Raw genomic sequence first — 56243 nt, 5'->3', positions numbered from 1 at the left:
ATCCACCGCGGCGCCGACGAGGCGGAGTACCGCACCCTGGGCTACCGCGACATGATCGTGGTCCCGGCCGGGGTGACCCGCTCCCTCAAGAACGAGGGCGACACCGACGCCCTGTTCTGCGTCGTCATCGGCACCCAGAAGCCGCAGGTGCCCACCTACCCCGAGTACTCGCCGATGCACGGCGTCACCCGTGACTGACCGATCCCCGGCAGACGTACGCACCGTCGTCGTCACCGGAGCGGGCCGTGGCCTCGGACTGGCCATGGCCCGCCGGGCCGGCACCGACGGCTTCCGGGTCGTCCTCGCCGAACTGGAACGGGAGCGCGGCGAAGAGGCCGCCGCCGCACTGCGCGACGAAGGCATCGACGCCCGCTTCGTGCCCTGCGACGTCGCCGACCCCGCCTCCGTGGACGCGCTCGCCGACGCCGTACGCGCACTGGGCCCGCTCTACGGCCTGGTCAACAACGCGGCCCTGGCCAACGGCGTCGGCGGCAAGGAGTTCCAGGACATCGACATCGAGGTGTGGGACCGGCTGATGACGGTCAACGCCCGCAGCCCCTGGCTGGTGTCCAAGGCCCTGTACCCGCTGCTGACCAGGCCCGGCCGGATCGTGAACATCGCCTCCGACGCCGCCCTGTACGGCTCGCCGCGCCTGGCTCACTACATCGCCTCCAAGGGCGCGGTCATCGCCCTGACCCGCGCCATGGCGCGCGAACTCGGCGACAAGGGGATCACCGTCAACGCGGTCGCCCCCGGCCTCACCGAGTGCGAGGCCACCGAGACCGTGCCCGCCGAGCGGCACGACCTCTACCGCCTGAACCGGGCCATCACCCGCCCCCAGCAGCCGGACGACCTCACCGGGATCGTCTCGTACCTGCTCGGCGAGGAGTCCCGCTATCTGACCGGACAGGTGATCGCCGTCAACGGCGGCTTCACCATGCACTGAACCTCGTGCACTGAACCACATGCACTGAACCACATGCACTGAACCACAGGAGAAACCGTCATGGATCTGGGCCTCGCCGACCGCACCATCGTGGTCACCGGCGGCAGCTCGGGCGTCGGCCTGGCCGCGGTACGCGCCCTGCTCGACGAGGGCGCACGCGTCGCCACCTGCGGCCGTGACGCCGACCGGCTGGCCAAGGCGGTCGCCGGCCTCGGCGCCGGCCCCGACCGCCTGCTGACCGGCGTCTGCGACGTACGCGACGCTGCCGCGGTGGGCGACTTCGTCCGACGCACCGCCGACACCTTCGGCGGCATCGACGGACTCGTCAACAACGCCGGACAGTCCCGTATGAAGGGCCTCGACGACTCGACCGCCGCGGACTGGCGCGACGAACTGGAGCTGAAGTTCGCCGGAGTGCTCAACCCGCTGCACGCCGCCCGCCCCCATCTCGCCGCCTCCGGCTGCGCGAGCGTCGTCAACATCAACGCCGTGCTCGCCAAGCAGCCCGAGATCCGGCTGATCACCACCAGCGCCGCCCGCGCGGGCATCCTCAACCTCTCCAAGTCCCTGTCGGTGGAACTCGCCGGCGAGGGCATCCGGGTCAACTCCGTCTGCCTCGGACTCATCGACACCGGCCAGTGGACCCGCCGTCACGCCGCCGCCGACAACGGCCTCAGCTACGCGGACTGGCAGGCCGAACTGGCCGCCGACCGGGGCATCGCACTCGGCCGGCTCGGCCGGGCCGAGGAGGTCGCCTACGCGGTCGTCACCCTGCTGTCCCCACGCGCCTCGTACATCACCGGCACCGGCATCGACGTCTGCGGCGGCGTCGGCCGCTCCATCCTCTGAGGAGACACCATGCGTCACGACAACGGAGGCGATCTCCTCGTCGCCGTCCTGCGCGAACTCGGCATCGACACCGTGTTCGGCATCGTCAGCGTCCACAACCTGCCGCTCGTCGAAGCCGTCGACCGCGAACTGCGCTTCGTGCCCGTACGGCACGAGGCCTCCGCGGTGAACGCCGCCGACGCCTACGGCCGCGCCCGCGGCACCCTCGGCTGCGCTCTCACCTCCACCGGCACCGGAGCCGGCAACGCTGCCGGATCGCTGATCGAATCGCTCAGCGCGGGCAGCTCCGTGCTGCACGTCACCGGACAGGTCGCGAGTGAATTCCTCGGCAGCGGACGTGGATTCATCCACGAGACCAAGGACCAGCTCGGCATGCTGAGCGCGGTCTCCGCCTACGCGGCGAGCGTGCCGGACAGCGCACAGGCAGGCCGGATCCTGCGAGAAGCCGCCCGCGCCGCCCTCACCGCACCCGGCGGTCCCGCCAGCGTCGAGTGGCCCATCGACCTGCAGTACGCGGCACAGACCGACGACAGCGCCGGCCTCCCGACCGCCCCCGAGCCCCCCGCCCCCGCGACGGGCGCACTGGAGGCCGCCGGGGCACTCCTGGCCTCCGCACGCCGCCCCCTCCTGTGGGCGGGCGGCGGCGCGGTCACCGCCCGCGACGAGCTGACCCGCCTCCTCGAGGCCACCGGCGCCGGCCTCCTCACGTCCAACTCCGGGCGCGGCACCGTACCCGAGGACCACGGCCAGGTCATCGGCAACTTCGCCACCACCCCCGCCGTACGGGCACTGCTCGCCGACGCCGACCTCTTGCTCACCGTCGGCACCCACTTCCGGTCCAACGAGACGGCCGACTACACCCTGGACCTGCCCGCCGCACACATCCAGATCGATATCGACGCCGCCGCGCTCGGCCGCGTGTACCCCGCCGCCCACGCCCTGCACGGCACCGCCGCCGCCACCCTGGCCGCCCTGCTGCCGTACGCTGCCGAGGCCGAGACCGGCTGGAGCGACCGCGTCACCGCTGTCCGCACCGAGGTGCGGGAGGCCCTGCACGCCGGCATCGGACCCCAGGCCGCGATCTGCGACGCCATCCGCGCGGCCCTGCCCCGCGAGGCCGTCGTCGCCCGTGACGTCACCATCCCCTCCAGCAGCTGGGGCAACCGGCTCCTGGAGATGTACGACCCCCGCGACAACGTCTTCCCGCGCGGCGGCGGCATCGGCCAAGGACTCGGCATGGGCATCGGCGCCGCGCTCGCCAGGCCCGGCCGGCCCACCGTCGTGATCGCCGGGGATGGCGGACTCGCCGTCCACCTCGGTGAACTCCTCACCCTCGCCCAGGAACGACCGCGCCTCACCCTGATCGTCTTCAACGACGGCGGGTACGGCGTGCTGCGCAACATGCAGGACCGCTACAGCGAACGCCGCTCCGGCGTCGACCTCACCACCCCCGACTTCGCGCTCCTCGCCCAGGCCTGCCGGCTGCCCTACGCCCGCATCGCCGCGGAACACGAGGCCGCCGAGGTCATCACCGCGGCCGTCGCCTCCGACGGCCCGACCCTCGTCGAGGTCGACCTGACCGCGCTCGGACCGATGAAGAACCCGTTCACCCCGCCCGTGCGCATCCCGGGCCAGTAGCCCGCCCGCCCGAACTGCCGGTAAGGAGGCCCCAGGCCATGAGCGAGAACGCACTCCAGCTGACCGTCCGCCGAATGACATGGGAGGCCGACGGCGTCCTGTCCGTCGAGCTGACCCACCCCGACGGCAAACCCCTGCCCGCCTGGACGCCCGGCGCCCACCTCGACGTCCACGTCGGCGGGCACATCCGCCAGTACAGTCTGTGCGGCGACCCGCACGAGAGCGACGTCTACCGCATCGGCGTGCTCAACGAGACCGCCTCACGCGGCGGTTCGCGCCACATCCACACCAAGCTCCGCCCCGGCCAGCAGATCACGGTCTCCGAACCGCGCAACAACTTCGCCCTGGAGGACGCCGACGGCTACGTGTTCGTCGCCGGCGGCATCGGCATCACCCCGCTGCTGGCGATGGCCCGCGAGGCGACCCGGCGCAACACCTCCTGGCGAATGGTCTACGGCGGCCGGAGCCGGGCGTCCATGGCCTTCACCGCCGAACTCGCCGCACTCGGCGGCGACATCCTGCTCGTACCACAGGACGAGCAGGGCCACATCGACCTGGACACCGTGCTCGCGGACTTGCCCGCAGGGACGCTGGTGTACTCCTGCGGCCCTGAACCGCTGCTCAACGCGGTCCAGGAACGCAGCCCCGAGGACCGGTTGCGCCTGGAGCGCTTCGCCGCCCCCGTCGTGGAGCGCACCGGCCAGGACGAGGCGTTCGAGGTCGAGTGCCGTACCTCCGGGGTGACACTCACCGTCGGCGCCGACACCTCCATCCTGGAGGCCGCCGAGAACGCCGGGCTCAGCGTGAGCAACTCCTGCCGCGACGGGATCTGCGGCTCCTGCGAGACCCGGATCATCGACGGCACCCCCGACCACCGCGACTTCCTCCTGAGCGAGGCCGAGCGCGCGACCGGCGACACCATGATGATCTGTGTCTCACGGTGTGCCTCCCGCAGTCGGCTCATCCTCGAGCTGTGACCCCTTCGACGTCGACCGCACCCCTGGGAGACCCCACCGTGAACGACACCTGGCCCTTTCTGGAGATCCACCAGTCCCGTACGCACGAGCCGACACCGTACGAGTACAAGCTCGCCGCGACCCTGGAGGACGTCTACACCCACGAAGGACACGAACTGTCCGACGTGATCCGCGGCCTCAACGCCCGCCAGGTCCACGCCGCCGACGGCACCCCCTGGACCGAGGAGTCCTTCCGCGCCGAGATGAACCGACTGGGAGCCTGACCATGACGCTGTCGTCCTCCGCCACCGCGGACCACATCTACGCCACCGGCCTGCGCAACCAGTGGCACCCGGTCGTTCCCTCGCACTTCGTCGCCCCCGGTGCCATGCGCAAGGTGACCGCACTGGGCGAGCAGTGGCTGCTCTTCCGCCGCCCCGACGGCACCCTCTCCATGCTCGCCGACCGCTGCCCACACCGCGGCGCCCCGCTCTCCCTCGGTAAACACCTCGGCGACCGCGTCGCCTGTTGGTACCACGGCGTCGAGGTCCAGTCCGACGGCACTGTCTCCTCCGTCCCCGGGCTGCCCGGCTGCAGCCTCGAGGGCAGGCAACTGGTCACCTCCCTGCCCGTACGTGAGGTCGCGGGCGCGATCCTCGCCTACTTCGGAGACGAACGGCACCCCGAGCCCGCCGAACTGACGCTCCCCGACCCGCTGACCGACCCCGAGGTGGACGCCTTCCTGTGCTACGCCGAGTGGGAGACCCCCTGGCGCTACGCAGTGGAGAACCTCCTCGACCCGATGCACGGCGCCTTCCTCCACCACGAGTCGCACACCATGTTCGACGGTGACACGACAGCCAAGTTCCGCATCCGGGAGACCGCACGCGGCTACTTCTTCGAAAAGACCGACCAGCGGGGCGTCAACTTCGACTGGGTGGAGCTGTGTCGCACCGGCGTGGACTGGGTCGACCTGTCCATCCCCTACCCGCCGTCCGCGGGCCCCGGCGGCCCGTTCGGCATCGTCGGCATGGTCTGCCCGGTCGACGAGAAACGCAGCGGCGTCTTCTTCTGGCGCTACCGGCGCGTCCAGGACTGGCAGCGCGCCTCCTGGCGCTTCCTCTACCGCACGCTGATCGAACAGCGCCACTGGGACGTCCTGGAGCAGGACCGCGTGATGCTGGAGTCCATGCCCGTCGACGCCGACCAGCAGGAAAACCTCTACCAGCACGATCTGGGCGTGGTGCGGCTGCGCCGCCTGTACCGCGCGGCGGCCGAGGCCTGAAGCGTGGTGCGCACAAGGCTCGGAGCTGGTCATCTCCTTGATACAGGCGGGGAGTTGAGGGATGAGCGGGTGTAGGTGGAGACGTTCAGCGGGCTGCGGGTGACGCAGTTTGCGCGGCTGCTGAAGCTGGTGCGGGAGTGGGGCGGCATCCGACGCACGGGAGCGCCGGACGGCGCGTGGAACATGGGTGACGGTGGTCAGCGGGTTTGCCGGGGACTGCGGGCGAGGACCGTTACGGGCTGGAGGAACGCAACCTGCCTTATGCGATGGAAATTCCCTCCGCTCCACGGGCCGTCCCGCGGACGGGCGGCCCGTCCAGCCCGCCCACGCGGGCACCGTCCGCCCGGCCGTGCCGCCGTCCGCCCGGCCACGATCACCAGGGGCCGGTCCTGGCGCGAAGGTTTCCGCCCGGGCAAGGGCCGCAGCGGCTTCAAGGGCATGCGTCCGTCACAGTCTGCGGTGGGTCGGCGTACTGCCTTTTCGGGGAACTGCTGGCCGTTCTATCAGTGCAGGTCATACCGGACGGCGCGAGCGGGAGCCGTAGCCACGGGCAGGCGCAGTTCGAAGAGCGCGCCCCCGGACGGCGCCTCGCCCGCGGTGAGCGTGCCGCCGTGGCGCCGCGCCACGTCGCGGGCGATGGCCAGGCCCAGCCCCGCGCCGCCGTCGTCGCGCGTGCGCGCGTCGTCCAGCCGTACGAACCGCTCGAAGATCCGCTCGCGTTCGGCGGCCGGCACACCGCCGCCGTCGTCCGCGACAGTGAGGATGATCCGGTCGCCCTGGCGCTGTACGCGCACGGTGACCTCGGCGCGCGCGTGCCGCTGTGCGTTGTCCAGAAGGTTGCCGATCACCCGGGCCAACTGAGCGCGTGACCCGGCTACTTCGCGCCCTTCGTCGGCGTCGACGGACACCGGCGTGCGGTCGGCGGGGCGGCGCCCCACCTCCTCACGGACCAGCTCGCCCAGGTCGACCCGCCCCTGTCCCGGCCGCTCCCCGGCGTCGAGCCGGGCGAGCAGCAGCAGGTCGGCCGCGAGTTGCTGCAGCCGCTCGGTGTCCTTGACCGCGCCGGGCACGTCCAGCAGTTGCGGGTGCGCCGAGCCGACTTCCAGTTGGGTGCGCAACGAGGCGATGGGGCTGCGCAGTTCGTGCGAGGCGTCGGCGACGAAGCGGCGCTGCCGGTCGACGGCTGCCTCCAGCGCGGTCAGTGTCTCGTTGGTGGTGCGCGCCAGCTGGGCCACCTCGTCGTGCGAGGCGGGTTCCGGCACGCGCCGGGAGAGGTCCTCGGAGGCGGTGATCGCCGCCATCTCCCGCCGGATGCCCTCCACCGGGGTCAGCGCGCGCCGCGTCACCAGCCATGTCACCCCGCCGACGACCAGCAGCACCAGCGGCAGTCCCGCCAGCATGGCCACCCCGGTGCTGCGGACGGCGGTCTCGCGTGCCGCCAGTGAGGCGCCCGCGTGGACGAGCACCGTCCGGCCGCCGAGATCCGTGGCCTTGATGGTGGCGAACCGGTACGGGGCGCTTCGCCCGTCGACCACCGCCCGCCCGGAGCTCTCCTGGACGGTGTCGCTGATGGTCCCGATGGCCGGGTCGTTCGCGGGGGGTGTCGCACTGTCGTCCGTTCCGTGGTCGTCCGCCGTGCTGTCGTCCGTCCCGCTGTCGTCGCTGCCGCGGTCCCGGCCCCTGCCGTGCCCGCCGCCATGGTCGTCGGCCGCCTCGTCATCCCGGCTGGCAACGGGGGTCGGGGTCGGGGCCGGGGAAGCGGACGAGGACAGGGATGGAGCGGCCGGGGAGGTGGCGGTCCGCGGCATGCGCACGGCCGTCACACCGGTGCCACTGATGCTCTCCAGCCCCTGGCCGACCGCCAGCAGCCGCCCCTCCGCGTCCGTCACCTGCACCGGGACCCCCTCCCGCACCCCCTCCGGCAGCGGCAGCCGGGCGCCGCCCCCGCGCCAGGTGGCGACACCGAGGGCGATCCTGCGGGCCATGTCGTTGGCTTCGCTCTGCGCCTGCTCCGTGAGGTTCGTGCGCAGCGACATCAGCACCGCGATCCCGGCGGCCACCAGCGCGACCGTCACCACGGCCGTGGCCCCCAGCACCATCGTGGCCTGGACGGAACCGAACAGCCGCCGCCTCACGGCGTCACCATCCGGTAGCCGGCGCCGCGCACGGTCTGGATCGTGTCCGTGCCGAGCTTGCGGCGCAGCAGCGCCTTCACGCGCGCCACCAGCACGACGTATGAGAACGGCTTCGTCAGGTAGTCGTCGGCCCCGGTGTCCAGGCCCTCCGCCTCGTCGTACTCGCCGTCCTTGGCCGTGAGCATCAGGATCGGCACGTCGCGGCCCGCCGCGCGCAGGGCCGCGCAGACGCGGTAGCCGTTGAGGCCCGGCAGCATGATGTCGAGCACCACCAGGTCGTGGACGCCCTCGGCGGCCAGGTGGAGCCCCTCGTTCCCGTTGTGGACGACGTCCACGGCGAAGCCCTCGGCCCGCAGGCCCTTTGCCAGCGAGAGCGCGAGCCGCTTCTCGTCCTCCACGATCAACAGGCGCATGTGCCCAGCCTCCCAAATGGAACCTGAAGGGATCTTCAGGTGGCTTCAGGTCCCCTTCAGCTTCCCCCCGGCACATTGGCGTCACGGAAACAGGCAGGACACAGACGAGACACAGGCCGGTCAACTGCCCGGCCGAGGAGGCCCATCATGAAGCGCACCGCCACCATCGCCACCGTCTTCGTGGCTGCCGTGCTCGTCGGCGGCGGCAGTTACTCGGCGCTCGCCACCGGCGGCAGCGACCGGCACGGCAGCGGTCCCGAGGACCGGCCGGCGGTGACGGCGTCGCCGTCGCCACCGTCTGTGACGGCCGCCCAGGCGGCAGCCGCCGTGCAGAAGTTGTACCCGGGCACCGTCGCCAAGGTCGACCTCGACGACGACCACCCGGGCTACTGGGAGGTGTACGTCGTCGGAGCCGACCACGTCCGCCGCGAACTCCACGTCGACACCCGCACGGGCGCTGTCACCATGGACCGGCGCGGCGGTGACGACCGCCCAGGGGATGACCACCGTGGCGCCGCGGGCGGCGGTGACGATCGTCCGGGTGACGACCACGGTGTGCACGCCGGCGGGGACGACCACGTCGGTGACGACAACGGCCGCGGTCGTGGCCGGGACCGTGACGGCCACGGCGGTGACGACCGCTGACGGGACGCGACACGACGCGACGGAGCGGGCGGGATGGGCCACGCGTGTCAGCGGTGTGGTCCAGTGTTCGTTTCCGTCGATCCCGGTGGGTAGGCCGCGGAATTCGGTGGCCAACGGGGGCGATGGGGCTCAGACCTCATCGCCCCCTGCGTCCGGGTCCACGTCAGAACCGGCGTGAGCCCCGTGATCGTGCCGCCGGAACTCAGCCTCGGCACGACCGGGAGGCTCAGCGTGAGCGCGTGGCAGAAGTCCGAGATCCACGCGGAGCGTTGAGCCCCGCGCCGCACCTTCGCGTGACCGGTGCGCACGACCGCGTCCGCGGGGCGGACTTCGCTTGGTCCGGCGAGGAAGAGGTAGCCGTCACCTGCGCGGGAGGGCTGCACTGTTCGCGTTCGCTCGGCCCGGCAGGGGGCGCAGAAAATCGGGGGCGATGGACGGGGCGCGCGGGAGTGGGGGACCAGGGGTGGGGGAGTACCTCGCGCTGCGTGTGTGGGAGAGGAGAACGCCGCGCTGACGGCGTGGATGCGGCGCCGGCGGCCCTGGCCGGGCAAAGCCGGGCCAGGGCCGCATGGGTAACGGGGGTTCGTCAGATCAGACGGGCCGTGAAGTACGCCGTGTGGAGGGCGTCGTAGACCCGGCCCGGTACCGCCGCCGAACCGATGGTCGCGACCGGTACCCCGGCCTTGCCGACTTCGTCCGCCAGGGTGCCGGTCGACGGCTCCCGGCCGAGTGCGAGCACCACCGCGTCGGCCTCGACGGCCTGCTCCGCGCCGTCCGCACCGCGCACCCGCACGCCCTTCTCCTCGACCGCGACGACCCCGGAACCGGTCCGCACCTCGACGCCCGCCTCCGCCAGCCGGCCGGGCAGCACCAGCACGTCGTACTTGACCTCGTCCCCGCGCATCAGATGCTCGCCGCGCTCCAGGACGAGGACGGTGGTGCCGGGCAGTTCGGCCAGTCGCAGCGCGGACTCGCAGCCCTGGAAGCCGCCGCCGACCACCACGACCCGGCGCCCCGCCAGGTCCTCGCGCCGGGCCGAGATGTCGCCGGGTCCCAGGACGAGTGCCGCCTCGGCGACCGAGCCGTCGAACGCGCGCTGCGGCGCCCCTGTCGCGACCACGACCTCGTCGAACCCGTCGGTGACCGAGGCGGCGTCCGCGGCCACCGGACGGATCTCGATCCCCCGCCGGGTCACCTCGTGCACCAGGTGCTTCCGCAGCCCGGCGAGGTCCTGCTTCACGGCGGACCCCACGGCGTGGTTCAACGCCCCGCCGAGCTCACCGGGTTCGAAGAGCACGACGGTGTGCCCGCGGTCGTGCAGGGCCGCGGCCGCGCGCAGCCCGGCCGGTCCGCCACCGGCGACGGCCACCCGCTTGGCGGCCGGGGCGGTGCCGAGCGGGAACCGGCCCTCCTCTGCCACCTCGGGGTTGACCGTGCAGCCCACGCTGCGCTTCTGGTCGAGCCCTCGCTCCAGACAGCCGTCGTTGCAGCGGATACACGGCACGATCTCCAGCTGCCGACCCTCTCGCGCCTTGTTGGCCCAGTCGGGGTCGGCCAGCATGGCGCGGCCGAGCGAGACGAAGTCGGCGCTGCCGGAACTCAGGATGTCGTCGGCGATCTCGGGGGTGACCAGCGAGCCCGAGGCGATCACCGGGATCGACACCGCGGGCTTGATCTTCTCCCAGCCCCAGCGGTGCGGCTGCCGCGGCATGTACCAGGAGCTGGCCTCCCATTCCTGCTTGGCGTGGTGCCCGCCCGAGGCGTGGATGACGTCGACCCGGTGCTGCTCCAGCAGTCGGCACAGTTCCACGGTCTCGTCGATCACGATGCCGTCCGGCTCGTAGTCGCTCACCGAGAGCCGCACACTCAGCGGGAAGCTGCGTGGCACATGGGCGCGCACGCTGTCGACGATCTCCAGCAGGATCCGCGTGCGGTTCTCGAAGGAGCCGCCGTACTCGTCGGTGCGGTCGTTGGTGTGCGGGGACAGGAAGTTCGTGATCATGTAGCCGTGGCCGGCGTGGATCTCGACCAGATTGAACCGCGCCGCGTAGGCGCGCGCTGCCGCCTCACCGAAGCTGCGCACCACCCCGGCGATCTCGTCGACCGTCAGCGGCGTGGGGACCACGCCGAACGGCATCTCGGCCACGTCCCAGGACGAGGACGACGCGGACTTCATCGGGCTGGTGCCCAGGAAGCGCTGTCGCCCTGCGTGCACCAGCTGCAGCCCGATCGCGGCGCCGGTCGAGCGGACCTCGTCGGCGAGCCAGCCGAGCCCGGGGACGTGGTTCTGGTTGCTCGCCCCGGGCTGGCCGTGGATGGACTTGCTGGCGTCGTCGTCGACGTAGGTGTACTCGACCATGACGAGGCCGGTACCACCCTCGCCGAGCCGCCGGTAATGGTTCACCGTGCGCTGGCTCACCGTGCCGTCGGGGTTGCACGTGGCGGTCGTGTTCGGGGACTTGACGACGCGGTTGCGCACCGTCAGGTCCCCTATGGTGCCGGGGCGGAACAGGCTGTCGAAAGCCATCGGTACCTCTCCTGTGACGTCGGGCAGTTGGTCGGACAGGCTTTGAGAGGCCCTCCGACAGATGTTGGGAAAGATCAGGAACGTCCGGGGACGAGACTCGCCGTGGCGCAGGCGTCGCAGACCGGTGCACAGCCCGCGGCCGGCTCACGGTCCATCTCCAGGACCACGTACGCCTTCTCGCAGCGGTGGCATTCGGCCCAGGTGGCGTCCGGGTCCGCCACCTCCGTGCGCGGGTCGCCGGCGGCCGGCCTCGCCGCCGGGCGCAGCTTCACCACGACCGTGTACAGGGCCGCGCTGACCACCAGCGCGACCAACTGCGCGGTGCCGGCGAGCGCCGCGGGTACGCCGGGTGCCTCGACGAGGTAGATGCCGACGGCTGAGGCGAGCACCCACACCCCCAGTCCCCAGGTGACCCTGGGCAGGCGCAGCGCGCGGAACTCCGGCCCCGCGATGCGGTCCTCGGGCACCAGCGCGAAGTGCGTCAGCGCGACCCCGGCCCAGCTGACCAGGAACACGCCCTGCCAGGTCAGCGCGTTCTGCAGGTAGCTGAACACATCGGTGAGCATCAGCAGGAACACCACGACTGTGGTGGCGGCGACCAGCAGCGGACGGCCGAGTCTGATGCCGCAGAGGTTGTTGATCAGGCGCCCCCAGTTCGCGGAGGCCTGGTAGTAGTTCAGGCTGTTGATCCGGGCCTGTGAGACCACGATCAGGATCAGACCGAACACGCCGAGGCTCGCCAGGATCGCCTGTACCACGCCGGTCTCTGCGGTGGGCTGGTCCGGTATCGCCGCGCGGACCAGGAAGATGCCGACAGCGCCGTTCACCGCGAACAGCCAGATGTAGAACACCCAGCCGAAGGTGACGTTGCGGTGGAATCCGTCGTCCTCGACCTTGGCGAACCGCGCGAAGTCCACCGTGGTGGGCATGCACAGATAGATGCCCATGTAGAGGACTGTGCCCAGCAGCCAGCCCGGCAGGGCCCGCGCCTCGGGCGGGATCACACCGTCGAAGGAGAGCCAGTTCGAGCTCTCCGGGAAGCGCACGGCGGCAGCCACGACCGCGGCGATGATGCCGATGACGTAGAGCGGCAGCAGGATGCCGTTGAGCCGTGCCATCCAGGTCTGCACGCCGCCGAGCATCAGCGGCAGCATGACGACCGCGATGATCGCGTACCAGATTCGGATGTCCCAGTTCGGGGTGTAGTGGCCGAACGCGACAGCGAGCGTACTGCTCTCGAAGACCGCGTAATACGTGGTGTTGGCCGCGATGAGCAACGCGGTGAGCGAGGCGCCCAGCACCCCGAACATCCGGCGTGAGAGCAGGGTGCTGTTGAGGCCGCTGCGCAGGCCCCACCGGGTGAACACGGCGTTGATCAGTGAGTAGGTCACGACCGAGACGCCGATGGCGATCAGCGCGTCGACAGTTCCGTACAGGCTGGCCGCCAGTGCGCCGTAGAACAGCCAGACCATCGCACTGAGCAGGGACCAGTACGACATCGTCAGCTGCCAGCGCCCGACACGCGCGGTCAGCGGAACCACGTGGTTGCTGTAGTCGTCGGCCTGCTGCTCGGCCACGACGGCGGGATCGTCGGTGGACCTGGTCCGCAGCGGGCAGGCGGGAACTTCCTGGGCTAGCGACATGGTCGCTCCATGGGAGAGGAGTCCGGGGGAAGGTGCACACGAAAGTGCATGCAGAAATGAATACTTCGCGCCATCCTGATATCTCGTCAATGACCGTGCAGAGGAATTTCCCTGCCCGAAACACGCCCCGACCAGGGAAAACGTACGCCTGAGCGGCGGCGTGCGGGCATGCTGAAGGGCCGCCCGGCCGATCGGGAGACCTGGCAGTTCAACGGCAGCAGCGGCTACTGCAGCAGCCTTGTGGTTGGGGCCGCCCCAGTAGCTGTACGGCCCTTGGGGCGGCCTTCGCGCTCTCCGATGCCAGGGGTTGGTCTCCGGTGCCGGGGGTTCGGACGGTGGGCCGCTGTGACGCGGCCGTCAGCCGCGCCCCACGGCTGCGTCGGCCCGCTCGACGGCTTCAGCCGTCAGCGAGCGGCCGCCGGCGGGGCTGCCGATGCCGCGGATCCCGAAACCGCTGTCCGCCCACAGGCATTCGCCGGTCACCACTCGTGCGCTGTCGGATGCCAGGAAGGCGAACACGTCGGCGTAGTCGGCCGGTTCGGGGATGAAACCCAGGGGGATGACCTCCTCCGCACCTGGCAGCACCGCGTCGATCGGCTGCTGGTCGAGCGTGTGCAGGCCCTCCATTCGGGTGCGGGCCACTCCGATGGCGACTCCGTTGACCCGGATGTGCGGGGCCAGTTCCCAGGCGAGTTGACGCACGATGCCGAGGTTGGCGTGCTTGCTGGAGACGTACAGGGCGCCGTCGTCCACTGCGCGGTAGCTGGCGAGCGAGCACGAGAAGATCATGCTGCCTCCGGTGCGCAGCAGCGGTGCGAGTGCGGCGCGCGCGCCCAGCAGGTAGCCCTTGACGTTGATGGCGAAGATCTCGTCGATGGCCGTCTCCAGGCGGTCCAGCGGGATGCCGGCCAGCGGCAGGTTGCCGGCGCCCACCCCGGCGTTGCCGACGAACACGTCGAGTCGGCCGAATCGGGCCACGGTCTCGTCGACTGCCCTGCGGTTGTCGGCGAGCACCTCGACAGAGCCCGCGACGCCGTGCACGTCGTCGCCGAGCTCGGCGCACAGCTTGGCCAGGCGATCGGCATCGCGGTCAAGGATGCCCACCTTGGCTCCGGCCCGCACATAGCCTTCGACGACGGCGCGGCCGACACCGGCGGCACCACCGGTCACCAGTGCGACCTTGCCGCTGAGATTCTCCATTGGGTTCTCCTGGTCTGCTTCGTCTGCTTCGTCTGCTTCGTTGTACGGCGGGTGGCTCACGCGGTGACCGCGCCGCCGTTGATGTCGATCACCGCACCGGTGGTGAAGGCACCCGCGTCCGAGGCGAGGAAAGGGACCACCGCGGCGATTTCGTCCGGCCGGCCCAGACGGCCGACCGGGATGCGGCTGCTCAGCGACTCCTCCCCGACGCCCTCGTCGGCGGCGGCGAAGTAGTCCAGCAGGTGCTCGGTCGCCACGGTGCCCGGATTGACCACGTTCGCTGTTACGCCGTACCGCGCCACCTCGACGGCCAGTTGCCGGGTGAAGCCGACCAGTCCGGACTTGGCGGCGACGTAGCCGATCGCGTTGTCCGGCTGCGGCGCGGTGGCCACCACCGACCCGATGTTGATGATGCGGCCCCATCGGCGCTGCACCATGCCCGGCAACACCGCCTGGCACAGCAGGAAGGGCACAGTGAGGTTGAGTGCGATCTGCTCGTCCCACTCGTCGGCGGTGGACTGCAGCGCGGTGACCGGGCGGGTGAAGCCTCCGGCATTGTTGACCAGGATGTCGACCGCTCCGGCGGTGCGCAGCAGTTGTTCGCGCCCGGCCTGAGTGGTCAAGTCGCCGACGCAGCCCACTGGCTTCCCACGGCCACGCCTTCCCAACTGCTCGACCTGCGCATCCACTTGAGCCGCGTCGCGTCCGCACACCACGACGGTGGCGCCGTGGTCCAGCAGGGCCGCGGCGATCGCCGCGCCGATACCGCGCCGGGCTCCGGTGACTACCGCTGTGCGCCCGGTCAAATCGAATGCGAGCGGGGCCACCGGGGCGGGCACGGTGCCGACAGTGCCGGTCATGCCGCGCTCCCGGACACGACCCGGCCGCCGGGCCGGTTGACACCGCGGATGCCCAGACCGCTGTCGGCGACCACCAGGCTTCCGGTCATCACGCCGGACAGCTCGGAGGAAGCGAGCAGGGTGAACACACCGTTGTAGGCGTCCGCGCCGGCGACGTGCTGGAGCGGCAGCATGTCCCGGGTACCTTCCAGTACCGAGTCGGTCGCGCCCTGGCCCAGCGACGCGGTGCCGCGCAGCCGGGTCGGCGCGACGCCCGGCGCCACGCCGTTGACCCTTACGTCCGGGGCCAGTTCGTAGGCGAGCTGGCGTACCAGGCCGAGCACCGCGTGCTTGGACGCGGTGTAGAGCGCGCCACCGCCGGCCGCGTTGGCGCTGGCGAAGGAACCGGTGAGGATGACGCAGCCCTGCGAGGCGATCAGATCGTCCAATACCGCGCGTACGCCGAGCATGGGGGCGAGAACGTTCACCCCGAACAGCTCGGTGAAGGCGCCGGGCAGCTGCGCGCCGTCGATCTGCTCCAGTGCGCGTGCGCCGTCGGTGATCCCGGCGTTGCCGACGAACACGTCGATACGGCCCCAGGCATCGCGTGCGGCGGCGGCCGCGGCCTGGTTGCCTTCCCAGGTCGAGACGTCGGCCACCACCGGCAGCACGGCGTCACCCAGTTCATCGGGCAGCGTGCGCACCTGCTCGGAGACGTCGACGGCGACCACCCGCGCACCCTGCGTGACATATTCGCCGACCACTGCGCGGCCGATGCCGGATCCGGCACCGGTGAGCACGACGACCTTCCCGTCCAGTACACCCATGTCTTTCCCATTCCTGTTCAATGGCCGATCGGTGGATCGGCCGCTCCATTTGCCCGGCCGGGCACCGCAGCGCGGGCCGGGCCGAGCCCACCAGCGGCTGGTGGACCCCGTGACCCGACGTACCGTCAGGCAGTTGTGTGATCGCCCGTCGCCGCGGCGCTCAGCACGACGTGCTCGCTGAGCCGATCGCCGTGCAGCTCCTCGGCAACCCGTCCGCCGCGGAAGACCAGTACGCGGTCGCACATATGCGCAAGGTCCTTGTGCTCGGCGCTGACCAGCAGTACCCCGATGCCCCGGGCCGCGGCCAGTTGGATCTGTTCGAGGATCTGCCGCCGTGCGCCCACGTCGACACCCTGGGTGGGTTCGTGCAGCAACATCACCCGGGGGTCCGTCGCGAACCACTTGGCCAGCAGCGCCTTCTGCTGGTTGCCGCCGCTGAGAGTGCCCAGCAGCGCGTCCGGGTTGGCCGGGCGGACGTCGTACAGGGCGATGTCACGCTCGGCCGCGGTCCGCCTGGAGCGGATTCCCACGCCGAGGGCGGTGCGGTGCTTGCGCAGGCTGGCCACGGTCATGTTGTCCGTCACCGTCAACTCCGCGACGGCGCTGTCACGTACTCGGTTGGCAGGCAGCAGCGCCATGCCGGCGGCTGCCGAACGGCGCGGGTTCATCTGCCGCAGGTCGTACTCGCGCCCGGCGACCCGGATGGTGCCGATGGTGCCCGTGGCCGCGCCGAACAGCTGGTAGGGGATCTCCTCCCAGCCGGATCCGACGAGCCCGGTGACGCCGACGATCTCCCCGGCGCGCAGCTCCAGGTCGAACGCGCCGGTGCCGGCTTCGCCGCCGTCGTCGGCCCCGTCTCCGGTACGCATGCCGCGCACCTCGAGAACGGGTGCGCCCAAGGTGCGCTCGACAAGCGGATACTGGCCGTCCAGCTGGGTGCCGATCATCATCTCCACGATGTCGTCCTCGGTGAGCCCGGCAACCGCGGAACGGCCGACCAGGTGCCCGTCGCGCAGTACCGAAAGCCGGTCGGCGACGGCGAGCACCTCGTCGAGGTGGTGGGTGACGAAGACGACGGCAAGGCCTTCGCGGGCCAGCTGACGGATCATTTCCAGCAGCCGCTCGATGCCGTCCCGGGGCAGGTACGCCGTGGGTTCGTCGAGGACGAGCACACCGTCGGACACACCCCGCAGCTCGTCGGTGGCGCGTACGAGGGCCAGCATGGCCCTGTCGACCGGGTGCAGGCCGGCGACCAGCGTGTCCGGCTCGAGGGACAACCCGAGCCGGGCCATGCTCTCGCGGGCGCGCCGGCGCTCGTGCTTCCACGAAATCAGCCGCCCGCGGCCGCGCGGGGTACCGGCGACGAGGTTCTCCAACACGGTCGCGGCTTCGACCAGGCCGAGGTCCTGATGGACGAAGGCCATACCGCGCGGGCGCGGCCCATGGCCGGTGAGCGGTCGGCCGCCGAGTTCTATCTCGCCGCCTCGGTCGCACGGCTGGTAGCCGGAGAGAATCTTCAGAAAGGTGCTCTTGCCGGATCCGTTCTGCCCGACCAGGGCGTGCACCTCGCCGGGCTGTACGTCGAAGTCGAAGCCGCTGAGCACCCGGGTGCCGCCGAAGGTCTTGGAGACGTTGCGGACTCCCAGGGCGGCCGGGCGGGTGTCCGGTGCCTCGCTGCCTGAGCCTCCCGTGCGCATACCCGGGGCCGGCTCAGCGGTGTTGCTGCTGCTGTGCGGTGCCATGTCTGGTTGCTCCGGATTCCGATTCAGGAGGTGTGCCACAGCTTCGGGTACTCCACGGCGGGGTCGACGCCGTAGACCTGTTCGTCGCCGGCCTTGAAATCGATCCCGGACATGTTGGTCGAGTCGAAGAGCCGGAAGCCGATGTTCTCCGATTCCACTGTGGGTTCGCCGGAAAGGGCGCGCAGTGCCTGGTCCGCCATCGCCCAGGCCGGCCAGGTGTACGGGGTTCCCACGTCAGCGCGCAACGGCCCCTTGCCGAAAATGCCGTTGAGTACCGACGGAGTTCCATTGAATCCGATGACCGAGACCCGACTGTCCGCACCCTTCTGCGAAATCGCCGGAAGAATGGGCTGACTGAAGGTGTCGTAGTCGGGCATGAGGACGTTGACCTTGCCGTCCAGAATGTCGGAGGCTGCCTGGGTGGTCAGCTGATTGAAGAAGTCGTTGAAATTCTGGTAGGTGAATTTCGAGAACGAGCAGCCTTTGCACAGCTTTTCGATGGTCTTCTTCTCAGCGGCTTGTTGGAGGGTCGACCCCGGGTCGTTGAGGACGCCGTAAGCGACCACATGCGCGTCGCCACCGGTGTGCGACACGGCCCAGGCTCCCATGACCTCGCCCACGCAGCTCTGGCAGTAGTCGACGTCGGCGACGATGCCCAGTTCCTTGCGCTCCTTCTCGGTCGGGAAGCCGGGGTCACCGCGGTTGAACGAGGCGACCACCTGGATCCCGGCCGCCTTGGCGGCCTTCAGCGGCGCGGATATGAGGTCGGCGGGGTAGGTCTGCAGTGCGATGGCGTCGACCTTCTGCCCGATTCCGGACTGGATGGCCTTGGAGACCTCGTCGACGTTGCCTTGGGCGTCAATGACCGAGACCTTGACGCCGAGCGGGGTGAGTGCCTGCTTGAGGGCGTCGGCCAACGCCTTGGAGAACGGCAACTGGAGGTTGTTGGCGATGTAGAGCAGCTTCTTGCCGGATGCCTTGGTGGCGTCGAACGCCGGGCCCGGAGCCTGCCACTGGATCGGCGCGCGGGCCTCGTCCAGGATCGCGTCGGCGGCCTTCACCGCCGCGGCGTTCTTCACCTGGGCGGGCGCATCGGCTCCGGCCGCGCTGGTACAGGCGGAGACGGCGATCAGCGAGAGGGCCGCCGCGGCGGCAGCGGCCAGGTCGAAGGCGCGCCATCGGCGGGGGGTGCCGCTTGGGCCGTTCGCGGACCTGGTCGTGGTCGTGGTGCTCGTCGTCATGTTCGTGGTCATCGGGGCTTCCCGTCGTTGGCGCGTCAGTCGGAATGCAGGCCGGAGCGTGCGGGGGCGGGTCCGGTGGACGGGATGTGCTGTGGTGCCGTGGTGACCTGGTCGGCCGTGCCGGAGCCAGGGTTGGGACCGGTGCCGGGCTCGAGGTCGGTGGCGCCGCCCGCCTGGGGTGTGTTGTCCGTTTGGGGTGTGTTGTCACGGACGTCGCGGCGACGGCGCATCTTGCCCGCGACGGTGGATGCGGCCACGGCGAGCATGACCGCGGCACCGTAGAAGACGTTGGACACCCAGCCGGACGCACCCATCAACTGGATGCCGGTGATGCCGGTGGTCAGGAAGTACACCGCGGCGAAGGTACCGACGGCGTTGAACCGGCCCGGCTGGATCGTGGTCGAGCCGAGGAACGCCGCAGCGAATGCCGGGAGCAGGTAAGGGGAGCTCACCGTCGGGCTCGTCGAACCCAGGGTGCCTGCGATCACCACGCCGGCCAGGGCTGAGAAGCCGCTGCAGGCCATGAGCGAGGCGACGCGCAGCCGGTCGACCGCAATGCCCGTCAGCCTCGACGCGTCACGGTTGCTGCCGACGAACCGCAGATGGATTCCGGCCGGGGTGAACTTCAGGACGAACCACAGCACCGCCACCAGCACCACGCCGTACCAGAACGACAGCTGCAGGCCGAGGAACTGATCCCGCATCGCGGAGACCAGGTCGGGCGAGATGTTGAACACGGTCTGCTGATTGATCGCCACCGCGACGCCCGACAGCAGCGTTCCGGCGCCAAGCGTCACAATCATCGAGTCGATGCCTATGCCCACCACGAACAGCGCGATCACCGCGCCAATGGCAAGTCCGAGCAACAGCACCACTGGGACGGTCAGGCCGATCGGCCAGCCCTTCACCACGTTGAGGTGTCCGACGAGGACGACCGAGACCGACATCGTGCCGGTAATCGACAGATCCACCTCGCCGGCGTTCAGCGCGATGCACAGGCCCAGGGCGAGCACCAGAATGACCGACTGGGTGCCGAGGATGGTCTGCACGTTCGACCATGTGCGAAAGGTCGCCGGGCCGAACGCGCAGAATCCCGCGGCGACGAGTGCCCAGACCAGCAGTAGCCCGTATTTGGAACTCAACGTTCCCCAGTCGATTCGCGGCCAGGTCATCATTGCTCCCTTTTGTCGGTTATGGATCCAGAGGCGATAATGCTTGTTCCTAGGGATGGAAGAAGGCTTCAAATCATGCACCAGTTGGCGCGGGGCAAATTCTTTGCAGGTTCACCAGAACCTGTCAAGAACGTTTCGAGCGCGACCAAACGAGTACTTTTGGGCAGCGCTGAATGACCTCCGCACATAGAGATTGAATCCCGTCCCGAAATCGATAATTTGAATTTCAGGGGTAGGGACTCTCGCGGCGGTTGCCGTGCCGGCCGCACGCACGCCGCAGGCGTGCAGCCATGGCGGTCCGCGGACTGCCCCAGTCAGGAGCTCTGCGAGCGCGCAGCACGGCGCCACAACAATGCCGCCGCAATGCGAGTACCACTGAAGCGGGGAGCCCGACTGGCCGCGGCCCGGGGACCGGACGAGGCCGCGGCTGCATGCAGTGTGGCGGTGCAACGACTGGGGCTCCGTGCCGAGTGCCACGTTTCCGGCGTGTTCCCCAGCCAGGTCTCCGGCACCAGGGCTCGGCAAGGTCCTGGGAGTCCCCAAGGTTCTTGGCCTGCCCTATGGCACAAGCCGCCGCGGCGCCTTACCGCCCGCGCGGCGAAGTCACTTCTCGCGCTTGGTGCGCCGCCCAACCATGGGGGAGGTCTCTCCCCGCCAGTCCGGACGCGGGAGAGGCAGGGGGTGGTGCTCCAGCACGCGCATGCCCTCATCTCCAAGTGTGCACAACACTGCATGCAAATTTGTATGTACCACTCTGGCCCCAGCCGTGACGGTTACGCAAGGCTCCAGCGTCAACGTAACCGGAGCGAAACGCGTGTCACGGAACGCCCATGGGAAGTAGAGCGCCCCTACAGACCGCTTGAGGTCGCTCGGACTGCAACGAACGTGCGACATCCCATGAGTTCCCCTGAGCCCCACTGACCTCGATTCTTCCGAGGGCTGACGGCGATGGTCCGAGCGGCTGGTTGCCCGGTATGTTCCGTGCCGAAACCCGGAGCTGACCGCCATGTCCGAACCGGCGCTGGACAAGCTCGTCGACCAACTGGCCCCGAAACTGGACGAGTTACGTGAGCAAGGACGACTCCAGCAGCGAGGAGGCGAACGCATCCGTGCCCGCGGCGCGGGGGCAAAGGACAAGCTGACCGTTACCGAGCGGGTCCTGGCCACCGTGCTCTACCTGCGCAAACTCGGCACCCGAGACCTGCTCGCACAGCTCTTCGGAGTCAACGGCAGCACCCTCACCAGAGCCGCTCGCCAAGTCCAGCCCCTCCTGGCCAAGCTCAGGGCTTGTCGTCGGTGAGCACGTGCCAGACTGCGGTGATGATCGAATGCTCGGTCTCGCCCGGAAATCAGCCGTACCGCTGGAAGAGCGCTTCAAGATAGCTCTCCAAACGTCCGGTGAGCCTCGGCGTGGTCAAGTCGGTGCGCCCCAACTCCCGCCAGGGACCAGCGACCTTCTCCGCATCCGGCGCAAAGGCCAGGGCGTCCAGGAGCCGCCAGTACAGGTGGCCCGCCGGCGCATGGGCCAACCGACCGCCTGCGGCGCGGTAGAGGTCAGCGAACAGCATGCCTATGTCGGCGCCGTGAAGGAGGGCGAGCGCAGTGGAACAGTGCGCGACATCGAGATCGGTCGGTCCCCAAGACGTCTCGACCCAGTCGACGACACCGCTGATGCGCAGGTCCCCACGCTGCCCGGTGAACAGCACGTTGCCGGGGTGGAAGTCCCGGTGCAGGAAGCACCCCTCGTAGTCGGGCGGATCCTGTCGAATGACGTCCACCGCACGGTCCCATAGTTCCGGCCGGGCCGTGTCATCCGGCAGACGCACCCGCTCGGGCGAGGCCCATGCCTGGTAAGTGCGTGGGTGCGTCTGATCGGTGATCTGCACCCGGTGGATCTGTACCAGTTGCCGAGCCAGAAGGCCGACCCGCGCCCTGACCCCGTCCTCGTCCAGCCGGACGCTGCCAGGCAGCATCGACATCAGCAAGGAAGGGTGGTCGCAGTACTCCCCGGTCGCGTCGATGGCCTGGAGGGTGGCCACTGGCACATCGGTGGCCCTCAGCAGCGTGAGGATCTGTGCTTCGCGTGTGAGCAGGCCCTCCGCATGCCGCAGGAAGAAGGGCTTGACGAAGGACCGCAGAACCAACTGGCGTCCGCCGCCTGTGCCGACGATGTGCAGTCGACGCATCTCCGAGGTCCATCCACCGCGAAGGCGCTCCGCAGCCTTGATCCGCTCCCCTTCGCCCAGGTGCTTCTCGACCCACCCCCGCGTGGCCGTCCAGCTTTGCTCGTCCATGTCCGCAGTGACGTGCTCCCGCCCCGCGTCCTCGACCATAGGGGGAGCCTACCGAGTCCGTTGATCACCGCGTCGCGTGTTGACCAAAGGTCAGGGCATTCAAAAGCGAAGGGGCGTGAGCGCCAATCGGGAACTGTGAATCGTTCCGGGTCGAACGGAGGCTCGATTCCCTGAGAGGATCGAGTCATGGCGCGTCCCTCCCCTTACCCGCTGAACTGCGGCGTCGTGCAGTGCGCATGGTCGCCGACTTCGTCCTCGGCGAGAGGGCATCCTGGTCGCGTGCTCGGACTGCGTGATGGGTGGCGTCGTCCTCTTCCTGCCCTTTCAGCTGCGGCCGAGAGCGCAGTTTGCGGTGCTGCCAGATCGGGCCCGGCGTCGCCGATCCGTCAGAACACTCGAATCGGGATCTCGGCGGGGTCGGTGAGCAGGTCGAGGATCTCGTCGTCGAGCCGGACCAGTGTCACGGAGGCGCCGGCCATGTCGAGCGAGGTGCAGTACTCACCCACGTAGCTGCGCCCGACCTCGATGCCTCGCTCGGCCAGCTGTTTGTGGGCCAGGCCGTACACCAGGTACAGCTCGCCGAGCGGTGTGCCGCCGAGGCCGTTGACCATCAGTGCGACGCGGTCACCGGAGGAGAAAGGCAGGTCGTCCACGACTGCGCTGACGAGCTCGCGCACCATAGCGTCCGCCGGCTGGAGCTTCTCCCGCTTGCGGCCCGGTTCGCCGTGGATGCCCACGCCCATCTCGACGGCGTCCTCGGGCAGGTCGAACAGCGGCGAACCCTTCGCCGGCGGCGTGCAAGCGGTGAGCGCCATACCCATGGTGCGAGTGACGGAGTTGACCTTCTCGCCGATCCGGTACACCTCGTCGAGGTCCGCACCCCGCTCGGCGGCCGCGCCGACGGCCTTCATCACGAAGAAGTTGCCGGCCACCCCGCGCCGGCCGACGGTGTACGTCGAGTCCTGTACGGCCACGTCGTCATTGATGAAGAGAGTACGGACGGTCACCCCGTCGGCCTGGGACAGCTCCTCGGCCATCTCGAACGCCATCCGGTCCCCGGTGTAGTTGTTGACCAGCAACAGCACACCCTTCGGAGAGGCGACCAGCTTGACCGTCTCGTAGACGAAGTCGGCGGGCGGCGCGGCGAACACGTCGCCGGGACAGGCGGCGTCCAGCATCCCCTTGCCGACGGTCATCACGTGCGCCGGCTCATGACCTGAACCGGAGCCCTGCACGATCGAGACCTTGTTCTGCTGCGGGGCATCGGCTCGCATGATCAAGTTGTACTCAGGCACGTACTTCAGCGTGTCGGGGTTGGCCAGGGCCAGTCCCTCCAGCATCTCCGCGACGTAGTCCTTCGGGTTGTTGACGAACTTCTTCATGCCGTAACTCCTCAGCTCCTCCTGGTCCTGCCGATCCCGGGAGGCAGTCCGGGCGCCAGACCCGGTGCCTGTCGTCAGTCGCGTGCGTCCCACTCGGCGGCGACGCGCTCCGCCATGACCGCGATCGCCACCGCGCCCGGGTCCGGCGAGCCGATGCTTCGCTCACCGGTGTAGCTCTGGCGGCCGCGTCTGGCCTGCATGGGCGCCGTCGCGTCGGCTGCGGCACGGGCGGTCGTGGCGGCCAGTGCGGCCAACTCCGCAGCGCCGGCCGCCGGTTCGCCATCGGCCAGCCGCTGCTCCAGGGCATCGGTCATCGGTATCAGCGCGTCCAGCAGCGTCTTGTCACCGAGGTCGGACCTGCCGCGCGCCTTGATACCCTCTGCGGCTGCCCGCAGCATGGCCACCGCATCCGCGGCGTTCAGCTCTGTCCGGTCCTTCACGGCCCCGGCGGCCCGCAGGAAGGCGGTGCCCCAGAGCGGGCCCGATGTGCCACCCACCCGCTTGGAGATCACCAGAGCCACCTTCTTCAGGAATTCGGCCGGCGAGTCCGAGACGAGGGCATCCCAGTCGGCGAGCACGATCTCGAAACCCCGGGCGAGCGAGTACCCGAAGTCCCCGTCTCCCGCGATGGCGTCGAGGTCACCGAAGGCCCTTTCGTTGTCCACCGCGGTCCGGGCGATAGTCCGTACGACGAAGGTGAGGTCGCTGCCGGGCATCGATGGCGATGGCATGACTCTCCTGACTGCCGCGATGTCAGTGCGGTCGAGGATGGGGAGGACCGAGCGGCCCGGGGTCGAGCGGGCCGTCGACGGGCGGACGGGATGCGGTGGACTCTGAGGTGCCGCCGACGGTGAGCAGGACGGCCAGGTCCGCGAGCACCACATAAGGCCCCGGGCGGACGTCGAGTGGATCGCTCAGCACCCGGGTGACGGTCTCCTCCGGGGGCGGATCGCCGAGTGAGGTGACCACCAAGGAGGCGCCGGTGAAGTCCTCCTTGCCGGTGTAGGCGCTGGTTGTGACCGCGCAGGCGAGCCCGGCGCCGAGCGCGGCCAGCATCCCGTTACGGCTGTCCTCGATCGCGACGACGCCCGCCGGATCCAGGCCGAGCCGTTGGACGGCGAAAGCGTAGATGTCCGGGGCGGGCTTCTTCCGCTGGACCACGTCCCCGGCGAACACGCTGAAGTGAGCGGCCAGTTCCGGACCCATGGCGAGTTCGAGCACGCTGCGGACGGACGCCTCCGCGGACGTGGAGGCGACCGCGAGCGTCCACCCGGCTTTGTGCGCCGCCGCTGCGATCCGCCGCACGCCGGGCCGGGGCGGAATGCTTCCGCTGCGGATGATTCCGGTATAGATCTCGGTCTTGCGCCGGTGCCAGCCGGCGACTTGCTCATCGAGTGCGGCCGGGTCGGCGGGCAGACCGGCGGCGGCGACGAAGTCGGGGGTCAGCAGCGTCCGCATCCGCTCCTTGCCGCCGCCGACCTTCACCTTCTCCGCGTACTCCTCGTCGCTCCACCGCACCGGCAGACCGAATTCCTCGAACGTCTCGTTGAAAGCGGGCAGGTGCCCGTCGCGTTCGGTGTCGGCGAGGACGCCGTCGCAGTCGAAGATGAGCGTGGGCACGGCTAGCCCGCCTGCCCGGCGCTGCCGAAGAGCCTCATCAGCGAACCGGCCAACTCGATGACGTCCTGGCGGACGGCCCGGAAGAGCGACGGCGGGTCCCACTTCTGCCGCTCCGCCGCCGTCTGCAGGAAGGCCAGGTTCGACTTCATGTACGTCTCCTTGAGCGCCGTCGAGATGTTGACCTTCGCGCACCCCCGGGAGATCAGGTCGCGGAACTGCTCGTCGGACAGTCCGCTGCCGCCGTGCAGCGCGATCGGCACCGGATAGGCCGCCACGAGGTCGGACACGCGCTGGGCGTCGAGCACCGGCGCCTGCTTGTACGACCCGTGTGCGTTCCCGATCGCCGGTGCGAAGACATCGACCTGCGTGGTCCGCAGGAACTCCAGAGCGACCGCGAGGTCCTGCTGCTCGGCGGCGATGTCGCTGCCGACACCGTCCTCCACACCGGTGATCGACTCGATCTCGCCCTCGACCGCGGCGCCGAACGTACGAGCCTCCGCGACGACCTCGACGGTCTGGCGCATGTTCTCCTCGACCGGCAGCTTGGAGGCATCGAAAAGCACCGAGTTCCATCCCCGCCGCAGGCACTCGGTGATGACCTCGCGTTCCGGACAGTGATCCAGGTGCAGCGCGACAGGCACCTCGATGCCGGCGGTCATCGAGGTCCACATGGCGTAGAGCACGTCGCTACCGATGGACCTGACCGTCTTCACAGAGGTCTGCACGATCAGTGGCGACGTGTTCTCCACCGCGGCCGCCAGCACGGCCTCCAGCGTGAGGTCGTTGAACACGTTGATGGCCGGTACGGCGTAGCGCTCGTCGAAAGGCTTGGCGAGGATCTCGGTCAGCGGTGTCACACCCACGACGCCTCCACGTCTTCACCCCCGCTCTTCCATTCCACGCCCGCGCATCACACCCCGCCACTTTTCGCCTGAGCAGACGGCCCCAGCGCGCCGACAGACAGGTCAGGGGCGGGGCAGAAACGTTCGGCACGGATAGCCAACAATCGCAACGGCAAGCACGACACGGACGGCCAGGGCCCGGACTGGAGTGGCGGTCGCCCCCCGGGATGGCCAAGGATCGCTTCGGCGGTCGGCCGGGGGCGCGAACTCTGGCGTTCTGGAAGAACGAGATCACCTTCACGCCGGGGCAGGTGGGCGACAACACCGTGGAAGCCGTGGTGTACGCGGGCGACGGGGGCATCTCCACCATCCCCGAACTCCGTCTCACCCTCATCCACCGGGCGCAGAAGATCGGCCCGCTGGACGCCGAACTCGTCGACCGGAAAGGCTACTTCTCCGCCGACCGCCTGCGGATTCCAATGCCCGGCACCTGGACTCCGAACCTCACCGTGCGGGTGACCGAGATCGACCAGGTCACCGTCTCCAAGACCATGACGATCAAGTCGCCACTGGCCTGACCGCCGCGCAGCGCCGTCTGCCCGCCGGGCAGGAGAAAACGGAAATGGCGGGGTCTGCCGGGCGCGCCCCCGACAGACCCTGCCCTGTGTGTCCGCCGGGTCAGGCGGCCAGCGCGGAGACCCGGCCGCGTGCGGGCCGCGGTTCCAGGACACGTTCGGCCAGGAAGCCGAAGAGCAGCCCGAATCCTGCCCACAGCACGGCCTGGATGCCGATGGATGCCATCCGGAACTCCCACAGGTCGGTCGCCGGGAAGCCCTTCGGGGTGCTGTCCCCGTGCGGCAGGACGACCATCGCGACCGACAGCGCCGCGACGAAGGCGACGCCGGCGGCGATGGAGGCGTTCCAGTTGCCCCACCCTGGGGCGAGCCTGCGGCCCAGCAGAATCGCGGCTATGCCCAGCAGCAGACTCAGCGCGATCATCAGTACGAACAGGATGGTGCGCTTGCCGATGGTGTCCGGGTTACCCACGGCGGGTGGGTTCGCCGGGTACTTCAGGATGGGGACCAGGTAGACGAGAAGGAACCCGGCGAGCGCGGTCAGTGCTGCGGTCGCCCGCGCCCCGAACCGGCCGATGCGGCCCAGTGCGAAGCAGAACGCGAGCGCCGCGATCCCGCCGATGGCGATGCCGAAGACGAGGACGCCCGTGGCGAGCCCGGCCGTCGACTGCAGGGAACGACTGACGAGTTCCTCGCCGCCGTGGTCATGGGAGTTGGCCTCTTCGAACGCGATGGCCGCGTCCACCGGGCCTTCCCCGACCAGAAAGGCGAAGACGAAGGCGAGCACGCCGGCGCCAAGGCCGGCGAGCATGCCGCGCACCAGCAAGGTGCGTACGGTGACGGAGTTCATGGAGGAGGGCTCCGTCAGTGGCAGGGGAAGCCGAGGAGGTGGCGGGCGTCGTGCACCCACTCGTGTACGCCCTCACCGGAGACCATGGCGGTGGCGCCCTGCTCGGCGCCGACGAAGTACAGCAGGACCAGCATCAGGACGCCGAAGAAGACAGCCCAGGGGGCGACCGTGCGCAGCGGCAGAGGCGTGAGGGTCTGAGTAGTGGGGGTGGGGGCGGCAGTGGACTGCGCCATGACGAGACCTCCTCGGGAACATCGCGTCCCGCATCGTGTGGAGCACTCGACGACAGCGTTGGGTCTGACTCACCACCCTCACCTGGCTGGAGGGGTGGCACACAGTGGCGCGACCGTGCCGGGCTTGCACCGGACTTCCGTGGCGCCGTCGTCCTTGTCGCCCCAGATGGTAGGGGCAATGGGGCCTTCGGCCAACATGGCGTACGCCACCTACGATGAACCGACCTCGGGAAAGGGCCTTTCATGACCGTCCGGCTCACGCTGGTGTGTGCTGCCGCTCCCGCGGAGCACGACGTGCGCTTCGGCGCGGACACGCCCCTCGACGAGCGGTCGCTGCGTGAGGCCCAGGCAGCCGCCGAGGTCCTTCCGGCGGGCGGCTCCTGGTATACGGCGCCTGCGCAGCGGTGCAGGCAGACCGCGCAGGCCCTGGGAGGGGACGCCGTCGCCGTGGAATCGGCGCTGCGCGGCATCGACATGGGCAGCTGGCGGGGCCGGACACTCGACGAGGTCGCGGCCAGTGACGGTGCCGCGCTTGCCCTATGGATGTCGGATCCGGACGCGGCCCCGCACGGCGGCGAATCCGTGGCTCAGGTGTGCCGCCGGATCGCGGCCTGGCTGGAGGAGCGGCCGGCCGATGCCGGGCGGGCGCTGGCCGTGGTCGAACAGGCCGTGGCGCGCGCTGCGGTGGTGCATGCGCTGGGCGCGCCGCAGCAGTCGTTCTGGCGTGTCGATGTTCCGCCGCTGTCCGCCGTCCAGCTCACCGGCCGGTCCAGCCGGTGGAACCTGCGGGCCGGTGCCGTCGGGTGCTCCGTACCGCGCTAGCCGGGGGTCGGTTCGTAGGAGCTGACGGTGTACAGGGCAACTTGGTCATGACCAAGTAAGGGGACGAGGTCGTGAATCTCGGTCCGTTCCTCCAGCACGGTCAACCCCGTCCCGACACCGAGGTCCGGACCATCGCCCACGCTCGGGGCCACGAAGACTGCGGCGCGGTCTGCTTCGGAGGGCTGCGCCCTGGGCCTACGCCCGCCTGGCCCTGCTCGGCGGTGTCCGCCCGGCGACCGGGTGCTGGACGTGGGCTGCGGCACCGGCTGTCTGACCCGGTGCATGGCGAAGGCCGTCGGCCCCGGTGGAACGGTGCTGGGCATCGACCCGTCGGTCGAGGGCAGCGGATACGCCCGCGGCAGGACGAGGCGCGCTGCTCGTACGAGACCGGCGTGGCCTGGGCGCTCACTGCCCCCGAGGCTTCCTTCGACGTCGTCGTCACCAGCCTGGCCGTCCCTCACCTGCCCGAAGACCTGCGGTCCGTCGCGCTCCGCGATATGTACCGGGTGCTGCGTTCGGGCGGGCGGTTGCTGGTCGCCGACTTCCGGCCGCCGCGCGCCCGGCTCGTGCGGCACCTGATCGCCGCGAGTGCCGGGCACGTCCGGGCGGAGTACCGCGTGGACCTGCCCGACGGGCTCGTCGCGGACGCGGGCTTCGAGGTGCGGGGGCGCGGGGACGTGCGGCCATGGCTGCGGTATGTGCAGGGAGTGCGCCCGGAGAAGTCGTCGCGGCCCGCGCTGCTGTAACGGCCACGTCGTGACAGCGGTGGTCGGTGCTGGACGCGGTGGTGACACGGGCGTGGCCGCGCCCCATGATGGGTGGGTCATGGTGGGTTCGGTGGATGTGTCCCGTGTGCGCCGTCGCGGCTGGGTGCCGCGTGTGGTGCCGGTGGCGGCTGCCCGGGCGGGGTTGTTCTCCGTGCTCGGTACGGCGGTCGCGTCCGCGGTCCACCATCTGGCCTTCGACTCCAGTCCCTCGTGGAGCGTGCGGGGTCTCGCCGGCCTGGTGCTCTTTGGTGTCGCTCTGCCCGGTGCGGGACAGGACAAGCCGCTGGCGCGGCAGTTGGTGCTGGCGGCCGGCGCGCAGGCGGTCGTCGGCTACTGGTTCGTGCGGGCCGACGGCGCCGTCTCCGTTCCGGCGCATGCCCTGTGGCCGTCCTCCGTGCACGCGGGCTGGCTGGTGGTGATCGGGCATGTGCTGCTGACCGTGCTGTGCGCGGTGCTGCTGCACGGTGTGGACACCTGCCGCCGGCGCGTGCTGTACGTGGCGGGGCGTGAGTGGGAAAAGCTGCGCGAGGTGCTGCGCAGGCTGTTCACTCCGGTCCGAACACCCGCCGATCCGACCGCGGCCCCCTGTACCGGGGGGCGCGCGTATGTCGGGCCCGTGCCCGGCGTTCCTCTCCAGGTCCTCCTCGCGGACACGGTCGTCCGGCGCGGTCCGCCTTCTTCCTCCCGGCTGCCGCGGACGCGGCGGCTTTCGGTGTGCATCTGAAGTTCAGACCTTTCATGCCATGCCGGGAGCGCGGGCTGCTCGACAGCGCCGCGCCAGGGGGGATTCACTTCATGTCCGAGAACGTCGTCGTCATCGGGGCGGGCCCGTACGGCCTGTCCACCGCCGCGCATCTGAAGGCGCGCGGCCTGAGTGTCAGGGTGTTCGGTTCGCCGATGGCGAGCTGGGCCGAGAACATGCCCGCGGGCATGCTGCTGAAGTCACCGCCGAGCGCGTCGATGCTGTCGGCGCCGCGTGCGGGGTTCACGCTGGACGACTACGCCCGACAGGCCGGCGAGACCCGGCTGACCGTGCACGACCAGGTGCCCGTCGAGATGTTCGTGCGGTACGGGCGCTGGTTTGCTGAGGAACTGGTGCCGGAGGTGGAGCGGGTCCGGGTCCTCGGGGTCGACCGGCAGTCCGACGGGTTCCGTCTCAAGCTCGCGTCGGGCGAGGAACTGCGGGCGGCGGCCGTCGTCGTGGCCAGCGGCATGGACGGCTTCGCGTACGTCCCGGAGCCGCTCGCCGATTTCGTCCCCGAGGGATTCGTCTCGCACAGCTCGCAGCACGCCGACCTCAAGGAGTTCGCCGGGCGGGACGTCGTCGTGGTAGGCGCCGGGCAGTCAGCTCAGGAGAGTGCCGCCCTGCTGTACGAGGCCGGGGCGCAGGTCCAACTGCTCGTGCGCGCAGAGAAGTTGGTCTTCGGCGCGGCACCGACTCCGCCGCCGCACTGGCAGCCCGACACCCCGCTGGGACGTTCCTGGGGGCTGTACGGCATCGTCCATCAGGCAGCCGCCTTCCGATTCCTGCCCGCGGCCACGCGGCTGCGGCTGGTCAAGCGGGTGCTCGGTCCGTTCGGGTCGTGGTGGCTCAAACCTCGCCTCGACGGGGTCGTTCGCGTACGGCTGGGAGAGCGCATCGTGGGTGCGCGGCGGCACGACGGTGGTGTCCTGCTCACCACCAGGGACGGCGAAGGACGTACGCACACGGTCGCGGCAGAGCACGTCCTGGCGGCCACCGGCTATCAAGTCCGCCTGGACGGGCTGGACTTCCTGGCCCCCGAACTGCGTGCCGGGCTCGCCCGCACCGGAGGCTTCCCGCATCTCGACGCGGGGCTCCAGTCCTCCGTGCCCGGCCTGTACTTCACGGGCATTCAGGCGGCGGCGACCTTCGGACCACTGCTGCGGTTCACCTGCGGGACCGCTTTCGCCGCACCCCGGCTCGCGGCGGCCGTCGCAGGGCACCTGGCGACGCGGTAGCGAAGGGCCACTGGAATACACCGGGAAAGGTGCGCTGGTTTGCGGGCACAGTCACAGGCGCTCGCAGACCAGGGTACCGCCGGCCGCGCAAGTGTCCGGCAGGCGCCGTGGTGGCACGGTCCGGACGGCAGGAGCGGGCGGGGCCCACGGAGCGTCGCGACGAGGGCTATGGCCTCGTGCTGCCGACATGAGGCATCGCCGACGCGGTCGTGTTCGACCGGCTCGGCTCACGCAACCCGCTACGAGCCCTGGAGCAGATCGCGACGGGTGCGCCGGGTCCACGCCTACGGTGCGGGTAGTGCTGCTCGCAGGGATGGGAAGGTGCTGGTCAGCCGGGGTTTGGGAGAGCGCGGAGCCTGCCCAGCGCATTGGTGGTCACATCGGTCCATCGCCAGTGCTTTGCGAGGCGCCGAGGATACGGCGGCGGCCGGTGGTGACGAGCTGGGGGTGGAGAACGGCCGAAGCCGCAGGCGGAGGGGGCGGGCATCGTCCGCCGGGCGGGTAGCCCGCCCTGCCGCTCAGGTGGCGGCGTGGGCGCGCATGTCGCGCTGTGACACGGCGAGGTAGCCGACGAATCCGATGATCGCGACCGTCCATGCGAGGGTGACCGGCGCCAGTCCCAGGCCGAGGCCGCCGCGGGTGTGGCCGAGCGCCATCCAGTCGGCGAGGGAGGCGCCGAGGGGTCGGGTGATGACGTACGCCGTCCAGAAGGCGGTCACCGCGTTCAGGGCACCGAAGCGATGCGCCAGAGCGGGCACGCATATGGCGGCCGCGAAGAGGGCGACCGACCCCAGGTAGCCGAAGCCGACGGTGGCAGTGAGGTCGCCCGCGGCGGTGCCGAGGGCGAAGGTGGCGAGAACGGCCGCCCAGTAGAACGCCTCGCGGCGGCGGGTGCGGATGCTGTGAATGGACAGCGTCCGTTCACTCACGTACCAGAGGACGAAGACCGCGGCCAGTACGGCGAGGAATGCCGGAGTCGACACGGCGTACGGCACGCCGAGGCCGACGTGCAGGACGTCGGCCGCCATGGTGCCGAACACGCTGACCATGACGACGGCGGTCCAGTAGGCCCAGGCGACGTACCGGCGGAGGGCGAACTGCACCGCCAGCGAGGCCCCCAGGGCGAGGCCGCCGAGCGCGACCGCCGGTATGGGGCCGAGCACACGGGCAAGGAGGTCCGACGCCGTCTCGCCCATGCCGGTGGTCAGCACCTTGGTGATCCAGAAGTGGACGGTCACCTCCGGCATCTTGTTCGCCATTCGGCGTACGGAGATGAGGGGGCGGTCGTCGAGGACGTGCTCTGTGGTCATGATCCGCACCCTGACACCCCGAGCCTGAATGCAACCTGAACAGCGTGCGAGCGCGTAGTACCGCGGTACTACCCGACGGGCGCGGATCAGTCCCCGGTACCACCGAATCGGGGTGTTTCGGACCCTAGCGTTGTCGGTGAGGCGTCAGGGGCCACGGACGGACGCCGGTGTCCGACAGGAAGAAACGCGAATGATCGACGCACAGCAGCTGACCAAGAGGTACGGCGAGAAGACAGCCGTCGACCGGCTGGACTTCGCCGTCAAGCCGGGCTCGGTGACCGGCTTCCTGGGGCCCAACGGCGCGGGGAAGTCCACCACCATGCGCATGATCGTCGGGCTCGACGCCCCGACGAGCGGGTCCGTGAAGGTCAACGGCCACCACTACGCCCGGCACCGGGCACCCCTCCAGGAGGTCGGCGCCCTGCTGGAGGCGAAGTCGATCCACCCGGGCCGCTCGGCCTACAACCACCTGAGGGCGCTCGCGCTGACGCACGGGATTCCCCGTCGCCGGGTCGACGAGGTCATCGACCTCGCGGGGTTGGGGAGTGTGGCGAAGAAGCGGGCCGGCGCCTTCTCCCTCGGCATGGGCCAGCGGCTGGGCATAGCGGCGGCGCTGCTGGGCGATCCGCAGACGGTCATGCTGGACGAGCCGGTCAACGGGCTGGACCCGGAGGGCGTGCTCTGGATCCGCAACCTGCTGAAAGCACTCGCCGAGGAGGGCCGGACCGTGTTCGTGTCGTCCCACCTGATGAGCGAGATGGCCCTGGTGGCGGACCATCTCATCATCGTGGGGCGCGGCCGGCTGCTGGCCGACACCACCGTGCGCGACCTCGTCCGTGAGGCGGGCGGCGACACGGTGAAGGTGGCCACGCAGGACCCTGCGCGGCTGCGGGAGGTACTGGCCGGTCCCGGTGTCGACATCACGGGCCGCGCCGGCTCCGAAGAGCTTCAGGTGACCGGGCTGAGTGCCCGCGAGATCGGCTTGAAGGCGGCCGAGCACGGGATCGCGCTGTTCGAACTGACCGCGCGGACGGTGTCTTTGGAGGAGGCATTCATGAACCTGACCAGGGATGCCGTGGAGTACCACGGCTCAACGGCCGGCATCGACACCCCCGCGGCCGACGGGAGGGCGGCATGAGCACCCTCACCGCTGCTGTCGAGGCGCCGTCGGCCGCTCCAGCCCGCCCCGCCTACCGGGTGACCGGACGGCGCGTGCTGACCTCGGAGTGGGCCAAGCTGTGGTCGCTGCGTTCGACATGGATCACCCTGGGCCTCGGCCTGCTCTTCCTCGTCGCCTTCGGGCTGATCGCCTCGAGCCGCTACAAGTCCGGGATCGGCTCAGGCCACCTGGACCGGGACTTCGCCAAGTCGACGGCCGTGAGCCTGTCCCTCTTCGGCACCAACTTCGCCCAGCTCGCCCTGGGCGTGCTCGGCGTGCTGGTCACGGCGGGGGAGTACTCCACCGGCATGGTCCGCTCGACGCTCGCGGCCGTACCGCGCCGGCTGCCCGTGCTGTGGTCCAAGGCGGCAGTGTTCGGGCTGGTCGCGCTGGTGGTCGGCACCCTCGGCGCGTTCGTCGCCTTCGGGTTCGGCAGCGGAATCGTCTCCGGCACGCCCGCCGCGATGAGCCTGACGCACGCGGGAGTCGTACGAAGCCTGCTGGGCGCAGGGTTCTACCTCGGCCTGGTCGGCGTGATCGGCACCGCCCTGGGCGCGCTGCTGCGGTCGGTGGCCGGTGGGATCTCGGTGCTGGTCGCCACGCTGATGCTGATCCCGGGGCTGATCTCCCTGCTGCCCAGCTCCTGGCAGGACGACATCAGCCCCTACCTGCCGAGCAACGCGGGCGAGGCGATGTTCGCGCTGACCCACGACAGCACCACCCTGTCGCCCAGCGCGGGGCTGCTGGTCTTCCTCGGCTGGACGGTGTTCGCGCTGGCGGGGGCGGCGTACCGGCTGGTGCGCAGCGACGTCTGACCGGCTGCACCATGGGCAGGTGACCACCTTGAAGACACCCACGTCCGCCGGCGACATAGGAGGCATGGGACCGCTGGTCGCCCGGCTCGCCCGGGCCGGCCAGCGGCTGCGGCAGGCGGACCGGGACCATCCATGGGTGCTGGACACCGCGGTGGTGGTGCTGGTCTTCCTCATGTTCTGCCTGCCGGACCTGCTGCACGGGGGTGCCGGGGACGGTGACGGTCCACGCCGGTTCCGGCTCGCGTTCACCCGGCTTCCTCCCGCGGCCGTGCTGCTGGTGCAGGCAGGCCTGGTACTGCCGCTGCTGTGGCGGCGGCGCAGGCCCATGGCGGCCTTCGGCGCCATCGCGGCCGTGTTCGTCCTCCAGTGGTCGCTGGGTGCCGCGCTGCGCGCGGATGTCGCCCTGTTCATCGCCCTGTACAGCCTGGCCCTGCACGGGCGGCTACGGCAGCTGCCGTGGGCCTGCGCGATCATGGCGGCGGGGATGGTGCTGGTCGCGGTGCGCGTATCGTCGGCGGTGTCCGTCTGGGACGCGCTGTTCTTCCTGCTCAGCACGGCGACCGCGGCCCTGGCGCTCGGCCTGATGGTCAGGACCCGCCGGGCCCAGCTCGCGGGACTGCGGGAGCGGGCGGCGCGTCTGGAGACGGAACGCGACCAGCGCAGCAGACTCGCGGCCGCGACCGAGAGGGCCCGGGTGGCCCGCGAGATGCACGACATCGTCGGCCACAACCTGGCCGTCATGATCACCCTCGCCGACGCAGGGGCGTACGCCACGGACACGGCTCCCGAACGCGGCAAGGAGGCCCTGCAGCTCATCGGCGACACCGGCCGGACGGCCCTCGGTGAGCTGAGGCGCGTGCTCGGCGTGCTGCGGGAGGCACCGGACGGCCCTCGCCAGGCGCCCGAACTCAGCCCGCAGCCCGGCCTCGTGGACATTGAGGCGTTGTGCGACGGTGTGCGCAGCGCCGGCCTGGACGTCGTCTACCGGACCGTCGGCGAGGTGGACGCCCTGGACCGCGGGATGCAGCTGACCGTCTACCGCATCGTCCAGGAAGCCCTCACGAACACCCTGAAGCACGCCGGAGCCGGAACGCGGGTGAAACTGTCGGTCATCGCGGAGGGCACCCGGCTGGTCATCCGCGTCCGGGACGACGGGCCGGCCGGACGCTCCCGACCACGGAACGAGGAAGGACACGGTTTGGTGGGCATGCGAGAACGAGCGGCGCTCTACGGAGGGAACGTCAGCGCCGGACCCGCGACCGGCGGCGGATGGACGGTGGAGGCCACCCTCGACACGGCACCCCAGGCAGGTGGCCGGTGACCACGGTACTCGTCGTGGACGACCAGCCGCTCCAGCGCTACGGCTTCCGGGTGCTGCTCGACTCCATCCCCGAGACGGAAGTGGTCGGCGAGGCCGCGCACGGCGCCGAGGCCGTCCGCAAGACCGCCGAACTGCGCCCCGACGTCGTCCTGATGGACGTACGGATGCCCGGTATGGACGGCATCGAGGCCACCCGCCGTATCACCGCCGCAGGCGGCCGCTCCCGCGTCCTGGTGCTGACCACCTTCGACCTCGACGAATACGTCCACGCCGCCCTCCGGGCCGGAGCCAGCGGCTTCCTCCTCAAGGACGCACGCCCCGAGGAACTCCTCGCCGGCATCCGCGCCGTCGCCGGCGGCGACGCCGTCATCGCACCAGCCCTCACCCGCCGCCTCCTGGACGAGTACGCCCAGCACGTGCCCGCTCGCCGGAGCGACTCCGACGAAGACCCGAGGCTGGGTGCCCTCACCGACCGTGAACGCGAGATCCTCGTCGCCATTGGCAAGGGCTGGACCAATGGCGAGATCGCCGCCCGCTTCGTCCTGTCCGAGTCCACCGTCAAGACGCACGTCGGCCGTGTCCTGGCCAAGATCGGCGCCCGTGACCGCATCCAGGCTGTGATCTTCGCCTATGACCTCGGACTCGCCCGCCCCGGTGCCGGATGAGCGGGCAGCGCAGGTCAGCCCGCCGGCTCCGAGGCATCACTGAGCGGCACGACTGCCGTCATGGCGGGCTCTCCCCGAGCAGTTCCCGCAGCGCCCGCGCCTCCTCCGCGCTCAGCCCGGTCACGAAGTGCTGGAGGGCGGCGATCGGGTCCGGTCCCCGGTCCAGGGCGTCGTGCATGGCCTCGGCGGTCAGCTCGGCCGCGTCCCGAGCCGGCCGGTAGGCGCCGCGCTTCCCGTCGGCATCCCGCAGCACCAGCCCCTTGTCGTACAGCCGCCTGAGGATGGTGTGCACCGTGTTGTAGGCAAGACCGCCGCCCAGCTCCGCCTGGATCTCGGCCGGGGTTCGTGGCCGCTCCGCCGCCCAGAGGGCGGCCAGGACCGCACCCTCCAGCTCGCCCGCACTACGCCGTTCGGGCCTCTCGTGTGGGCCGCTGTCAGCCATGTCCCTCACCCTGCAGAGGACATTTCCTCACTCGCCCGTAACCCTACAAGCCGTAGGGTCGGATGCGACCCTACGGCTGTAGGGGAGCCGATCTCGTGGCGTGCGACGACGAGAGGTGCATGATGGCCGACGGCTTGAACGCCACGACGACCGGTGCCCGTCGCATCGGCCTCCCACCGCAGGCCGCCCGGCCTCGGCGCCCCCTGGGCGACCCCTGGCTCGCGGGGGTCGCGGCAGCCTTCACGCTCGCCCAACTCATCCTCGTCCGGCCTGGTCTCGGTCTCGGCTGGGACGAGACGGTCTACGTCAGCCAGGTCAGCGGCCACGCTCCCGCCGCCTTCTTCAGCGCGCCCCGAGCCCGGGGCGTCCCGCTCCTTGTCGCCCCGATCGCGTCGTGGTCCGACTCCACCGCCCTCCTTCGGGTCTACCTGGCCGTCCTTTCGGGTTTGGCTCTCTACTTCGCCCTGCGTGTCTGGCGCGCGCACGTCATGCCGCGCGTCCTGCCGCTGGCGGGCGTCCTGTTCGCCTCCCTGTGGGTGACGCTGTTCTACGGTCCGCAGGCCATGCCCAACTACTGGGTTGCCGTGGGCGCGCTGGCCTGCGTCGGCTGCTTCCTGCGCGCCCGTGCGTCCACACGGGACCGGGCGGCCTGGTGGGGCGTGTTCGCGGGGGCGGCGCTGATGGCGTGGATGCGTCCGATGGACGCGGTCTACGTCGTGCTGCCCCTGCTCGCCCTTTCCCTGCGCCGCCCGCGTCTGCTCGCCGCGCTGGTCGCTGGACTGCTGGCGGGCGCCGGCGAGTGGGTGATCGAGGCGTACGTCGGCTATGGCGGCCTCGCGCAACGCCTCTCCGACGCCGCCCGGATCCAGGGCGGCCTCGGCCGGCACCTTGCCGTCGTCGACCAGCTGCGCAGTCTCGGCGGGCGCACGCTGTGCCGGCCCTGCGCCGGATCGGTCCCCAGCCCTCTGGTGACCCTGTGGTGGTTCGCGCTGCCGCTCCTCGCCGTCCTCGGCACGGTGGCGGCGGTCCGCGCCCGGCGCGCGCTGCCCCTCCTGCTCCCGCTGGCCTGCGCCGTCACGGCCGCCGTTCCCTACCTGTTCTTCATCGGCTATGCGGCCCCCCGCTTCCTGCTGCCCGCCTACGCCCTGCTCGCCCTTCCCGTCGCCCACGGGCTTGTGTACATGGTCACCGCCCCGGCCCGCGGGATCGCGCGCACCCTCGCCGTGAGCCTGGTGGCGGCCGGCCTGGCGGGCCACCTGGCAGTGCAGTACGTCGTCCTGGAGCGCACCGTGCACCGCTCCGCTGCCGACCGCACCGACTGGTCCCGCACCGCTGCCGCCCTCCACTCCCTCGGGGTACGGTCTCCGTGCCTGCTCAGCGGCTACGAGGCCGTCCCGATCGCCTTCTACACCGGCTGCGGCTCCGCCCAGACCGCAGGCCACGACACCAGCACCACGGCCGCCGAACTGACCCGAGCCGCCCACCGGACGCCCGTCGCTGTTCTCTCCCCGCCGGGCGGCCGTCCGCCCGGCGACGCGCGCACCTGGCCCGTGGAGCGGGTCGGTGTTCTCCAGGCGTACGTGGCTCCCTTCGTGCGGTGGGGGCGGTGACCGTCGTGACCGTGACGGAGGGCCCGCCGGTGACCGGGGGCAGGCGCCTGTACGGCCGGCTGGGGTCACGCTGGTGGTGCTTGTCGCCGCCTGCGGGATTCTCGCCGCGCACCGGGCCACGCTGGACAGCGGGGCCGACCGGCTGGCGGCCACCGACGGGGAGTGGCTGCTGCTCGCCTGCCTCGCGCCGCCGTGGCCACGTGGGCGGTACGGGACCTGGACGACGCCCTCGCCGTCGACGTGAGCGACGAGGGCGCTGTGGAGGACGAGCCGGCCCGACTGTTCGAGCGCGGACACACCGGCTCGACGAGTACGCCTTCGAAGGCTGGGGCGGGAGCCTGCGGATTCCTCCTCACCGAGGCCACCGTCAAGACGCACATCATCCGGTCTCCCGCCCAAGCCGCAGCTCCGGGACCGGGGTCCAGGTGGTGATCTTCGCCTACGAACACCGGCTGCGCCCGCATGGAGTCTGACCGCTCACGGACGTGAGGCCGCGGCGACGACCCGGCTCGCGGCTGTCTTCTGCAGCAGACCGTAGGCGAGCACGGGCAGGAGCAGGTGCGGCTTGTCGGGCAGCGTGGTGGTGATCAGGACCGCGCCGGCGCTGCTGTTGTTCATGCCGCAGGCGAGCGTCAGCGACGAGGCGGCGGGGGCGTCCAGGCGCAGCAGGCGCGCGCCGGCTCTGCCGAGCATGAAGGAGAGCAGACAGACGAGCGCTGCCACGACCAGTGCCGCGCCGAGCAGCAGCGGTCGCGGGCGCGCGAGGAAGGAACCCAGGGCGCCACTGGCGTTCACGTACGTCAGAAGGAGCGATCCGACCAGGGCCACGAGCACGACCACGTTCAGGACGCGGTCTCGCCACGCCGTGGGCAGCGTGAGCCGGCACAGGATTCCGGCCGCGCAGGGCAGGACCACGCTGACGAGGGCGAAGCCGTCGTGGGCTGTGTGCCCGGTCGTGGCGAGTGTGTCCGCGTAGCTGTCGCTGAGGAGCGGCAGCAGGGTGCTGATGACCAGCGGAATGGTGAGTGGGCTGAGCAGCGTGGAGGCGAGGACGAGTCCCACCATGGTGGGCTGGTCGCCGTCGCCCTTGCCGGTCCACACGGTGGCTCCGGCGGCGACGGGCATCGCCACGATCAGGATCATCGCGGTGACCAGGCCGCTGCCGCCGTCCGTATCGGGAGTTCGGCGCAGCAGGAACGCGACGACGGGGATGACCAGCAGCGGGATCACCAGATGCAGGACCAGCCCGGCGAGCAGGGCGGTGGGGCTGCGCAGCAGACGGCCCAGCTCACGGACGGGTACCTGGAGCCCGGCAGAGAAGAGCACCAGGGACAGCAGCAGTGGGGCGGTGCTCAACGGGAGGCCGGTCACGGTGCCGAGCGGCACGGTGTGGACCCGGCGCAGCCACAGGCCGGGACCGGGCAGAAGGAGGGCGGCGACATAGGACAGCACGACGGCCCGGCCGAGCCGGCGGCGCAGCCGGACCGTCACCCGGTCAGTGGGCGGGTGGGAGACAGTCGGATGGTTCAAGGCGGCCTTCTTCCATGGCGGCGGACGGGAAGGGGCGAAGCGCCGCTATGCAAAGGCGGAGGTCATGACGGGTCATGGCACTCATGGTGCTCGGGCCGGGTGGACGGGGCAGCCGATGCCACACGGCAGTCAGGATGCGTTCAGGTATCCCGTGGCACGGTCGGGCCTCATGACATACGAGACGTCAGAGGCCTCCGCGCCCTCGGCGGCCGGCACCCGGGCGGTGTCCGCCGGCCGGGGGCTGCGCTGGAACAAGGTGCCCGAAGTCACCGTTTACTTCTGGATCATCAAGGTGCTGTGTACGACGGTCGGCGAGACCGCCGCCGACCTGCTCAACGAGAAGGCCGGCCTCGGCCTGACCGGTGTGTCGTTGCTGATGAGCGCCCTGCTGGCGGTCGTCCTGGTCGTGCAGTTCCGCACCGGCGCCTACCGCGCGGGCGTGTACTGGCTCGCCGTCGCCCTGATCAGCGTCGTCGGCACGCTGATCAGCGACAACCTCACCGACAACATGGGTGTACCGCTGGCGACGAGCACCACCGTCTTCGCGATCGTCCTCGCGGTCGTCTTCGTGGTCTGGTACCGGCGCGAGCGGACACTGTCCATCCACAGCATCGACACCACCAGCCGCGAGTCCTTCTACTGGCTCGCCGTCCTGTTCACTTTCGCCCTCGGCACCGCGGCGGGCGACCTGGTCTCCGAGCGCATGGACCTCGGCTACTGGCTCGCCGCGGTCCTGTTCGCCCTGGCCATCGCCGCGGTCGCCCTTGCGCACTTCAAGCTCGGCCTCGACGCGGTGTGGAGCTTCTGGATCGCCTACATTCTCACCCGCCCGCTGGGTGCGTCCATCGGTGACTACCTCTCCCAGCCGACCGGCGACGGCGGCGTCGGCCTCGGCACCGTCATCACCAGTGCGCTCTTCCTCGCCGTGATCCTCGGCCTGGTCGTGTACCTGTCGGTGACCCGGAAGGACGTGACGGAGCCGCAGCGCACCGCGCGGCACGCGGCCTGAGCGGGCACGCGGCAGGCGTTCAGGACGCGTTCCGGCTGACGCTCCCGAGGTCGTTCCGGCGATCGCCGCGGCGCGGTTGCCTCTTCTCACAGGGCGCTCGTCCCCGTCGCGGGGCGGGCGCCTGCTGGGTTCCCATCCGGGCGGCGAGACGGCTGGTGATCTCTTCGCGCAGCCCCTCAAGCTCGGCGATTTCCGCACCGCGATCGCGCTGTTCCTGATCTTCGTGGTGACCCTGGTCGTGCAGCTCAGGTCCAACCGCTACAGCCCGTTCTTCTACTGAACCGTGATCCTGTCGACCAGCATGGCCGGCACCACGATGTCCGCCTTCGTCCTCACCCGCCCGCTGGGTGCCACCGCAGGTGACTTCCTGACCAAGCCGGTCACCAAGAGTGGCCTGAACCTCGGCACCGTAGGCTCCTCGGCCGTCCTGCTCGCCATCCTCCTTGGACTGGTGGCCTACGCGCAGGTCCAGGAGCCCAGGACCACCGCCCCGCACACGGGGCGGGAGCCGGTCATCCGGCAGGCAGACTGAGACGGCATCGCGCGCCGGCCCGCATGGAGTCGGCAGCCTGTTACCCGGCAGGCAGGTTGACCAGGAAGCGTGCTCCGGGCGTGTGCCCGGGGGCGTGGGAGACCTCGCCGCCGACGGCGCGGGCCAGGCGCCGCGCGAGCGGCAGTCCGAGGCCCGCGCCGTCGTGCCCGTCGTCGGAGTCGGCACGGCGGCCGGGCTGGAAGAGGTCGTCGACGAACGCCTCCGGCACGCCGGGGCCGTCGTCGGTGACATCGATACACACGCCGCCGGGCAGTTGCCGCGCGGACACGGTCACCGTGGAACGGGCGTACCGGACCGCGTTGGTCAGCAGCGGGCTGACGATGCGTTCGAGGAGAGCAGGCGCGACGCCGGCCTCCAGCTCCGGATCCGTCACCTCGACGACGGTCTTCACCTGCTTCCGGGAGTCGAGGTTCTCGACGAGCCGGTGCAGGACGGGTGCAACGGCAGTGGCGCCGGGGGCCGTGGAGCCGTTCTGTGCGCCTTCGCGGGCATCGTTCAGCAGCGTGTCGCAGATGGTGCGCATGGACTGGGCAGCCTCGGCGATCACTTCGTGGGTGGCACGGGTTTCGGCGGCGGAGCGGGGGCGGGCCCGCCACCAGTCGAGCTCGATGATGATCCGGGTGAGCGGGGTGCGCAGTTCGTGGGACAGCTCGCCGGTCAGCTGCTGCTCGTGGCGCAGCACGGTGCGGATCCGGTCCAGCAGCGCGTCCAACGAGGTGCCCAGGAGGGTGAGTTCGGCCGGATGGTGCTCGGCGCCGAAGCGTTCGTCGGAGCCGACGGCGCTCCACTGGGTGGCCTGGTCGGTCATGGTCCGCACGGGGCGCAGGGCCCGCCCGACGGCCAGGCGCGTCAGCGCGTAGGTGCACGCGAGCATGACAGCGTCCAGGATCAGTGAAGCCAGCAACAGGGTGTCCGCCGAGTTACGGTACGGGGCGAGATCCAGTGCCGTGACGACGGTGGCGGTGCTGCGGTGACCGGGCACGGGCCGGGAACACAGGCGGACGAAGCGGGGGCCTCCGCCCTTGACGGTCGTGCAGACCCGTGTCCCCAGCACGGCGAGCCGGTCGGCGGTCTGGGTCAGCCTGCTGTCGGGCGCGGTGGACGGCGGCTTCTCCACCAGCCGTGTCCCGGCGTAGATCCACACGTTCGCGTCCAGGAGGCTGTCGTTGACGGTCTCCAGAACCCGCACCCGGGGACCGCTGGTGTCGATGGTCATGGCGACGGCAGCCGCACGATTGCGCAGTTCGTCGTCCGCCTGGTGCTGCAGGTGACGGTCCATCACGGTGTTGAACGCCACGGTCAGGACGGTCATCAGGAGCGCGGCGGTGGTCAGCGCCACGAGGGAGAGCCGGCCGCGCAGGGTGCGGGGAGACAGGCGCTGCGTGACCCGGTTCATGACAGCCGGTGTCCGATCCCGCGCGCCGTCGTGAGGCTCAGGTCGCTGCCGGCCTCGCGCAGCTTACGGCGCAGCCGGCTCAGGTACTGGTCCAACGTGTTGTCGCTGACCTGTGCACCGTCCGGCCAGGCGGCCCTGACCAGGTCGCGGCGGCGCACGATGCCGCCGCCCGCGGTCACGAGCGTGGCCAGGAGACGGAACTCCGTCGGGGACAGGCTGACGTGGACTTCACCGACCCTCGCACTGTGCTGGGTCGCGTCCAGGACCAGATCTCCGGCCGTGGCCACGGCCGGTGGTCCGGCGCGTTTGAGCGCGGCCCGCAGCCGGGCGACGAGTTCGGCGAGGTGGAACGGCTTGGGCAGATAGTCGTCGGCCCCTGCGGAGAATCCGGACAGCCGGTCGGTGAGGTGATGACGGGCCGTCAGGAAGATGATCGGGGCGGCGAACCCGTTGGCGCGCATCGCCTGGCAGACGTCCCGGCCGTCCGCGTCGGGCAGCCCGACGTCCAGGATGACCGCGGCGATGCTGTCGGCGGCCAGCCGCAGGGCGGTGGCGCCGTCGGCGGCGAGCACGGGCTCGAAGTCCTCGTCGGACAGGCCGCGGCGCAGCACGTCACGCAGGGCGTGATCGTCCTCGACGACCAGGATCTTGTGGTGCATGGTCCTCCGTCGGATCTTCGGCCGTATATCGGTTGTGCCTGAGACGAACGAGGCGGGCAACCGCCGGGCCATCGCCCACAGACAGACCCCGAGCCACCCCGCGGCGAACAGCCAGCCACCGACGACGTCGGTGAACCAGTGCATGCCGAGACAGACGCGGGAGAGGCCCACCAGCACCAGCGCGCCGAATGCCGCCAGCAGCGAATGGGCGCCGAGCACGTTGACGGCCAGCCGCGAGGCAGGGTGGACCGGTGCGGTCATGGACGGGAGCCCTTTCCTGCGGACAGCTTGACGCGAAACGCTGACTGACTACAGTCTTGTAGACGGTAGCTGGAAGTGTAGACGCTCGAGTAGGGGCATCCGTTCCCGTCCCTTCCGCCGGACGGTGGATGGCCTCTGTTCCGGTGGGACCTCGCCCGTGAAACCGACCTCTACATGACGTAGTAGCTGATTACGTCGAGTGGCCGCACACGTTGCGGATGCCGCGAAACGGGGGCGAGGCAGAGGAGACCGTCGCCATGGCTGACATCCACGGCTGGAACCTGAGCTCGGTCGGCGCACCGCCCCGGCGCGCCTGAAGATGCCGGAACCGTCCGCCGTGCCGGCGCACGGACGGGCGCACACCGAGCAGGGTCTGCGGGCAGGCAAGGCCCGGCCGATCGCGCGACCTCGTGATCACGTGTGTCCGCGCGGATCAGAGTGACCCTGCCGCCCGGGTCTCGGGCGCGGACCGTTGGCCCAGGCCCTGCCGTACCAGGTGTGCGACACCTCCAGGGAGGGCGTTTCCCTGAGGCCATCCGTGGTCGCGCAGCCGGCCGACGTCGTAGCCCCGTTCCATGCAGGTGTCGAGGATCCGGGGGAGTGCACCCAGCGCCGAGCGCCAGGCGCCGGGGGCGGAGGTGCAGTCGGAGTCGTGGAGCAGGATCGTGCCGCCGCCGTCCAGGTCGGCAGTGACGGCGCGGTGGACGGACTCCGGGGTGGCGCGTGCCCTCCAGTCCTCTCGCCAGCAGGTCCACAGCACCGGGGTGAGGTCGAGGCGGCGGGCCGCCAGGTGGGCTGAGGTCGACATGACGCCGTACGGGGGTCGGAAGAGCGTGGGCCGCCGCCCGGTGACGGCGGCGACGGTGTCGCGGGCCCGGCCGAAGTCGTCGTAGGTGGCGCGCGGGCTGCGCAGGAGCAGGGGGTGGTGCAACCAGCCGTGGATGCCGATCTCGTGGCCGGCTGCGGCTGTCTCGCGGACCAGGGCGGGGGGAGCGGTGTGCCTCGCTGCCGAGCAGGAAGACCTGTTCTCCCGCCGTCTGCTCGGTTACGCGATGGGCGCCCGCCACGACGCCGGCCTGGTCGTGGCCGCCCTGCACATGGCCGCCGCGACTCGTGGCGGAGACGTGCGCGGGGTGATCTTTCATAGTGATCGCGGCAGCGACTCTTCTGGCGCTATCTGCTTGTCTTCCGTAGCACCGGCTGACGGGACCACGTGGAAGTTCCCCTCTGCTGCGCCCGTATCAACTGCAGCTTCCGATCATGGTGGTTCGCGGTGCGGGAAGGTCGCTCACCCAGGTTGTCGCGGCGGCGATCTCGCGGAGCCCGACGATCTCTTCGTGCTGGGCGGCGAGCTGGGGCAGAGCCTGGCTGCGGCAGTTGGTGAGCTCGTCGATCGTCTTGTCGGACTTGGCGAGCCGTTCCCGGAGCTTGGTGTTCTCTGCCTTGAACCGGGCGCCGGACGACCTGGGCTTCGCGAGGATCGGGGATCTCGTCGGCCTCGTGCATGGCGTGCAGGCGTCGTTCAGACTCGAGGCGGCGGTGTGCGTAGGGGCGGGTGCCGTAGAACGCGGTGCGGTCGACAGCGGCCTCGCTGGCGAAAGTCTTGATGTCGCACTTTCCGCCGGGTGGGATCCCGCCTCAAGGCGTCGTCCCCCTGCCCGTGACTGATATCAGTGCCTGCATTTCAACCGTTACTGGGCCGCTATCACTCTCATGACCCGCCGCCTCACTCACAAACCCGCACAGCAGCGACAGCACGACCGCGACGTCGCCACCTACTGCCTGGGGCTGGCCGAGGCCTGAGCGGGACGGAGCGCGTCGACGATGGGTGCCCAGGCAACCTTGCCGAGCAAAGCGTCGGCGCGGGGTGTCCCCCCATAGAGAAACGTCTGCGAGGCCTCGGCGGGGCTCTCGCCGGGGAACCGTGGCCGGTGCCCCGCGTCGTCACGAGCGAGCAGGTGGACCGAAGCTCCGGCTGCGCGACGTCGCGCAGCCAGTTGCTCGGCATACCGCAGGGAGGGCCACATGGCGTCATCACCCCCGGCTACAAGCAACACGTCAGCGCGCGCCTCCTCCACCGGAATCGCGGCGGCATCCAGGTGCTGAGCGAAGGTCCGCTCGCTGAGGTCGTACCACCCGCGGATGGCCACTGGACCATCGGCCTTTCCCGCCGGCTGCCAGGAGTCGTCCATGGGCACGAAAGGCAACGGCCGCCCTCGCCAGGTCCAGGAGGAGCGATACGGACGCTGACGGCCATCAAGACCAGGCCCGACGTTGCACCAGACCAGCGCGGTCGGCGACACGGCGACCACGACATTCACACGCGGCTCGTGTACCGCCGTGAGCAGTGCGGCCTCAGCGCCTTTGGACACGCCCAGAATGCCGACGTGCTCCGCTCCACGAGACCGCAACAGGTCCACCGCCGCGACGAATGTCTCCAGGGGGATCTCGCAGATCCCCGCTGGCTGACCAAGCCCGCCGAACCAGCGTATGGCCAAGGCGAGAAGACCCTGCTGAGCGAGAAGCCGCGCGCGCTGCCGGTCCACACGACCGCTCGACCCCGCCAGGACCAAGACGCCGGCGCTGCTGCCTGCCGCCGGCTCCAGCAAGACCCCTTGGCAGGGAGTCGTCACCTCGTGCTCGGTAATCCCCGATGCGCTCTCCCGGTCACGCATGCTCAGCGCCCGCTCCTCGGATCATGAAGGGAGGCTATCCGGCGGACCTTGTCCTGGAGAGGCAACGCCTACGTCAGTCGGCCACGGCGGCAGCGGACAGCTCCACCCGCGGCAGCGTCTTCAGCTTCTCCTTCGCAGGATCCCGCTCTGCCCTGGCCGGGGCAGCTTCGTCGCGATGAGCACCTTCAGAAGGCCTGGTTCGTCAGGCAGGAAGTGCGCAGCTGCCAGACCGAGGACGACGGCCAATCAGGAAGCAGGAGAAGTCGACGGCCCAGTCGCGCGCGCGGTACGCCGTGGCCGCCCGCCGGATGACAATTCTGGCCTAGCGCTGCCACGTGGCGGGCTGTCCAACGGGTGAACGCGTAAGCGAAAAGTGCGAATGATGCCGCGTCACATCCAATACGGGCAGGTGTGGCGTGCGTGGCTGGATGCTTCATGCGGTGACCTTGGCGATGAACACGGCGAGGTTCGTGACGGTCCGCTGGATCTTCTCCTCCAAGGTGAGCGACTCGGGGAGCCGCGCGCCGACGCCCGCATCCTTCTTGCCCCGCACGTACAGCGGGCAGGCAAGGTCGCTGCATATGTAGGCGCCCACGGAGTTTCCCTGCTGCCCGGCCTTGCCCGCCTTCGCGGCGACCATCAACGAGACACCCCCGGTGTGGGTGGTCATGCACATCGAGCACATGCTGCGCCGCATCTGCCAGGAGGTGGCACTGGGGCAGCGCAGGGCGAGCGCCACCGGGCGGCCGTCCAGCTCGGTGGCGAGGTAGGCGCGGCCGGGGGCCTGGGGGTCACGCCAGCCGAGGAAGTCCAGGTCGTCCCAGGGCCGCTCGGCCAGGTCGCGGGGGACGGACAGGCGCTTCGCCTCGCCCTTGGTGCAGTTCACGAACGCGGTACGGATCTCTTGCTCAGTCAGCGGTTTCACGAGGGGCAGGCTAATTTGCCTATAAGCTTTAGGCAAATGCATAATGGTTGTCGCTGGATAGGAGGAAGGTTATGGTTCGAGTAGGGCTGACACCGGAGCGTCTGACCCGGGCGGGGGCGGAACTGGCCGACGAGGTCGGCTTCGACCAGGTGACCGTCTCGGCGCTCGCCCGGCGGTTCGACGTCAAGGTCGCGAGTCTGTACTCGCACCTGAAGAGCTCCCAGGAACTCAAGACCAGGATCGCCCTGTTCGCGCTGGAGGAGCTCGCCGACCGGGTCGCCGCCGCCCTGGCCGGGCGTGCCGGCAAGGACGCCCTGGCTGCCTTCGCGGATGCCTACCGCGACTATGCCCGGGAGCACCCCGGTCGCTACGCCGCCGCCCGGCTCAGGCTCGACCCCGAGACGGCGGCCGCCAGTGCCGGCGTTCGGCACGCACAGATGACACGGGCGATCCTGCGCGGCTATGACCTGACGGAGCCGGACCAGACGCACGCGGTCCGGATGCTGGGCAGCGTCTTCCACGGCTACGTCAGCCTGGAGATGGCCGGAGGCTTCAGTCACACCGCCGTCGACTCGCAGGAATCCTGGGCCTGGATCGTGGATTCCCTCGACGCTCTGCTAAGGAACCGGACCACACCCTGACCAGCAGGGGGCCGCGCCGCCGAAGGCGGTCCGCCGCGCCGCGCACCGGCGCATCCGAATAATCCGGAAATCTTGATCAGCAGGCTGGAGCAATGAACACTGAGCACGACTGGATCACCACACCTGTCACCGCGGACATCCTGCGCGGTTTCCTCGACGTGGAACCGACCGCGCACGGCCTGCTGCCGCATCGGCTGCCCGCCTGGGCGCGCCGGCAGATCCCTGACAACCAACTGGCCGTGGCCGAGGCCCAGCCCTCCGGTGTGCGGTTGGCCTTCCGCACCCGGGCCACCACCATCGAACTGGACACGTTGCCTACCAAGCGGGTCTACCGAGGCTTCCCGGCCCCGGCGGACGGAGTGTACGACTTGCTGGTCGATGGCCGTCTCGCCGCCCAGGCCACGGTGGCCGACGGTAACGTCCGCACCATCATTGACATGGTTACCCAGTCCTCCGAGCTGTCGGAGGGGCCTGCCGGCACCGCCAGGTTCACCAATCTGCCGGCGCGTGACAAGGACGTCGAGATCTGGCTTCCGCATACGGAGATCACCGAGCTGATCGCCCTGCGCACCGAAGCCCCCATCGAGCCGGCGCCGGACAACGGACGCAGGGTGTGGCTGCACCACGGCAGTTCCATCAGCCACGGCTCGAACGCCGCCCACCCGAGTGCCATCTGGCCGGCCCTGGCAGCCGCCCAGGGCGGAGTGGAGCTAATCAACATGGGGTTCGGCGGCAGCGCACTGCTCGACCCGTTCACCGCCCGCGCGATGCGGGACACTCCCGCGGACCTGATCAGCCTCAAGATCGGCATCAATGTCGTCAACACCGACGTGATGCGCCTGCGCGCCTTCACCCCCGCAGTCCACGGCTTCCTCGACACCATCCGCGAGGGGCATCCGACCACGCCACTGCTGGTCGTGTCCCCCATCCTGTGTCCGGTTCAGGAGGACACCCCCGGCCCTCTCGCGCCAGACTTCGACGGCGGGACCTTGCGGTTCAAGGCCACGGGCGATCCAGCCGAACGCGCCGCCGGGCGCCTGACGCTCAACGTCATCCGCCACGAACTCGCCCGGGTCGTCGAGCAGCGGGCGGCCGACGACCCGAACCTGCACTACCTCGACGGACGCAACCTGTACGGCGAGACGGACTACGCCGAATTCCCGCTGCCGGACGAGGTCCACCCTGATCCCGCAGGACACCGCCGCATCGGCGAGAACTTCGCGCGGCTGGCGTTCGCCGATGGCGGCCCCTTCGCCACCAAGACCGGCTGACCAAAGTCGCGGTCACGCAGACCGCGATCGCTACATGGCCGTACTGATGCTGGCGAAGTTCACGCCCGCGATGCCCCCCACACCGACTCGCGCGTCGCGTACACGCCGTTTTGTTGACGCGCCGAGCCGCTTGTGTTCCAGATCGCCATGCCAACCGGCGAAAGATCACAAAGTGGCTGGAAGCCCGGCCCTCAGCAGACAGAGACCGTTCCCGTCGGCCGAAAAGCCGCCCGCACGCCCAGCTGCTGAAGCCGAGTGATCACTCGATCAGGATCCCTGTTCGACCTGACAGACCCGTTGATCGGTAAGCTGATGGCTTTTCAGGTCAGATTCAGCCCGCCGTCCAGCACGATCACCTCGCCGGTGAGATAGGTGCTGGCGATCACCGACGCCACCAGGTCGGCCACGTCGGCGGGCTGGGCCGGACGGCGCATCGGCGCACGGTCGCGCCACAGCTCGTGCGCCTGCGCCCAGTCCTTCGTCATCGGCGTGTCCACCAGCCCCGGCGCCACCGCGTTGACCCGCACCTCGGGCCCGAGCGCGGCCGCGAGCAGCCGGGTCACGTGATTCAGCGCGGCCTTGCTCGCCGCGTACGGCACCGACGAGCCCTTGGGGCGCACCCCCGCGTGGCTGGTGACGTTCACGATGCTGCCACCCGCGGGGGATTCACGCAGCGCCGGAAGCGCCGCCGTGCACAGCACCCATGGAGCGATCAAATTGACCTCCAGCAGTTGCCGCCAGTCCGCCGGTGTCGCCGCGGCCAAGTCGTCGTGCGGGATCGGCCAGCTGATGCCCGCGTTGTTCACCAGCACGTCCAGCCGCCCGTACCGGCCGAGCGCCGCCTCGACCAGCCCCCGGGCCTCCTCCTCCACCGCCAGGTCCGCCCGCACGTACGCTCCGCCGAGCTCCGCCGCCAGTGCCTCCCCGGCCTCCGCACTGCGCCGTGAGTGCACGACGACCCGCATCCCGTCCGCCGCCAGCCTCCGCGCGACGGCCTCCCCGATCCCCGACGTGGACCCGCTGACCAGGGCGACGGGCCGATCCGCTTGTTCGCTCATGCCCCGGATCCTGCCACGGTGGCGCAAGCACGAAAGTCTGCGACGACAGCCTCCTGGTGCCGCTCGGTTGGATCGCATCCCGAGCTACCAAGAGGAGGCTGTCATTGTGCCCAGGCCATCGCGGGACGCCCGAACAGGATCCCGTTCGACTGATCAAGCCTGTCGAGCGGAATGCGGATGGCTTCTGAGATCGACTGCAGCGTCACCTTGCTGGTGAGGGTCGGCGTGATGACGTACCTCGTGCGCGGTGTGAAGGTCGATGTCATCGTGGGCGGCGCCGCGGTGCCGACGGCGATCGCCGCCCGGTGGCTTGTGCCGGTCGGTGTCTTCGGCACTGGGGTCGTGGGCGGTCTGATGAGCTTGTTCTACCGCGGCTGCGCATCGGCCGGGGCTGTCGCGGTCGGCGGTGGGCCGGGTGCGGATCGCGGTCGTGTCGTGGCGGGTGTCGGTCAGGAGTGGAGGCAGGCTTGCGGGGTGGGCACGGCAGCTGGGTGCCAGTTCTGCTCCGACCGCCCGGACGTCCTCTTAGGGAGAAGCCATGCCGCAGTCGCCGCTTCAGCCGCAGCCGCCCTCGCAACTGCCGCTTCTGCTGTGGTTGCTGTCGCAGCCGCCGTTTCAGTCGCGGCCGCTGGTGCAGCTGCGGTGGGCGTCATCTGTCCGGTCTGTGCGGTGGGAGGCGGGGGAGGGGCTGTGCGTGTGATCGGGCTGATGTCGGGCACTTCCTACGATGCGATCGAGGCCGCTGCCGCGGATCTCGTCCTGGACAGCGATGTCCTGCGCCTGCACTTTCTCGGGCATCTGTCCGTCCCCTATCCCGATGAGGTGCGGGGGCTGATTGCCGCCGCTTTGCCGCCGGCCGTCACGACGACCCGGGCTGTGTGCATGCTGGATACCCGTATTGGCCAGGCTTTCGCCGGCGTGGCCGAGCGTGCCCTTGGTGAGTTGTGTGACGGCTGCGCGGATCTTGTGGTCTCGCACGGCCAGACCATGCACCACTGGGTGGAGGACGGTGTTGTCCGTGGCAGCCTCCAGCTCGGCCAGCCTGCCTGGATCGCCGAGGCCACCGGCCTGCCGGTCGTCTCCGACCTGCGCAGCAGGGACGTGGCGGCGGGTGGGCAGGGTGCTCCGCTGGTCGGTATGACCGATACCCTGCTGCTGCGTGGCTTGCCGGGCACGCCTGCCGCGCTCAACCTGGGCGGTATCGCCAACATCACCGTCCTGGTGCCCGGTGCTGGCCCGCTGGCCTTCGACACCGGCCCCGCCAACGCGCTGCTGGACGCGGCCGTAGGGCATTTCACCGGCGGCGCCGTCGCCTACGACGCGGACGGGCAAAGGGCCGCCGCCGGGCGGAGTCACCCCGGGCTGCTCCGTGTCCTCCTGGACGATCCCTACTACCGCAGGTCTGCCCCGAAGAGCACCGGCAAGGAGCACTTCCACCTGCCCTATCTGCAACGAGCCCTCGAGACGTTGCCCGCAGTCCGTCCCGAGGACGTACTGGCCACGCTGGCCCGGCTGACCGCGGCCACCGTCACCGACGCGTGTCGCGCCCACGGGGTCACGCAGCTCGTCGTCTCCGGCGGAGGCGTTCGCAACCCCGTGCTGATGGGCATGATTGCCGAGGAACTGCCCGGTGTGCCGCTGCGGCCCAGCGACGAGCTGGGCCTTCCTTCCGACGCCAAGGAGGCCTTGGCCTTTGCCGTGCTGGGTTTCCTCACGGTCCACGGCCTGCCCGGCACCCTTCCCTCGGGCACCGGAGCCCGCCGGGCCGCGCTGCTCGGCAGCATCACCCCCGGCCTGTCGCCGCTGCGTCTGCCCGAACCGGCCGCACATCCGCCGCGCGTGCTGCGGATCGCCCCCTGACCCTGACCCTGACCACGGCACCGAGAACCCCATGAGCCTTGCCGCCACCTCCCCGCCCCGGACGCGCCCCGGACACGACGCTTCCGTTCGCCGTCCTGCCAGTCCACCGCAACGGCTGCGAGGCAACCCCGACCACGCTGGGGTCGAAGTCCATCAGCCTGGCTGGAAGCTTGGTACCTCTGCCTCAGTGATCGGCCTGGCAGCGTCGGTGGACCTCGGGCGGTGCTACTGGCCGTCCGCCGGCGGCAGGTCTTGCTCGGTCCAGAGTGTCTTGCCGGTGGAGGTGTAGCGCGTGCCCCAGTGGTGGGTCATCTGGGCGATGATGAACAGGCCCCGGCCTCCCTCATCGTCGCTCGCGGCGTGCCGCAGATTGGGCGTGGTGTGGCCGGTGTCGGAGACTTCGCAGATCAGGGTCCGGTCGCGGATCAAGCGTACCTGGATCGGGCCGCCGACGTAGCGGATGACGTTGGTGACCAGTTCGCTGACGATGAGCTCGCTGGTGAACGACAGGTCGTCCAGCCCCCAGTCGCGGAGCTGCTTGCTGACGGCGGTGCGGATGGTGGCCACCGCCGCAGGGTCCGGGGGCAGCTCCCACTGGGTGAACTGGTTCCGGTCGAGCAGGCGTGTGCGGGTCAGGAGCAGCGTCGCATCCTCGTCCACCGGCCCGGGCAGCAGGGTGGTCACCGCTCGGTCGCACAGCTCCTTCAGGGACGCTCGCTCGTCGGCGAGGACGTGGGACAGCTGCGCGAGCCCGGCGTCACGGCCGTCGGCCGCCTGGAGGAGGCCGCCGGTGAAGAGGGCGACGAGACTGCCCGGTGGAAGCTCCAGTTCCGTGCTCTCGTAGGGCAGGCCACCGATTCCCAGCGGCGGTCCGGGGGGCAGCTCCGGATGGGCGACGACGCCCGTGTGCGGTTCGACGACCGCCAGCACCGACTCCCCGGCCCGCGCCAGGCTGCACTTCCCCGAGACGGGGTCGTACACCGCGTACAGGCAGGACACGCCCAGGGCCTCGTCGGCATGCGGCCTCAGGTGGCCCGGGCCGCGGCCGACCCCGCGCTCGTGCGCGGTCTGCTCGACCAGGTCGTCCAGGCGGGACAGGAGCTCGTCCGGGCTCAGGTCCAGCCGGGCCAGGACGCGCACACCCGTACGCAGGCGTCCCATGGTGGCCGCGGCGCGCAGGCCGTGACCGAGCACATCCCCGACGACCAGGCCGACCCGGGTGCCCGACAGGGGGATGACGTCGTACCAGTCGCCGCCCACCCCGGACCCGCTGTCGGCAGGCAGGTAGCGGCTCGCCGAGTCAACGGCCGCGTGCGGCGGCAGGCGGCGCGGAAGGAGGCTCCGCTGGAGTTTGAGGGCCACGGTGTGGCCACGGGTGACCACAGGCATCAGCAGGAAACCGATCAGCAGGGCGCCCAGGCCCAGGACGGTGACCCCGCCCGTCCTTCCGATCAGCGGCACGTCGACGGTGGTCGCGCCGTACCCGGGGTTCGCGTAGACGACGAAGGCGGCGTAGAGGAAGAGCAAGAGCATGATCAGCCCGCCGAGCCCCGGCAGCACTCCCTTGAAGATCAGATCTTTGGCGCTGCGGGTGAGGACCTTGCGGTGGTACCAGAGGCAGGCGAAGCCGGTCAGCCCGTACTGGAATGCGATCGCCAGCCCGATCGAGTCGATCGAGTCGGCCAGGACATTCCGGCTGAACGACGCCAGCAGGACCAGCACGGCGATCGAGGCCGCTCCCATGCCGACGGTTCCCCAGGTCGGGGTGAGAAACCTGCGGTGGACCCGGGCGAACCGAGGCGGGACGGCCTTGTGGACCGCCATGGAGAAGACGGTCCTGGCCAGGGGCAGGATGGTGGTCTGGGCGGAGGCCAGCGCGGAGGTCAGCACCATCAGGATCAGCAGTCTCGACAGGAGCAGCCCCGTGTCCTGGCTCCCGAACACGGCCTCGCCCAGTCCGGAGAACACATCGTCCGAGTTTTGCGCGTTGCCGAGCCCGATGCCCGAGGTGCCGACTCCCGCGAACGCCTGCGCCGAAGTGGACACCAGCCCGTACATGATCAGGAGCAGCACGATGGACACGACCGCGGCGCGCCCCGGGATGCGCGTGCCGTCGATGGTTTCCTCGTTGACCGAGAACGCGGTGTCCCAGCCCCAGTAGATGAAGACCCCCGCGAGGATGCCCGAGGTCAGGGCCTTTACCGAGGGCACCTCGAAGGGGTTGAACCAGGAGGCGGAAACGTGGATCGCCGTCGCGGGAGGACTGGTGTAGACCCTGACCAGCGCGGCGACGGCGAACAGGATCAGCATCACCACTTCCAGGCACAGCAGCCAGCGCTGGACAGCGGCCGAGACCCCGATGCCGACGTAGCAGATCGCGGTCATCACGGCGATCCAGACGATGCCCGCTGCGGTGGTCCACAGCCGGTTCTCCCCCAGTTCGTTCAGGCCCACCAACCGGAAGCCGTAGGAAGCGGCGATCTCGGCCAGGTTCGCCATGACGAGGACGTTGGCGACGATGAGGCCCCAGCCGCCCATCCAGCCGGTGCGCGGTCCGAAGGTGCGGGTGGCCCAGGTGAAGGTGGTCCCGCAGTCGGCGTTGCTCGCGTTGAGCTCCCGGAAGGCGTACGCGACCAGCAGCATCGGGATGAAGGCCAGCATGGTGACGATCGGGGCCTGCAGCCCGACCCCCGCCACGATGATGCCCAGCGCGGCGGCGAGGCTGTACGCCGGGCCGGTGGAGGCCAGGCCCATGACGACCGAGGAGAACATGCCCAGGGCATCGTTCTTGAGCCCTTTCCGGCCGGCCCCCGTCCCGGGAGCGGGGCGGCCGGCGGACCCGCCGCCTCCAAAGTGCCTCACACTTGATTCCAACGCTGGGCCACTGCCTCCGCAACAGCGCAGGGGACAGCAGGAAAGCCGCAGGTCCCACAACCGGGCAGCCCGCGCGCCGCCCGCGCGCCGCCGCACCCTGTGGCCGCCACGGTGCACAAAGGGCGATCCGGCCATTCTCTGCCGCTCACGGCGCGCGCCGCCTTGACGGCGGGTGGTGAGGAGCGGCGGGCGGTGCCGGCCGGAGCGGCTGGGGCTGACGAGATGATGCGCTTCGCGGAACGTCTTCGCGCGGAGGTGGCGGAACCCTCGGCGGCCCCGGGCCCGGCTGAGCCGACGTAGGTTCTGCGGGCCGTTCCCAGAGGCGGCGGAGGTCCTCGGCGAGGGGGCGGGCGAGGCGGAGCTATCGGTTTGTAGGGCGGGCGCGGTGGTGCCGGTTTGCGGGGTGTGGCGGGCCTGGGCTTTCCGGGGCGGTGGGCCAGCGGTGTGGTGTCGGCTGCCGTGCGCCGTGCGTGCACGGGTCTGGGGGCGGGGCGGGTCCAGGGGTGCGGGCGGGTGTGCGGCAGGGGTGTCCGCGTCGCTACGCTGCGTGCCGCCGGCAGCTGTTCAGCGAAGACCGCGTGTCGGCGGGGGGTGTTCAGTGAGGCTGGTTTGCGGGCGGCTGGTGCCAGGTGACGGGTAGTTCGGTCGGGAAGCGGCGGATGGTTTTTGTGTCCCAGTGCACTTCCTGTGGTGGTACTGCCAGCTGCAGTCGTGGGAAGCGGTCCAGTAGCTGTCTGATGGCTACTTCCAGTTCTGCCATGGCCAGTGGGACGGCGATGCAGCGGT

The 56243-nt window shown here is 70.3% G+C and carries 52 protein-coding genes and 3 pseudogenes (1 of these 55 running past the window's edge); 26 read left to right on the top strand and 29 right to left on the bottom strand.

Annotated elements, in window-relative coordinates; all coding sequences use genetic code 11:
- The 7 genes in view from ABT114_RS36805 to ABT114_RS36775 are tightly spaced (at most 60 nt apart) and all read left to right on the top strand, a layout consistent with a single transcriptional unit that may run on beyond the window.
- On the top strand, positions 1-198 hold the final stretch of the coding sequence (locus ABT114_RS36805) for a cupin domain-containing protein (RefSeq protein WP_351147550.1). The gene continues 324 nt to the left of window position 1, outside the view; 198 of the gene's 522 nt are visible here — the last part of the coding sequence; its start codon lies beyond the left edge, outside the window; it ends in the stop codon at positions 196-198.
- On the top strand, positions 191-946 hold the full coding sequence (locus ABT114_RS36800; RefSeq protein ID WP_351147548.1) for an SDR family oxidoreductase: 756 nt from the start codon (positions 191-193) through the stop codon (positions 944-946). The genes ABT114_RS36805 and ABT114_RS36800 overlap by 8 nt, the downstream gene beginning before the upstream one ends.
- A gap of 60 nt (positions 947-1006) precedes the next feature.
- Positions 1007-1795 carry an SDR family oxidoreductase gene (locus ABT114_RS36795; RefSeq protein WP_351147546.1) on the top strand — a complete coding sequence of 263 codons (789 nt, stop codon included), beginning with the start codon at positions 1007-1009 and terminating at the stop codon, positions 1793-1795.
- Positions 1796-1804: 9 nt separating this feature from the next.
- On the top strand, positions 1805-3433 hold the full coding sequence (locus tag ABT114_RS36790) for a thiamine pyrophosphate-binding protein (RefSeq protein WP_351147544.1): 1629 nt from the start codon (positions 1805-1807) through the stop codon (positions 3431-3433).
- Positions 3434-3471: 38 nt separating this feature from the next.
- Positions 3472-4410 (top strand): PDR/VanB family oxidoreductase, encoded by a 939-nt coding sequence (locus tag ABT114_RS36785; RefSeq protein ID WP_351147543.1) that lies wholly within the window; start codon positions 3472-3474, stop codon positions 4408-4410.
- Between the two features lie 38 nt (positions 4411-4448).
- Complete coding sequence (locus ABT114_RS36780) at positions 4449-4673, top strand: recombinase-like helix-turn-helix domain-containing protein (protein WP_351147541.1); 225 nt, start codon at positions 4449-4451, stop codon at positions 4671-4673.
- A 2-nt stretch (positions 4674-4675) separates the two neighbouring features.
- Positions 4676-5674 (top strand): Rieske 2Fe-2S domain-containing protein, encoded by a 999-nt coding sequence (locus ABT114_RS36775; protein WP_351147539.1) that lies wholly within the window; start codon positions 4676-4678, stop codon positions 5672-5674.
- 503 nt (positions 5675-6177) lie between these two features.
- Here ABT114_RS36775 and ABT114_RS36770 read toward each other — a convergent pair.
- Together ABT114_RS36770 and ABT114_RS36765 are read right to left on the bottom strand one after the other, a co-directional pair.
- Entirely contained in the window at positions 6178-7773 is a 1596-nt protein-coding gene (locus ABT114_RS36770; RefSeq protein WP_351147813.1) for a sensor histidine kinase, read from the bottom strand.
- A gap of 86 nt (positions 7774-7859) precedes the next feature.
- A pseudogene (locus ABT114_RS36765) lies at positions 7860-8222 on the bottom strand (response regulator); the annotation flags it as partial.
- Positions 8223-8369: 147 nt separating this feature from the next.
- Here ABT114_RS36765 and ABT114_RS36760 point away from each other — a divergent pair.
- Positions 8370-8867, top strand: a complete 498-nt coding sequence (locus tag ABT114_RS36760) for a PepSY domain-containing protein (RefSeq protein ID WP_351147537.1) — start codon at positions 8370-8372, stop codon at positions 8865-8867.
- 586 nt (positions 8868-9453) lie between these two features.
- Here ABT114_RS36760 and ABT114_RS36755 read toward each other — a convergent pair.
- The 8 genes from ABT114_RS36755 to ABT114_RS36720 all read right to left on the bottom strand — a co-directional run bounded on the left by ABT114_RS36755 (position 9454) and on the right by ABT114_RS36720 (position 20061).
- Positions 9454-11394 carry an oxidoreductase gene (locus tag ABT114_RS36755; protein WP_351147535.1) on the bottom strand — a complete coding sequence of 647 codons (1941 nt, stop codon included), beginning with the start codon at positions 11392-11394 and terminating at the stop codon, positions 9454-9456.
- A 74-nt stretch (positions 11395-11468) separates the two neighbouring features.
- A complete protein-coding gene (locus ABT114_RS36750) occupies positions 11469-13037 on the bottom strand; it encodes a purine-cytosine permease family protein (RefSeq protein ID WP_351147533.1) in 1569 nt (522 codons plus the stop codon).
- 357 nt (positions 13038-13394) lie between these two features.
- Positions 13395-14237 (bottom strand): SDR family oxidoreductase, encoded by an 843-nt coding sequence (locus ABT114_RS36745; protein ID WP_351147531.1) that lies wholly within the window; start codon positions 14235-14237, stop codon positions 13395-13397.
- Positions 14238-14293: 56 nt separating this feature from the next.
- The gene (locus ABT114_RS36740) at positions 14294-15097 is read right to left on the bottom strand and encodes an SDR family NAD(P)-dependent oxidoreductase (protein WP_351147529.1); all 804 of its coding nucleotides are present in this window, start codon (positions 15095-15097) and stop codon (positions 14294-14296) included.
- On the bottom strand, positions 15094-15903 hold the full coding sequence (locus ABT114_RS36735; RefSeq protein WP_351147527.1) for an SDR family NAD(P)-dependent oxidoreductase: 810 nt from the start codon (positions 15901-15903) through the stop codon (positions 15094-15096). Before ABT114_RS36735 ends, ABT114_RS36740 begins: the two co-directional genes overlap by 4 nt.
- Before the next feature lie 125 nt (positions 15904-16028).
- Positions 16029-17645 carry a sugar ABC transporter ATP-binding protein gene (locus tag ABT114_RS36730; protein WP_351147525.1) on the bottom strand — a complete coding sequence of 539 codons (1617 nt, stop codon included), beginning with the start codon at positions 17643-17645 and terminating at the stop codon, positions 16029-16031.
- A gap of 23 nt (positions 17646-17668) precedes the next feature.
- The gene (locus ABT114_RS36725) at positions 17669-18898 is read right to left on the bottom strand and encodes a sugar ABC transporter substrate-binding protein (RefSeq protein WP_351147524.1); all 1230 of its coding nucleotides are present in this window, start codon (positions 18896-18898) and stop codon (positions 17669-17671) included.
- A 23-nt stretch (positions 18899-18921) separates the two neighbouring features.
- Positions 18922-20061, bottom strand: coding sequence for an ABC transporter permease (locus ABT114_RS36720; protein ID WP_351147523.1), 1140 nt, complete (start codon positions 20059-20061; stop codon positions 18922-18924).
- A 982-nt stretch (positions 20062-21043) separates the two neighbouring features.
- Here ABT114_RS36720 and ABT114_RS36715 point away from each other — a divergent pair.
- Positions 21044-21337, top strand: a pseudogene (locus ABT114_RS36715) (transposase family protein); the annotation flags it as partial.
- A 70-nt stretch (positions 21338-21407) separates the two neighbouring features.
- Here the strand turns inward: ABT114_RS36715 and ABT114_RS36710 are convergent.
- The 5 genes from ABT114_RS36710 to ABT114_RS36690 form a co-directional block, all read right to left on the bottom strand.
- Positions 21408-22391, bottom strand: a complete 984-nt coding sequence (locus ABT114_RS36710; RefSeq protein WP_351147522.1) for a phosphotransferase family protein — start codon at positions 22389-22391, stop codon at positions 21408-21410.
- A gap of 347 nt (positions 22392-22738) precedes the next feature.
- Positions 22739-23734, bottom strand: coding sequence for a dihydroxyacetone kinase subunit DhaK (gene dhaK, locus ABT114_RS36705; protein ID WP_351147521.1), 996 nt, complete (start codon positions 23732-23734; stop codon positions 22739-22741).
- A 74-nt stretch (positions 23735-23808) separates the two neighbouring features.
- Entirely contained in the window at positions 23809-24465 is a 657-nt protein-coding gene (dhaL, locus tag ABT114_RS36700) for a dihydroxyacetone kinase subunit DhaL (RefSeq protein ID WP_351147519.1), read from the bottom strand.
- 22 nt (positions 24466-24487) lie between these two features.
- Positions 24488-25354, bottom strand: a complete 867-nt coding sequence (locus tag ABT114_RS36695) for an HAD-IA family hydrolase (RefSeq protein ID WP_351147517.1) — start codon at positions 25352-25354, stop codon at positions 24488-24490.
- 2 nt (positions 25355-25356) lie between these two features.
- Complete coding sequence (locus ABT114_RS36690) at positions 25357-26217, bottom strand: class II fructose-bisphosphate aldolase (protein WP_351147515.1); 861 nt, start codon at positions 26215-26217, stop codon at positions 25357-25359.
- 206 nt (positions 26218-26423) lie between these two features.
- Between ABT114_RS36690 and ABT114_RS36685 the strand changes: the two genes are divergently transcribed.
- On the top strand, positions 26424-26774 hold the full coding sequence (locus ABT114_RS36685) for a hypothetical protein (RefSeq protein WP_351147513.1): 351 nt from the start codon (positions 26424-26426) through the stop codon (positions 26772-26774).
- A gap of 100 nt (positions 26775-26874) precedes the next feature.
- Here ABT114_RS36685 and ABT114_RS36680 read toward each other — a convergent pair whose 3' ends face one another.
- Both ABT114_RS36680 and ABT114_RS36675 read right to left on the bottom strand, forming a co-directional pair.
- On the bottom strand, positions 26875-27621 hold the full coding sequence (locus ABT114_RS36680) for a CbtA family protein (RefSeq protein WP_351147511.1): 747 nt from the start codon (positions 27619-27621) through the stop codon (positions 26875-26877).
- A 14-nt stretch (positions 27622-27635) separates the two neighbouring features.
- Positions 27636-27854 (bottom strand): CbtB domain-containing protein, encoded by a 219-nt coding sequence (locus tag ABT114_RS36675; protein WP_351147509.1) that lies wholly within the window; start codon positions 27852-27854, stop codon positions 27636-27638.
- Positions 27855-28097: 243 nt separating this feature from the next.
- Between ABT114_RS36675 and ABT114_RS36670 the strand changes: the two genes are divergently transcribed.
- The 4 genes from ABT114_RS36670 to ABT114_RS36655 all read left to right on the top strand — a co-directional run bounded on the left by ABT114_RS36670 (position 28098) and on the right by ABT114_RS36655 (position 31423).
- Entirely contained in the window at positions 28098-28676 is a 579-nt protein-coding gene (locus tag ABT114_RS36670) for a histidine phosphatase family protein (RefSeq protein ID WP_351147507.1), read from the top strand.
- Between the two features lie 221 nt (positions 28677-28897).
- The gene (locus tag ABT114_RS36665) at positions 28898-29422 is read left to right on the top strand and encodes a class I SAM-dependent methyltransferase (protein WP_351147810.1); all 525 of its coding nucleotides are present in this window, start codon (positions 28898-28900) and stop codon (positions 29420-29422) included.
- A gap of 91 nt (positions 29423-29513) precedes the next feature.
- The gene (locus tag ABT114_RS36660) at positions 29514-30167 is read left to right on the top strand and encodes a hypothetical protein (protein WP_351147505.1); all 654 of its coding nucleotides are present in this window, start codon (positions 29514-29516) and stop codon (positions 30165-30167) included.
- A gap of 71 nt (positions 30168-30238) precedes the next feature.
- Complete coding sequence (locus tag ABT114_RS36655) at positions 30239-31423, top strand: NAD(P)-binding domain-containing protein (RefSeq protein WP_351147504.1); 1185 nt, start codon at positions 30239-30241, stop codon at positions 31421-31423.
- Between the two features lie 518 nt (positions 31424-31941).
- Here ABT114_RS36655 and ABT114_RS36650 read toward each other — a convergent pair.
- The gene (locus ABT114_RS36650; protein ID WP_351147502.1) at positions 31942-32733 is read right to left on the bottom strand and encodes a COG4705 family protein; all 792 of its coding nucleotides are present in this window, start codon (positions 32731-32733) and stop codon (positions 31942-31944) included.
- A gap of 190 nt (positions 32734-32923) precedes the next feature.
- Between ABT114_RS36650 and ABT114_RS36645 the strand changes: the two genes are divergently transcribed.
- The 4 genes from ABT114_RS36645 to ABT114_RS36630 all read left to right on the top strand — a co-directional run bounded on the left by ABT114_RS36645 (position 32924) and on the right by ABT114_RS36630 (position 36693).
- The gene (locus tag ABT114_RS36645) at positions 32924-33871 is read left to right on the top strand and encodes an ABC transporter ATP-binding protein (RefSeq protein ID WP_351147500.1); all 948 of its coding nucleotides are present in this window, start codon (positions 32924-32926) and stop codon (positions 33869-33871) included.
- On the top strand, positions 33868-34707 hold the full coding sequence (locus ABT114_RS36640; protein WP_351147498.1) for an ABC transporter permease: 840 nt from the start codon (positions 33868-33870) through the stop codon (positions 34705-34707). The genes ABT114_RS36645 and ABT114_RS36640 overlap by 4 nt, the downstream gene beginning before the upstream one ends.
- 64 nt (positions 34708-34771) lie before the next feature.
- A complete protein-coding gene (locus ABT114_RS36635; RefSeq protein WP_351147807.1) occupies positions 34772-36028 on the top strand; it encodes a DUF7134 domain-containing protein in 1257 nt (418 codons plus the stop codon).
- The gene (locus ABT114_RS36630) at positions 36025-36693 is read left to right on the top strand and encodes a response regulator (RefSeq protein ID WP_351147496.1); all 669 of its coding nucleotides are present in this window, start codon (positions 36025-36027) and stop codon (positions 36691-36693) included. Before ABT114_RS36635 ends, ABT114_RS36630 begins: the two co-directional genes overlap by 4 nt.
- Before the next feature lie 58 nt (positions 36694-36751).
- Here the strand turns inward: ABT114_RS36630 and ABT114_RS36625 are convergent, their stop codons facing one another.
- Complete coding sequence (locus ABT114_RS36625) at positions 36752-37135, bottom strand: BlaI/MecI/CopY family transcriptional regulator (RefSeq protein ID WP_351147494.1); 384 nt, start codon at positions 37133-37135, stop codon at positions 36752-36754.
- Positions 37136-37257: 122 nt separating this feature from the next.
- Here ABT114_RS36625 and ABT114_RS36620 point away from each other — a divergent pair, with 122 nt between their 5' ends.
- A complete protein-coding gene (locus tag ABT114_RS36620; RefSeq protein ID WP_502988455.1) occupies positions 37258-38745 on the top strand; it encodes a hypothetical protein in 1488 nt (495 codons plus the stop codon).
- Between the two features lie 73 nt (positions 38746-38818).
- Positions 38819-38989, top strand: a complete 171-nt coding sequence (locus ABT114_RS36615; protein WP_351147491.1) for a hypothetical protein — start codon at positions 38819-38821, stop codon at positions 38987-38989.
- A gap of 233 nt (positions 38990-39222) precedes the next feature.
- On the opposite strand, the gene ABT114_RS36610 is transcribed toward ABT114_RS36615, so the two are convergent.
- On the bottom strand, positions 39223-40275 hold the full coding sequence (locus ABT114_RS36610) for a bile acid:sodium symporter family protein (protein WP_351147489.1): 1053 nt from the start codon (positions 40273-40275) through the stop codon (positions 39223-39225).
- 169 nt (positions 40276-40444) lie between these two features.
- On the opposite strand from ABT114_RS36610, the gene ABT114_RS36605 reads away from it, so the two are divergent.
- From ABT114_RS36605 to ABT114_RS36595, 3 genes are all read left to right on the top strand, one after another.
- A complete protein-coding gene (locus ABT114_RS36605) occupies positions 40445-41284 on the top strand; it encodes a COG4705 family protein (protein ID WP_351147487.1) in 840 nt (279 codons plus the stop codon).
- A gap of 76 nt (positions 41285-41360) precedes the next feature.
- Complete coding sequence (locus ABT114_RS36600; RefSeq protein ID WP_351147486.1) at positions 41361-41564, top strand: hypothetical protein; 204 nt, start codon at positions 41361-41363, stop codon at positions 41562-41564.
- A 21-nt stretch (positions 41565-41585) separates the two neighbouring features.
- A complete protein-coding gene (locus ABT114_RS36595; RefSeq protein ID WP_351147485.1) occupies positions 41586-41816 on the top strand; it encodes a hypothetical protein in 231 nt (76 codons plus the stop codon).
- A gap of 40 nt (positions 41817-41856) precedes the next feature.
- Here the strand turns inward: ABT114_RS36595 and ABT114_RS36590 are convergent, their stop codons facing one another.
- The 5 genes from ABT114_RS36590 to ABT114_RS36570 all read right to left on the bottom strand — a co-directional run bounded on the left by ABT114_RS36590 (position 41857) and on the right by ABT114_RS36570 (position 47753).
- The gene (locus ABT114_RS36590; protein ID WP_351147483.1) at positions 41857-43233 is read right to left on the bottom strand and encodes a sensor histidine kinase; all 1377 of its coding nucleotides are present in this window, start codon (positions 43231-43233) and stop codon (positions 41857-41859) included.
- Positions 43230-43892, bottom strand: a complete 663-nt coding sequence (locus ABT114_RS36585) for a response regulator transcription factor (RefSeq protein ID WP_351147804.1) — start codon at positions 43890-43892, stop codon at positions 43230-43232. The genes ABT114_RS36590 and ABT114_RS36585 overlap by 4 nt, the downstream gene beginning before the upstream one ends.
- 694 nt (positions 43893-44586) lie before the next feature.
- Positions 44587-45096: a polysaccharide deacetylase family protein gene (locus ABT114_RS36580; RefSeq protein ID WP_351147802.1), complete on the bottom strand. Its 510-nt coding sequence runs from the start codon at positions 45094-45096 to the stop codon at positions 44587-44589.
- A gap of 832 nt (positions 45097-45928) precedes the next feature.
- Positions 45929-46828 (bottom strand): acyl-CoA thioester hydrolase/BAAT C-terminal domain-containing protein, encoded by a 900-nt coding sequence (locus tag ABT114_RS36575; protein WP_351147481.1) that lies wholly within the window; start codon positions 46826-46828, stop codon positions 45929-45931.
- Between the two features lie 433 nt (positions 46829-47261).
- The gene (locus tag ABT114_RS36570) at positions 47262-47753 is read right to left on the bottom strand and encodes an FBP domain-containing protein (protein WP_351147480.1); all 492 of its coding nucleotides are present in this window, start codon (positions 47751-47753) and stop codon (positions 47262-47264) included.
- A gap of 71 nt (positions 47754-47824) precedes the next feature.
- Between ABT114_RS36570 and ABT114_RS36565 the strand changes: the two genes are divergently transcribed.
- Together ABT114_RS36565 and ABT114_RS36560 are read left to right on the top strand one after the other, a co-directional pair.
- Complete coding sequence (locus ABT114_RS36565; protein WP_351147478.1) at positions 47825-48394, top strand: TetR/AcrR family transcriptional regulator; 570 nt, start codon at positions 47825-47827, stop codon at positions 48392-48394.
- 92 nt (positions 48395-48486) lie between these two features.
- On the top strand, positions 48487-49665 hold the full coding sequence (locus ABT114_RS36560; protein ID WP_351147476.1) for a GDSL-type esterase/lipase family protein: 1179 nt from the start codon (positions 48487-48489) through the stop codon (positions 49663-49665).
- Between the two features lie 320 nt (positions 49666-49985).
- Here the strand turns inward: ABT114_RS36560 and ABT114_RS36555 are convergent, their stop codons facing one another.
- Both ABT114_RS36555 and ABT114_RS36550 read right to left on the bottom strand, forming a co-directional pair.
- Entirely contained in the window at positions 49986-50723 is a 738-nt protein-coding gene (locus tag ABT114_RS36555; protein WP_351147475.1) for an SDR family NAD(P)-dependent oxidoreductase, read from the bottom strand.
- Between the two features lie 101 nt (positions 50724-50824).
- A complete protein-coding gene (locus ABT114_RS36550; protein ID WP_351147834.1) occupies positions 50825-51058 on the bottom strand; it encodes a hypothetical protein in 234 nt (77 codons plus the stop codon).
- Positions 51059-51413: 355 nt separating this feature from the next.
- Here ABT114_RS36550 and ABT114_RS36545 point away from each other — a divergent pair, with 355 nt between their 5' ends.
- Positions 51414-52583 (top strand): anhydro-N-acetylmuramic acid kinase, encoded by a 1170-nt coding sequence (locus tag ABT114_RS36545; protein WP_351147800.1) that lies wholly within the window; start codon positions 51414-51416, stop codon positions 52581-52583.
- A gap of 225 nt (positions 52584-52808) precedes the next feature.
- Here the strand turns inward: ABT114_RS36545 and ABT114_RS36540 are convergent, their stop codons facing one another.
- Entirely contained in the window at positions 52809-55355 is a 2547-nt protein-coding gene (locus ABT114_RS36540; protein ID WP_351147474.1) for an amino acid permease, read from the bottom strand.
- Positions 55356-56052: 697 nt separating this feature from the next.
- Positions 56053-56243 (bottom strand): annotated as a pseudogene (locus ABT114_RS36535) (hypothetical protein); the annotation flags it as partial.

The organism is Streptomyces sp. NPDC002088, from assembly GCF_040296605.1.
Lineage (GTDB): Bacteria > Actinomycetota > Actinomycetes > Streptomycetales > Streptomycetaceae > Streptomyces.
Note: the sequence above shows the minus strand (reverse complement) of the source record. Positions and strands in the feature narration are given on the sequence as shown.

Excerpts from the sequence above, each read along its gene's own strand:
- ABT114_RS36795 (WP_351147546.1), top strand. The coding sequence starts at position 1,007 with ATGGATCTGGGCCTCGCCGACCGCACCATCGTGGTCACCGGCGGCAGC.
- ABT114_RS36790 (WP_351147544.1), top strand. The coding sequence starts at position 1,805 with ATGCGTCACGACAACGGAGGCGATCTCCTCGTCGCCGTCCTGCGCGAA.
- ABT114_RS36785 (WP_351147543.1), top strand. The coding sequence starts at position 3,472 with ATGAGCGAGAACGCACTCCAGCTGACCGTCCGCCGAATGACATGGGAG.
- ABT114_RS36775 (WP_351147539.1), top strand. The coding sequence starts at position 4,676 with ATGACGCTGTCGTCCTCCGCCACCGCGGACCACATCTACGCCACCGGC.
- ABT114_RS36770 (WP_351147813.1), bottom strand. The coding sequence starts at position 7,773 with ATGGTGCTGGGGGCCACGGCCGTGGTGACGGTCGCGCTGGTGGCCGCC.
- ABT114_RS36760 (WP_351147537.1), top strand. The coding sequence starts at position 8,370 with ATGAAGCGCACCGCCACCATCGCCACCGTCTTCGTGGCTGCCGTGCTC.
- ABT114_RS36755 (WP_351147535.1), bottom strand. The coding sequence starts at position 11,394 with ATGGCTTTCGACAGCCTGTTCCGCCCCGGCACCATAGGGGACCTGACG.
- ABT114_RS36750 (WP_351147533.1), bottom strand. The coding sequence starts at position 13,037 with ATGTCGCTAGCCCAGGAAGTTCCCGCCTGCCCGCTGCGGACCAGGTCC.
- ABT114_RS36745 (WP_351147531.1), bottom strand. The coding sequence starts at position 14,237 with ATGGAGAATCTCAGCGGCAAGGTCGCACTGGTGACCGGTGGTGCCGCC.
- ABT114_RS36740 (WP_351147529.1), bottom strand. The coding sequence starts at position 15,097 with ATGACCGGCACTGTCGGCACCGTGCCCGCCCCGGTGGCCCCGCTCGCA.
- ABT114_RS36735 (WP_351147527.1), bottom strand. The coding sequence starts at position 15,903 with ATGGGTGTACTGGACGGGAAGGTCGTCGTGCTCACCGGTGCCGGATCC.
- ABT114_RS36730 (WP_351147525.1), bottom strand. The coding sequence starts at position 17,645 with ATGGCACCGCACAGCAGCAGCAACACCGCTGAGCCGGCCCCGGGTATG.
- ABT114_RS36725 (WP_351147524.1), bottom strand. The coding sequence starts at position 18,898 with ATGACCACGAACATGACGACGAGCACCACGACCACGACCAGGTCCGCG.
- ABT114_RS36720 (WP_351147523.1), bottom strand. The coding sequence starts at position 20,061 with ATGATGACCTGGCCGCGAATCGACTGGGGAACGTTGAGTTCCAAATAC.
- ABT114_RS36710 (WP_351147522.1), bottom strand. The coding sequence starts at position 22,391 with ATGGTCGAGGACGCGGGGCGGGAGCACGTCACTGCGGACATGGACGAG.
- dhaK (WP_351147521.1), bottom strand. The coding sequence starts at position 23,734 with ATGAAGAAGTTCGTCAACAACCCGAAGGACTACGTCGCGGAGATGCTG.
- dhaL (WP_351147519.1), bottom strand. The coding sequence starts at position 24,465 with ATGCCATCGCCATCGATGCCCGGCAGCGACCTCACCTTCGTCGTACGG.
- ABT114_RS36685 (WP_351147513.1), top strand. The coding sequence starts at position 26,424 with ATGGCCAAGGATCGCTTCGGCGGTCGGCCGGGGGCGCGAACTCTGGCG.
- ABT114_RS36680 (WP_351147511.1), bottom strand. The coding sequence starts at position 27,621 with ATGAACTCCGTCACCGTACGCACCTTGCTGGTGCGCGGCATGCTCGCC.
- ABT114_RS36675 (WP_351147509.1), bottom strand. The coding sequence starts at position 27,854 with ATGGCGCAGTCCACTGCCGCCCCCACCCCCACTACTCAGACCCTCACG.
- ABT114_RS36670 (WP_351147507.1), top strand. The coding sequence starts at position 28,098 with ATGACCGTCCGGCTCACGCTGGTGTGTGCTGCCGCTCCCGCGGAGCAC.
- ABT114_RS36655 (WP_351147504.1), top strand. The coding sequence starts at position 30,239 with ATGTCCGAGAACGTCGTCGTCATCGGGGCGGGCCCGTACGGCCTGTCC.
- ABT114_RS36650 (WP_351147502.1), bottom strand. The coding sequence starts at position 32,733 with ATGACCACAGAGCACGTCCTCGACGACCGCCCCCTCATCTCCGTACGC.
- ABT114_RS36645 (WP_351147500.1), top strand. The coding sequence starts at position 32,924 with ATGATCGACGCACAGCAGCTGACCAAGAGGTACGGCGAGAAGACAGCC.
- ABT114_RS36640 (WP_351147498.1), top strand. The coding sequence starts at position 33,868 with ATGAGCACCCTCACCGCTGCTGTCGAGGCGCCGTCGGCCGCTCCAGCC.
- ABT114_RS36635 (WP_351147807.1), top strand. The coding sequence starts at position 34,772 with ATGGGACCGCTGGTCGCCCGGCTCGCCCGGGCCGGCCAGCGGCTGCGG.
- ABT114_RS36625 (WP_351147494.1), bottom strand. The coding sequence starts at position 37,135 with ATGGCTGACAGCGGCCCACACGAGAGGCCCGAACGGCGTAGTGCGGGC.
- ABT114_RS36620 (WP_502988455.1), top strand. The coding sequence starts at position 37,258 with ATGGCCGACGGCTTGAACGCCACGACGACCGGTGCCCGTCGCATCGGC.
- ABT114_RS36605 (WP_351147487.1), top strand. The coding sequence starts at position 40,445 with ATGACATACGAGACGTCAGAGGCCTCCGCGCCCTCGGCGGCCGGCACC.
- ABT114_RS36595 (WP_351147485.1), top strand. The coding sequence starts at position 41,586 with ATGGCCGGCACCACGATGTCCGCCTTCGTCCTCACCCGCCCGCTGGGT.
- ABT114_RS36590 (WP_351147483.1), bottom strand. The coding sequence starts at position 43,233 with ATGAACCGGGTCACGCAGCGCCTGTCTCCCCGCACCCTGCGCGGCCGG.
- ABT114_RS36585 (WP_351147804.1), bottom strand. The coding sequence starts at position 43,892 with ATGCACCACAAGATCCTGGTCGTCGAGGACGATCACGCCCTGCGTGAC.
- ABT114_RS36575 (WP_351147481.1), bottom strand. The coding sequence starts at position 46,828 with ATGCGTGACCGGGAGAGCGCATCGGGGATTACCGAGCACGAGGTGACG.
- ABT114_RS36565 (WP_351147478.1), top strand. The coding sequence starts at position 47,825 with ATGGTTCGAGTAGGGCTGACACCGGAGCGTCTGACCCGGGCGGGGGCG.
- ABT114_RS36560 (WP_351147476.1), top strand. The coding sequence starts at position 48,487 with ATGAACACTGAGCACGACTGGATCACCACACCTGTCACCGCGGACATC.
- ABT114_RS36555 (WP_351147475.1), bottom strand. The coding sequence starts at position 50,723 with ATGAGCGAACAAGCGGATCGGCCCGTCGCCCTGGTCAGCGGGTCCACG.
- ABT114_RS36540 (WP_351147474.1), bottom strand. The coding sequence starts at position 55,355 with ATGTTCTCCTCGGTCGTCATGGGCCTGGCCTCCACCGGCCCGGCGTAC.